This is a genomic window from Achromobacter animicus (assembly GCF_902859585.1).
Lineage (GTDB): Bacteria > Pseudomonadota > Gammaproteobacteria > Burkholderiales > Burkholderiaceae_B > Achromobacter > Achromobacter animicus.
The window spans coordinates 341,990-398,736 of sequence record NZ_CADIJM010000004.1 but is presented as its reverse complement, the minus strand read 5'-3'; the positions used below and the strand labels follow the sequence as shown (position 1 = coordinate 398,736).

Sequence of the window (56,747 nt, the reverse complement as noted above, 5' to 3'; positions counted from 1 at the left end):
GACAAGTCTGGCCGCTTGCGCCAGCGCGCAGCCGGAACCGCCCCGGCCCACGGTTAAACAGGTCGAGGACACGCAGGCCGCCTCCACGCCCGTGACACCGCCCGCGCCGCCGCCGGCTGCGCGTCCGGCCTCCACGGTGTCGGAGCTGCAAAGCCTGATCCAGAACCGCCAGGTGTCGGAGCTGCGCACGGCCTACAACGGCACCTACGGCGCCAGCCTGTTGTTCAAGCCCGACGACCTGACGTATTACGTCGCGTTGTTCCAGCAGAAGGACTTCTGGCGCGTGATCAAGACCAAGTCCGACAAGCAGGCCGAAGCCACGTATCGCGCGTTCGTCGCGCAGTCCGCCGAGCTCGCCGAAGTGGACATCAAGCGCATCAAGATGCAGGCCGAAAACGCGCATGCCGAAAAACTGCTGGCCAGCCGCAGCGCCGAACTGAGCGCGCTGCAAGCTGACCGCACCGTGCGGCTGCAGCAGGAAGAGCAGGTCGCGGCGCGTCAGCAGCAATCGCGCGAAGAAGCCACGGCGCTGGCCGGCCAGCAGAAGGACGTGCGCCAGCAACTGCGCGACCTGCAGCGTCAGATCGACGCCTTGCAGGCGCAACAGGCACAGGTCGGCAATCCGGCAGCGCAAACCCGGGCCAAGTAGCACGCCTTCTTGTACTCTGGGCGTTGCACCCCATATAGACGCCATGGCTCTGAAAGTTTTTGACCTCCAGTGCGACCACGACCACATCTTTGAAGGGTGGTTCGGGTCGCACGAAGACTACGACGCGCAGCAAGCGCGCGGCCTTGTCACGTGCCCCGTCTGCGGGTCGGCCACCATCACCAAGCGCCTGTCCGCTCCCCGTTTGAATGTCGCCCACCTGCACGCGCCCGCGGCCCAGCCGCTCGTGCCGGCCGGCGCGTCCGACGCGGAAAAGATGGCGGCCCTGCAGGCCGCCGTCATGCGCCAGGTTCGCGCGCTGGTGCGCAGCACCGAAAACGTCGGCCCCCGCTTCGCCGAAGAAGCGCGCCGCATCCACGAAGGCGACGCCGACGACCGCCCCATTCGCGGCACCGCCACGGTGGAAGAACGCGAAGCCCTGGCCGAGGACGGCATCGAAGTCATGGCGGTCCCGGATTTTCTGGACGACGAACGGCTGCAATAGGGCGTTGGGGTGTCTTGACCCCTTGCCACACCCTGCCAAAGTACCCTCCGCCGAAAAAAAAGCCAGACCGAAAATGGTCTGGCTTTTTTGCGCTGGGCCGGATCAGTTGTTGACGCGGCTGCGGTATTCGTTGGTGCGGGTGTCGATTTCGATCTTGTCGCCGATGGCGCAGAACAGCGGCACGTTCAGTTCGTAGCCGGTGTTGATCTTGGCCGGCTTGGTCACCTTGCCCGAGGTATCGCCACGGACGGCGGGTTCGGTGTAGGTGATTTCGCGCACGAGCGTGGTGGGCAGTTCAACCGAGATGGCGCGGCCGTCGTAGAAGACCACTTCCACGGGCATCGCTTCTTCCAGGTAGTTGAGCGCGTCGCCCATGCTTTCGGCTTCGATTTCGTACTGGTTGTACTCTTCGTCCATGAAGACGTACATCGGGTCGCCGAAGTAGGAATACGTGCATTCCTTGCGATCCAGTTGAACGACTTCGAACTTTTCGTCGGCCTTGTAAACCGATTCGCTGGCCGAGGCGGTCAAGAGGTTCTTGAACTTCAGCTTGACCACGGCGGCGTTACGGCCAGACTTGTTGTATTCGGCCTTCTGGACCACGAGGGGATCCTTGCCGACCATGACCACGTTTCCGACTCGCAATTCCTGAGCGGTTTTCATCGATAAAACTCCGGGGGTGATGGGTGCACTCGCCGTCGCTTGCATAAGCCGCGTGAGGCTTTGCACACCCCGGGAGGCGTCATAGTTGAGGCCCGACAGATTCAGGGCAACTCAGAAAACTCTCTATTCTAACGTTTCTTGGCCAACTCTGCGCAAAACGTGGCCAGATTTTCGGCCAGGCCGGGCAGGGCCGACTGGCTGGCGTTCCAGTCGCGGGCTGCGTCGGACCACGCGCGCCAGGCGTCGGGCGCCAGCGCGGCGGTGACGGCCGGGGCCGTCCGGCCGGGTTCGGACTCGTTCCAGGCGCGGATCAGCGCATGCGCCGTTTCGGGGGCCGGATAGCGCGCCAGCCAGGCTTCCAGCTTTTCAAGATGGACGTTTTCGTCCTGGGGATAGATCTGCCAGACCAGCGGCCGGGCGGCCCAGGCGGCCCGCACGAAGGAATCTTCGCCACGCACGAAATTGAGGTCCGCGCACCACAGCAGGCGGTCGTAATCGGGCTGAGTCAGAAAGGGCAACCGGACGACGCGCGGCGCGCCAGTCGACTGGCAGGCCGCTTCCAGCGCGGGCGCGACGCCCTGCGGCACCAGCAGCAGGGTGGGGCGCGCATCGGCCGTCAAGGCCTGGGCCAGTTCGGCCACCGCCGCCGACGGATAGCAAAACAGGGACACGGTGCGCGCGCCACTGCGCCGCAGCGCCAGCGCATCGTCCGGCACGCCGGCCGACCGCAGAAAGGCGTCCTGCATGTCCGCCGAGCCCTGCAGCGCTTCGCGCTCCACGGCCTGGGCCGGTTCGCGCAGCAGGCCGCCCGTGGCCGGCGTAAAGCCCGGAAAAAAGAAGTGCTTCACCAGGCCGTCCGGCCGCTGCGACGGCAGCCCGTGGCAGCTTTCGACCCACGCTTCGGCGCTCAGATATTCCAGGTTGATCCAGACGGGGTGGCTGCGGCGCATGGACGCGACGAAGGCCTCGGGCGGATCGCACGCGAACGCCTCGATCACGACGTCGCGCGCCTGCAGCGTGGCGTCCGGTGCATCGGACCAATGCACGATGTCGACGCCCGACAACTGCTGGCGCGCGGCGTCGGCCGAGATGCCGGGCTGGATGTGCGAGAAGCTGGCCAGATCGTCAACCCACAGGCGGACATCCCACTGGAAATCGCGCGCTAGCTGGCGCGCAAGACGCCAGCAGACGCCGATATCGCCGTAGTTGTCGACGACCCGGCAGAAAATGTCCGCTTGCATGGCTGGCCTAGTGGAACTGGGCGGGGGCGGCCTCGGCGTCCTCGGGCAGTTCGGCATGTACCAGTTCGCCCAGGGGATTCGGGAAGTAGGGCGCGCCGCAGTCCTCGCAGTACTCGGGCGGCAGCACGCCGGGGATGCGGCGAACGTCCGTGACCCCGTATTCCTTCAGCAGTGCCGCGATCTCGTCGACCACGTCGGGCTGGCCTTCGTCCATGACCAGGTCTTCCTCGCGGCCGTACAGCGGCCACACGCAGCCGTAATACACGTCGTTGCCGCTGCGCGCGGTAAAGCCGATGCGGTATTCGTCGATGCGGCCTTCGCCGCAGCCGGCCACCACGGCCCGGAGCTGCGAGGCTTCAAGGTTGACGGCGCCTTCCAGCCAGCTGACCGCCGCGCGCAGCGACAGCGGGCGCACCTGACGGTCGGCTTCGCGGTTGCTGACGTAGTAGGCGTCGGGCAGCAGGGCCTCGAAACCGCACCCCGGCAGCAGCGCGGCCAGCGTGGGCTGCGCTTGCGCGGCCCACTGCGCCAGGCAGGCATCACGGCTGGCGTCGGCATCGCCCAGCTTTTCCTGCCAGCGGAAGATCGGCTCGCCTTCGGGCACGGCGACCGTGCCGACGATGTAGCGCGTGTCGGCCAGCATGTTCGCGGTTTCGGTGTCGGTGTTCAGCGCCGGCTTGGTGGTCTCGGCGCCCAGCGCCTGCGAGCCCAGGCGTTGCAGCCATTGCCAGGTCTCGGAGAACGTGCGCGGCATCTGGTCCACGCTGACCAGCAGCGGCATCAACGTGGTGCGCGCATTGCTCGACAGGACATGCCCGTGAAGCTGGGCCAGCAGGGCTTGCTGCGCGCTGGCCGAAATGGGGCCGGTGGGAATGGCGTACCGGGTCCAGGCGACGATGGGCGCGACGATCAGCAGGATGTCGTAGCGAACGCCGTTTTTCTCGATCTTCATCGATTCGGACAGGGTTTCGGCCTGTTCGATCAGAACCTCGTAGGCGCCCACGTCGCTTTGGGCAAGGTGGTCCAGCGCCGCTTCGAGCGGGGCGTCCTGGCCAGCCTTGAGCAGCTTCGGGATCGCTTCGCCAAGCTGGGTCTCCCAGAAGACGTCTTCGACGCGGCTGCCCGAGCGGTTCAGCGCCTGGGCAAGCGCGACCAGCCGGGTAGCGTCACGGGTCATGCGGGGAGCGGATTGGCTGCGGGATCGGGCCATAACTTCGGGGAACGTCCATTCAGTGTGTAACGACGTAGTTTAACGCCCGGCACCCTCGGCGGGGTGACGGCCCATTGCGCGCCGGCCTGACTGACCCCGCCGCCGTTCGGTAGGGGCGTGACTACGGCGGAATTCTCAAGCGCGCGCGGTCTTCATTGATGCTTATCGGGCAACAGATTATCCCGAGACCGGGGGTTTATTGCTCGTTTGAATCGGCCGACAATGACGGCATCGTTATTGTTTCTGGAGGCACAGCCATGCGTTGGCCTACGCTTTTCGTATCCCACGGTTCTCCCATGCTCGCCGTCGAGCCCGGCCGCACCGGCCCCGCACTAGCGGACTGGAGCGCCGCGCAGGGCCGCAAGCCGCGCGGCATCCTGGTCGTTTCGCCGCACTGGATGGGCGAGGGGCTGGCGCTCTCGACCCGCGATCAGCAGGTCGCCTGGCACGACTTCGGCGGCTTCCCGCAGGAGCTTTACGCGCTGCAGTACGCCGCGCCCGGGTCGCCCGAACTGGCCGCGCGCGTGCAGGCGCTGCTGGCCGAATCGGGCATCGCCGCCGATCGTGATCCCCGGCGCCCGTTGGACCACGGGGCCTGGGTGCCGCTGCGCTATCTGTACCCGGATGTGGACGTGCCGGTTGTGCAACTGTCACTGGACATGGGGCGCGACGCGGCGGGACAGATGGAACTGGGCCGCGCGCTGGCGCGCCTGCGCGACGAAGACATCCTGATCATCGGTTCGGGGTCGCTGACGCACAACCTGCGCCACGTCCGCATGCCGCAGAACGCGCCGGCGGCCGAGTACGTGCCGGGCTTTCAGGCGTGGTACGCGGACAAGCTGGCGCATCACGACGTGCCTGCGCTGCTGGATTGGCAGGCGCAGGCGCCTGGCGCGATGCAGGCGCATCCGCATGACGATCATCTGATGCCGCTGTATGTGGCATTGGGCGCGGGCGGCACGAAGGCGCGGCGGCTGAATGACGAAGTGTCGTACGCGGCGTTGGCGATGGACGCCTATCAGTTTGATTAAGCCCGCGCCATTACCTGGTGTCTGACACCCGTTGAGAAACGGCGGCAAGCCGAAGATATCTCTGGAGGGTGTCAGACACCTCTGCTGCCCATGAAAAACGCCCCGGAACCGCAAGGTCCCGGGGCGTTCTTACTGAGCTGCGACCGTTGACGATCAGGCAGCAAGCAGTTGGCGCAGCACGAACGGCAGGATCCCGCCGTGCTGGTAATAATCGACCTCAATCGGGGTGTCGATACGCAGCAGCACGGTCACGTCCTGCTTCGAACCGTCCTTGCGCGTGATCGTCAACGTCACGTCCTGCATCGGCTTGATGCCGTTTTCCAGGCCCGAGATGTCGTACGTTTCTTCGCCGGTGATTCCCAGCGACTGCACGCTGTCGTTGCCCTTGAACTGCAGGGGCAGCACGCCCATGCCCACCAGGTTGCTGCGGTGGATGCGCTCGAAGCTGCGCGTGATGACCGCCTTGACGCCGAGCAGCTGGGTGCCCTTGGCGGCCCAGTCGCGCGACGAGCCGGTGCCGTATTCTTCGCCGCCGAACACCACGGTGGGCGTGCCGGCCGCGACGTACTTCATGGCGGCGTCGTAGATCGACATCTGTTCGCCGGTGGGCTGGAACAGGGTTTCGCCGCCTTCGAAGCGGCTGCCGTCCGGCAGCGCGGGAATCATGAGGTTCTTGATGCGCACGTTGGCGAAGGTGCCGCGCATCATGATTTCATGGTTGCCGCGGCGCGAACCGTAGCTGTTGAAGTCGGCCTTCATGACGCCGTTTTCCTTCAGCCACTTGCCGGCGGGCGAGCTTTCCTTGATGGAGCCGGCGGGCGAGATGTGGTCGGTGGTGACCGAGTCGCCGAAGACGCCCAGCGCGCGCGCGCCCTTGACCGTGGGCATCGCGCCCGGCGTCATGCCGAAACCTTCGAAGAAGGGCGGTTCGGCGATGTACGTGGAGTCGGGCCAGTTGTAGGTATCACCCGTGACGCCCTTGATGTTTTCCCACAGCTTGCCGGGGTTGCTCTTGACCTGGCCGTAGTTGGCCTCGAAGGCCTCGGGGTCCAGCGCGTACTTCAGCAGCGCGTCGATTTCCTCGGTGGTCGGCCAGATGTTGCCCAGCCACACGTCGCCATTCTTGCCGCGGCCGACGGGCTCGGTCATCAGGTCGCGCGTGACGGTGCCGGCCAGGGCGTAGGCCACGACCAGCGGCGGCGAAGCCAGGAAGTTGGCCTTGATGTTTGGGTGGATGCGCGCCTCGAAGTTGCGGTTGCCCGAGAGCACTGCCGAGCAAACGAGGTCGTTGCTGGTGATGGCTTCGTTCAGGTCAGCCGTTAGGTCGCCGGCGTTGCCGATGCAGGTCGTGCAGCCGTAGGCCGCCACGTCGAAGCCCAGCTTTTCCAGGTAGGGCAAGAGGCCCGTCTTGGTCAGGTATTCGGTGACCACGCGCGATCCGGGGGCCAGCGAGGTCTTGATGTGCTTGGGCACTGTCAGGCCGGCTTCCACGGCCTTCTTGGCCAACAGGCCCGCCGCCAGCAGCACGCTGGGGTTGGACGTGTTGGTGCAGGACGTGATGGCGGCGATCAGGATGTCGCCGTTCTTGACCTTGGTGCCGGTGCTGGTGGTGAAGGTCTGATCCAGCTTTTCGGCGGGCTGGTTGAAGCCGTTTTCGGCGACCGGCTTGGAGAACAGGTCGATGAACGTGTTCTTGACGTTGCCGATCTCGATGCGGTCCTGCGGACGCTTGGGGCCAGCCAGCGACGGGGCGACGGTGGACAGGTCCAGCGTCAGCAGCTTGGTGAAATTGATGTCCTGGGCTGCGGGAACGCCGAACATCTTCTGCGCCTTGAAATAGGCCTCGAAGGCAGCGATTTCCTCTTCGGTGCGGCCGGTGCCGCGGAAGTAGTCGATGGTGCGTTCGTCGACCGGGAAGAAGCCCATGGTGGCGCCGTACTCGGGCGCCATGTTGCCGATGGTGGCGCGTTCGGCCACGGTCAGGCTGGCGGTGCCTTCGCCGCAGAATTCGACGAACTTGCCCACCACCTTTTCACGGCGCAGCATTTCGGTGATGGTCAGCACCAGGTCGGTGGCAGTGACGCCGCCGCGCAGTTGGCCCTTGAGCTCGACACCCACCACATCGGGCGTCAGGAAGTACACGGGCTGGCCCAGCATGCCGGCTTCGGCTTCGATGCCGCCCACGCCCCAGCCGACCACGCCGATGCCGTTGATCATGGTGGTGTGGCTGTCGGTGCCCACCAGCGAATCGGGGTAGAAGACGTTGTTCTTCTTGTCCTGGTGCACACCGCGCGCCAGGTATTCCAGGTTGACCTGGTGGACGATGCCGAAGCCCGGCGGCACGACGCCGAAGGTGTCGAACGCCTGCATGCCCCACTTCATGAACTGGTAGCGCTCCTGGTTGCGCTTGAACTCCAGCTTCATGTTCAGGTCCAGCGCGTTCTTGGTGCCGAAGTAGTCGATCATGACCGAGTGGTCCACCACCAGGTCCACGGGCACCAGGGGTTCGATGCTCTTGGGACTCTTGCCCATCTTGTCGGCAACCGAGCGCATGGCCGCGATGTCGGCCAACAGCGGCACACCGGTGAAGTCCTGCAGCACGACCCGGGCGACCACAAAGGGAATTTCGTCTTCGCGCTTGGCGTTGGCCTGCCAGTTGGCGAGCTGCCGCACGTGTTCTTCGGTGACTTTCTTGCCATCGCAGTTGCGCAGCACGGATTCCAGCACGATGCGGATGGAGACCGGCAGCCGCTGCACGTCGATGCCGAGCGATTTGCCCAGCGCCGGCAGCGAGTAGAACTGACAGGACTTGTTGCCGATCTTGAAATTCTTGAGTGTGTCTAGGGTGTTGTGCGGCATGATGGACTCCGTGGTTTTGCCCAGGCTGAAGGCGGCATTTTCAGGCGTTTCGGCAGGTTTGTCATTGTCTCTTGGACAAGTTTGCCGAGGGTCTATATCTTGGTTTATGTCTTATATCTTATATAAGACTTGGGCGACGCGTCAAAGTTCCGGCCCTTTATCGACCCAGACCGGTCCGGATTCGGCGAAACCCTTACTTTGGCGGACGCGCGCCAAGCCTGCAAGACCCTGCGCGCGCAAGAATGGCCCTTAGATCAGGCGCGCCGGCAGCTCCGCCGCCACGTATTCAAGAAATCGTTTCAACGCCAGCGGCTCGCCGCAGCGCGCGGGCATGACGGCGTAGATTCGCGCGGGCGCCGCCGACCAGCTGGGCAGGATATGCGCCAGACCGCCTTGGTCGAGTTCAGGGCCGCACAGATAGCGCGGGACCAGCGCCACGCCCAGCCCCGCGCCGGCCATTGCGCGCAGCGTGTCCATATTGCTGCTCAGGCTGCGCGGCTGGAACTCCACCGATTCCATCTCGCCCGCTGGCCCGGTCAGCCGCCAGGTGTGCGGGCCGTCCTGCGTGCCGTGGGCCAGCAGGGGCAGGGCGGCCAGATCGCGCGGGTGGCGCGGTGCGGATCTGGCCATCGCAGGGCTGCACACCAGCGCCAGCGGCACAGGGGCAATTTCCAGCGCATTGAGCTTGGCATCCGTCAGCGAAGACGCCTGGGCGCGGAACGCCAGGTCGTAGCCTTCACCGACCAGATCGATGATCTGGTCGCGGGTATCCAGCAGCACCCGCACGCGCGGATGGTCCGCGCAGAAGCGGGCGACCAGCCCGCCCAACACCCGCGTCGCGAGCGGCGCCGGCGCGGTGATGCGCAGCATGCCGGCTGGCGCATCGCCCATCGACGCAGCCAGATCGAAGACGCTGCGCGCTTCGCGGGCCAGCGCCTGGGCGTGGGCATGTATCTGTTCGCCCATCGGCGTCAGCGACACACGGCGCGTATTGCGTTGAAGCAGCCGCACGCCCAGGCGCGCTTCAAGCTCCGCAACCCGGCGGCTGAGCTTGGAACGTTGCATATTCAACACACGTGCGGCCGCCGAGAAGCCACCTTTTTCGACTACTTCGCTGAAAAGCAGCAGGTCTTCAAGGCGATGAACGTAGTTAGGCATACAGCGTTTTAATAGGAGAAATTCGAAAATTTGGTGGCATTGTCCTGACGGCCGGGACAATTATTCCTGAAATTGGCCCCTACTGTCCGGCGGGCCGACCTCATAAGCTGTCGCCGCAATACATGTTCAGCAAACAGCAAGGCAGCACTTTTTGACTCTTCATCTCAGCGCCGTCATCGCCGGATCCAGCCGCTACCTGGGCGACGCCTGCACCATCCGTCAGTTCCGCCATACCGATTTTTCGGGGTGCATGTCGCCCGTGGTGCTGGTGGACCACTTCGTCATGACGGGTCCCACGTTTGAGCCACATACGCACGCCGGCGTCAGCGCCGCGACGCTGCTGCTGGAAGACAGCACGGGCGTCATGCAGAGCCTGGAAGGCATCGAGAACAATCGCGAAATCCGCGCGGGCGACCTGCAGTGGACACAAGCCGGGCGAGGCATCGTGCACGCGCAGCGGCCGGCGGGCGACGCCACGCTGCACGGACTGCAGATCTTCATCGACCACCCGGCGCATCTGAAGTCCCTGCCGCCGTCTACGTCGTTGCTGCGCGCTGCGGACATGCCGGTCATCCAGACCCCCTCGGGCAAGGTGCGCGTGGTGGCGGGCAGCTATGCCGGTCTTGAATCGCCCTTGTGCACGCCCGAACCGCTGCTGATCCTGGACGGCTGGCTGCGGCCGGGCGCGACGACGCTCCTGCCCATGCCACCTGGCTGGAATGCCTGGTTCTATGCGGTGCAGGGCGACCTGGGCGTGCGCGCCCGGCACCGCAGCAAGGGCGGGCCGCCACTGCCCAAGGTGGCGGGGGGCGATCCGGACTTTGCGGTGTTGCCCGCCGGTTCCGCCGCTGCCGCCAGCGCCACGCCGGATGGTGAAGAAGGGGTGCTGCTGCTGATGGCGGGCAAGGTGCCCGTTCATTTTGTGCTGGTGGCCGGCCCCGCCGTCGTGGCGGCGTCGGAGCAGGGCGCCGGCATCACGCCGGCTGCCGATGCGGCCCTAGCCGAGGCGCTGACGGCATACGACGCCGTGGAGAGCCCGGCGACGGAAGATGCATTGAGCATCTGCTGAATCAGGACGGAATCTGTTGTTCAGCCGCAACGTTGGACACGGATTCTTCTTGAGGGACGCAATGAGAACGATTCTCTTTTGGTAACATCTAGCGCGTCAGATCTCTCAAGCGGATCTCCCCACCGCACCGCGGAGCTTGTTTCCGCACCACCAGCGTCCCCCTATGAAAATCAGAACTCTCGCTTGCATGGCCGCCGCGCTGCCGTGCTTTGGCGCCGTCCACGCCCAGACCGCGCCCCAGACAGCCCCCCAGACGACCCAGCCCGCCACGACCAGCGGTCCCGTGACCTCGATGGACGCCATCCGGGTCGAGGCGAGCGCTGACGCGTCCGCCGGCGGCCTGTCGGCGCCGTTCGCGGGCGGCCAGGTGGCCCGCGGCGGCCGTGTCGGCATCCTCGGCACCGAGGATTTCATGAACACGCCGTTCAGCGTGACCAGCTACACGAATGAGCTGATCCAGGATCGTCAGGCGAAGAGCGTGGGCGATGTGCTGCAGAACGACTCGGGCGTGCGCGTGGCGCGCGGCTTCGGCAATTTCCAGGAGTCGTACTTCATTCGCGGCTTCATCCTGAGCTCGGATGATGTGGCCTACAACGGCCTCTACAGCCTGCTTCCCCGCCAATACATTGCCACCGAACTGTTCGAGCGCGTGGAAGTGCTCCGCGGCGCAACCGCCTTCCTGACGGGCGCGACGCCCGGCGGCGGCGGCATCGGCGGCGTGATCAACCTGGTGCCCAAGCGCGCGCCGAACGAACCGCTGACGCGCGTCACCACGGGCGTTTCCAGCGGCGGCCAATTCCAGCTTTCCACCGACATCGCGCGCCGCTTCGGCCCGGATGACAGTACCGGCATCCGCCTGAACGCCGCACAACGCAGCGGCGACACGGCGATCGATGACGAACACAGCCGCACCAGCGTCGTTTCGCTGGGCCTGGACTGGCGGTCGGCCGACACGCGCCTGTCCGCCGACATCGGCTGGCAGGAAAACAAGCTCAAGCGTCCGCGTCCCAACGTGACGCTGGGCGCCGGGGTCACGACCGTGCCCGATGCACCGGACGCCAGCTCGAACTATGCGCAGCCGTGGACCTATTCCAACGAGCGCGACGTCTTCGGCACGTTGCGCGCCGAACATGACTTCAGCGACAAGCTGACCGCGTACGGCGCGTTCGGCATGCGCCGTAGCGACGAAGCCAATTCGCTGGGCAACATCACGCTCACCAATGGCAGCACCGGCGCCGGCAATTTCTACCGCTTCGACAACACCCGCGAAGACAGCGTCAACACGGGAGAAATCGGCCTGCGCGGCAAGTTGCGCACCGGTCCCGTGGGTCACGAATTCGTCGTGTCGGCCTCGTGGTTCGATCTGAAGAAGAAGAACGCGTACGTGATGGACTTCCGCAACACGTTCCCCACGAACATCTACGATCCCATCTCGTACGACAAGCCTGCATTCAGTGCCGGCGCGCTGCGCGGCAACGATCTGGACAACCCCGCGTTGCAAGGCCGTACCCGCCTGAGCAGCTATGCCATCGGCGACACGATGTCCTTCCTTGACGACAAGGTGCTGTTCACCGCCGGCATTCGTCATCAGCGCATGTCGCAACGTGACTACGCCTACAACACCGGCGCGGAAAGCGGCGCCTACGACGCCAGCCACAATTCGCCGGCCTTCGGTCTGGTGTTCAAGGTGGCGCCGAGCGTTTCGCTGTATGCCAACTACATCGAAGCCTTGGTTGCCGGCCCGACCGCGCCCGCAACCGCTGGCGGCCGTCCGGTGCCGAACGTGGGCCAGAGCCTGCCGCCCTTCGTGTCCAAGCAGAAGGAAGTGGGCGTGAAGTATGAAGGCGAGAGCCTCGGTGGCGGCCTGGCGTTCTTCTCGACCGACAAGCCGCGCGCGGCCTACAACGCCAGCAACGAGCTGACCAATTCGGGCAAGGACCGCCACCAAGGCGTCGAACTGACCGTCTTCGGCGAGCCCGTGCGCAGCGTTCGTCTCCTGGGCGGCCTGACCTGGCTGGATGCCAAGCAGGTCAAGACCGGCACCGCCTCGCTGAACGGCAACCGCGTGATCGGCGTGCCGCGCTTCCAGGCCAACATGGGCGTGGAATGGGACATCCCGGGCGTGGAAGGCCTGGCCATCGATGGCCGCGTGGTCTACACCGGCTCGTCGTATGCCGATGACGCCAACACGCTCAAGGTTCCCGGCTGGACGCGCTTTGACGCCGGCCTGCGCTACATGATGGACGTCGACGGCCACGTCGTGACGCTGCGCGCCCGCGTCGACAACATCGCCAATCGCAACTACTGGTCGTCGGTGGGCGGTTACCCGGGCAACGGCTACCTCGTCCTGGGCGGCCCGCGCACGTTCTCGCTGTCGGCGAGCATGGACTTCTGATCGCTGCGGGCTGATGCCCGTACATGAAAAATCCCCCGAATGCCTTGCGGCGCGGGGGATTTTTTTGGCCTGTCGCCGCATAGGTGCACAACGGTGTCTGACACCCTCGGCACAACGGTGTCTGACACCCTCGGGAGACGATCCTCAGCCTGTACCGCCGTCTCTGCGGGTGTCAGACACTCGACAGGCGACGCCTTACCAGAACCATCCGCCCCGCGACAGGCTCGACTCGCAGCTCTTGTACTGCGCGGTAAATTTCTCGGCGCGCGCCTGCACTTTCTGCGACACGGTCTTCAACCACGCCTTACGGTCATAACTACGGTTGCGGTATCCGGTCCAGCCTTCGTGATAGTTCAGGTACTGCCCATACGCATCCCACTTAGAGATCCCGTTGATGCGCTGCGTCTTGCTCATGTACCAGCCCATGAAGTCGAGCGCGTCGGCAAAATTGTCCCGGCTGGACGTCCAGCCGCCCGCTTCGCGCTTGTAGTCGGCCCAGGTTTCGTCCTTGGCCTGCGCATACCCATAGGCGGAACTGACGCGGCCCCACGGGATGAAGCCCAGAAAGTAATAGCGCGGCGGCAAAGCGTCGTGCTTGAAGGACGACTCCTGGTACATCATCGCGATGGGCACCGGCACCGGGGCGCCCCATTTCTTCTGCACGTCCAGCGCCGCGTCGTGCCATTCCGGTTTCTCTCGGAAGATGGCGCAGATGTTGTCGGGATTCGAGGGCGGCGCGGTGGCGCAGCCGGCTAGCGTCAGCAACAGCGTCGGCGGCAATAGCCGGATCATTGGCAGGCTTCCTCCAGGAAAAATGCGCCGGGGCTTCCCCGGCGTTGGCGGCCGACGTCTCACCGGCATGCCTGGATTGTATTGAAACGTTTCGTTATACAGGCTGCGCGCCGATCCGAATTGCCCGGATAAGGGCAAAAAAAACGGCCCCGGGCGATTGCACGGGGCCGTTGTTCAGGCCGCAAGGCCTGGCAGGGGAGTCGGGATCAGACCTCGATCACGTCCGCCACGTCCTTGTAGTCGGCGATCTTGTCGAAGTTCAGGTACTGGTAGATCTGGTCGCCGCTCTTGTTGATGACGCCCATGTCGGCCATGTACTCGTCCTTGGTCGGGATGCGGCCAAGCTTCGAGCAGATGGCGGCCAGTTCGGCCGAACCCAGGTACACGTTCGTGTTCTTGCCCAGGCGGTTCGGGAAGTTGCGGGTGCTGGTCGACATGACCGTCGCGCCTTCGCGGACCTGCGCCTGGTTGCCCATGCACAGCGAGCAGCCCGGCATTTCGGTGCGGGCGCCGGCGGTGCCGAACACGCCGTAGTGGCCTTCCTCGGTCAGCTGCGTGGCGTCCATCTTGGTCGGGGGAGCGACCCACAGCTTGACCGGAATGTCGCGCTTGCCTTCGAGCAGCTTGGACGCTGCGCGGAAGTGGCCGATGTTGGTCATGCAGCTGCCGATGAACACTTCGTCGATCTTGGCGCCGGCGACTTCCGACAGCGTCTTGACGTCGTCGGGGTCGTTCGGGCAGGCAACGATGGGCTCATGCACGTCGGCCAGGTCGATCTCGATGACCGCGGCGTATTCGGCGTCGGCGTCCGGCTCCAGCAGCTTGGGATCGGCCAGCCAGGCTTCCATCGCTTTGATGCGGCGGCCCAGCGTGCGCTCGTCTTCGTAGCCGTTGGCGATCATCCACTTGAGCATCACGATGTTGCTGTTGATGTACTCGATGATCGGTTCCTTGTTCAGGAACACCGAGCAACCGGCGGCCGAGCGCTCGGCCGAGGCGTCGGACAGTTCAAAGGCTTGTTCGACCTTCAGGTCGGGCAGGCCTTCGATTTCCAGGATGCGGCCGGAGAAGATGTTCTTCTTGCCTTGCTTGGCAACCGTCAGCAGGCCTTGCTTGATGGCGTACAGCGGGATGGCGTTGACCAGGTCGCGCAGCGTGACGCCGGGTTGCAGCTTGCCCTTGAAGCGGACCAGCACCGATTCCGGCATGTCCAGCGGCATGACGCCGGTGGCGGCGGCAAAGGCCACCAGGCCCGAGCCGGCGGGGAACGAGATGCCGATGGGGAAGCGGGTGTGCGAGTCGCCGCCGGTGCCGACGGTGTCGGGCAGCAGCATGCGGTTCAGCCACGAGTGGATCACGCCGTCGCCGGGACGCAGCGACACGCCGCCACGCGTGCTGATGAACTCAGGCAGCGTGTGGTGCGTCTTGACGTCGACGGGCTTGGGGTAGGCGGCGGTGTGGCAGAACGACTGCATCACCAGGTCGGACGAGAAGCCCAGGCAGGCCAGGTCCTTCAGTTCGTCGCGGGTCATCGGGCCGGTGGTGTCCTGGCTGCCGACCGAGGTCATCTTCGGTTCGCAGTAGGTGCCCGGGCGGATACCCTTGCCTTCCGGCAGGCCGCAGGCACGGCCGACCATCTTCTGGGCCAGCGTGTAGCCGCGGCCGGAGTCGACCGGATCCTTGGGCAGGCGGAACAGCGTCGAGGGCGCCAGACCCAGCGCTTCGCGGGCCTTGGCGGTCAGGCCGCGGCCGATGATCAGCGGAATGCGGCCGCCGGCGCGCACTTCGTCGAACAGCACGTCGGACTTGACCTCGAATTCGGCGATGACTTCACCGTTCTTGATGGCCTTGCCGTCGTAGGGGCGCAGTTCGACCACGTCGCCCATTTCCATCTTGGAAACGTCGAGTTCGATCGGCAGGGCGCCGGCGTCTTCCATCGTGTTGTAGAAGATCGGGGCGATCTTGTTGCCCAGGCACACGCCGCCAAAGCGCTTGTTCGGCACGAAGGGGATGTCTTCGCCCGTGAACCACAGCACCGAGTTGGTGGCCGACTTGCGCGACGAACCCGTGCCGACCACGTCGCCCACGTAGGCGACCAGGTGGCCCTTTTCCTTCAGGGATTCGATGAACTTGACCGGGCCGCGCTTGCCGTCTTCTTCCGGTTCGAACGCAGCGCCGTCGCGCTTGTTCTTGAGCATCGCCAGGGCGTGCATCGGGATGTCGGGACGCGTGGTGGCGTCGGGGGCGGGCGACAGGTCGTCGGTGTTGGTTTCGCCAGGGACCTTGAAGACCGTGATGGTCAGGCTTTCCGGCAGTTCCGGACGGCTGGTGAACCATTCGGCGTCGGCCCAGCTTTGCAGCACGGACTTGGCGTTGGCGTTGCCCTTGTCGGCCTTTTCCTTCACGTCGTGGAAGGCGTCGAACATCAAAAGGGTCTTCTTGAGCGCATCGGCGGCGATGGTGCCGATTTCCGCATCATCCAGCAGGTCGACCAGCGGGCCAATGTTGTAGCCGCCGAGCATCGTGCCCAGCAGTTGCGTCGCCTTGGCACGGCTGATCAGCGCACAAGCTTCCTTGCCCAGCGCCACGGCGGCCAGGTAGGAGGCCTTGACCTTGGCGGCATCGTCCACGCCGGCCGGCACGCGATGCGTCAGCAGCTCGACCAGGTTCTGCTCCTCGCCAGCGGGCGGGTTCTTCAGCAGTTCGATCAGTTCAGCGGTTTGTTTGGCCGTAAGGGGCAGCGGGGGAATCCCCAGAGCCGCGCGTTCGGCGACGTGTTGGCGGTAAGTATCCAGCATGTGAGGCCTGCTCAAAGTCGGGTTGGAAGAAGGGTTGTCGGCCGGAATTGTAGAAGCAAGTGGGGGCCGGTAGCAAATGTCTTATATCTTATATAAGACTTGAGCCGATAGCTGTTGTTCGGTGGCGACGCCTTGGCGGGGCGACGGGCGTCCGACGTCGGGCGTCCGGCGTTCGTCGCCGGCGGCGAGCCTCGGGCGGCAGGAGTCGGGTGGCACGCGGCAGCGGGTGGGGAGGTGGAAGCGGGGGCGCCTGGACGACAATGGCCCAGGCGCCCCGCAAAGAAAAAGCGGCCCCGTGGGCCGCTTCGGTAAAACAGCCCACCGCCAGCCGGTCAGGGCGCCGTGGCGTCGTACACCACGCCGACGCGGGCAAAGTTGCCGCCGTATTGCTTGACGTCCACCTGGAACGGCGCACTGTCGCCCGGCGGCAGACGCGGCACCCGCAGTTCCTGGAACGTGGCACCGGTGAGCTGATCCTGCGCGTCGTACAGGCTGACCCACACGCGCACCTTCTCGACCTCGCTGCTGCTGTCGTTGCGCACCCTACCGTGCACCGTCACGTACTTGTAACGGAAGCGGTAGGTAAAGTTCAGCGTGCCGGTGCCGATGGCGGCTTCGGTGTTTTCCACCGTGACGGCCAACTGCGGACGCGGGCCGGGCAGGGCAGCGCGTTTGGCGGGCAGCCAGTTGGTTTTCACTTCCGTAAAGCGTTCCACGCGCCCGGTCAGCGCCACGGGCACGCGCTCGCCAGGGTACAGATGCGTCGGCAGGCTCCAGGCCTGGCGCAGCTCGAGCGGACGCGACCCGTCGAACACCGCGATTTCCGCCCGGGGCGACAGCGCTACGAACTGGTCGCTGGTGTTGACCAGTTCGGCATACAGCACCGGGCGTTCGATTTCGTCCAGCAGCCGGCGAGGTGCGGACAGCTTCAATGCCCCGGCATCAAACAGGGCGAAATCCGGGTCCAGCAGTTCTTCGGTGGTCAGACGGACGTGGTCGATGACCCGCGTGTTGGCCGGGCTGACGCGCACGATGCGGCTGACGGGCGGCTTGGCCTCGGGCTCGGCGGATTTGGTCACGGCCTGCGCCTGCGCCGGGGGCGGGCTGGCGGATCCCAGCGCGGTGTATTTCCACGCGGCATACCCGCCCGCGCCAAACAGGATCAGCGCCAGCCCTGCCAGGGCCGGCCGCGACAGGCGCCGGGAGGAGGAGGGGTCAGCTTTCACTTTGCACCATGTAATCGTAGGAGGCGACCTCGCCATCGCGCAGCATTTCGCAGCGCACGTCGAAGGACGTCAGCGCGTCGGGGGCCAGCGGGCTGGCGGTCGCGTAGCCGTTGCCCGTGCCGATCAGGCCGCCGTCCGCGCCGTACAGCATGACGGTGATCTGCGTGCTGCTGGCGGGGTTGGTGCCCTGGTTGCGGATCAAGCCGACCAGACGGTAATTGCCGTCATTGCGCACAAGCTGAACGCGGCTGGCTGCCACGTCGTTGTTCTTGCCGCGCGCGGGCGACGGCGTGCCGACCTGCAAGTCATAGCGGCTGTACGCCTTGGACGGCAACGATATCTTCAGCGGGGTGTACTCCCCCGGTTCCAGCGAGCGCGCGGGCGCCGAGCCCGACACGGTGGACAGCGACAGGTCGCCCTGGAAGAACGATGCCGTCACGCGCGGCACGTCGATCTTCCGGCCGGTCTCGTTGCGCACGATCATGACCAGCTCGTTGCGCCCGCGCGTCTTGACCTCCTGCACGTCCGTCAGCTTGACCAGCGAGGCGTCGATGGGCGGTTCGACAATGCGGGCGGGCAGGGGCGACGGGCGCGAACCCAGCGATGAGACGACCAGCGGGATGATGACGGCGGCAAGGATCGCCGCCGAGATCGCCACGATGGCGGCCGGCTTGATGGGCGCAGGCTTGGGCTGCTGGATGTTGCGCAGGATCTTTTCCAGCCGCTGCGCGACGTTGTCTTCGACCAGCGTCACCGCATGGCAGTGGCTGCACTGGTATTCGTTGGTGTCCAGCTTGGTGAAACTGGCGCTGCCGCACGTGGAGCAGGTTAGCGTCACCGTGTTGATAGTGGTCTGTTTGGGCGTCATTCTCGCGGGGCGTCCTTTACGCTGGGCGTCATTTACGCTACGAAGGCGGTTCGGCCGCGCGCCGCGATCCGGGATGGGCGGCGGGACCGGCGTGAAGGGCTTACCGGGCGGCAAGGATAGCGGCCGTCGGCCGCACCCGGGGTGCATGAGCGCATCAGTTTGTGACCATATGTGTGGAATCGGCGATATCGGGGCCGGAATGCGTGCGGCGCCCGGTGCTATCATCCCCGGCGAAAAATCGTTGTCACATCAACTATTACGCTGCCGTTTCCCGTCGATCCGCTCTCCTGCCGTCCCAATTGGCGCGCAGCCGGGCAGAGCCGAGGTCTGGCTCTCCTGTATGAGCATCTATCAACATCTGCTGTTTCTGGCCTGCGTGGCGCTCGCCACCTATGCCCAGACGATGACGGGCTTTGCGTTCGGCCTGGTGCTGCTGGGCCTGTCGGGCGTGTTCCAGCTTGCCTCGGTGTCCGAGGTGGCCAACGTGGTCAGCGTGCTGTCCCTGGTCAATGCGGGCGTCACCTTGCTGCGCGCCAAGCCGCAGGTGAACTGGTCGCTGCTGACTCCCGCCGCGGTAAGCAGTCTGGCCGGCGTCGGGGTGGGCGTGGCCGCGCTGACGTGGATCAGCGGGACCATGGCGGTGTTGCTGCAATTGCTGCTGGGCGTCACCATCCTGGCGTGCGCCATTTTGCTCGTGACGCGAACCCAGCCGCTGGCGCAGTTGTCGTCCCGCACTTCCAGCGTATTTTTCGGTGGCGTTTCGGGCGTGCTGGGCGGCCTGTTTTCCAGCGCCGGTCCGCCCATGGTCTATCACCTGTACCGCCAGCCGCTGCCGTTGGCCACCATCCGCAACATCCTGCTGATCCTGTTTTCGCTCAATGCCACGGTGCGCCTGGCGCTCGTGACCGGGCAGGGCGCGTTCATGGCGTCATCGTTCTGGCTGAGCGTGCAGGCGCTGCCGGTCGTGATCGGCGTGACGTGGTTTGCGCGCCGCTACAGCACCGAGAATTCGATGAAGAAGGTCAAGCGGATGGTGTTCGTGCTGCTGCTGGCCGCCGGCCTGGGGCTCATCGTCCCGGCGACGAGGATATTGGCGGCCGGCTAGGTACGGCCGGTTAGGCGCGGCCGGCTAGGTACGGCCGGTTAGGTGCGGCCGGCTACGCGCTGCCGGCCAAGCGAGGCCCATCGGGCGCAGCCGGCGAGATACCGCCGGCCTCACTCACCCGTCAACCACGCTCCCCCGTGATGTAGCGCTCGAGTTCATGAATGATGAATTTCTGCTCGCTCATCACGTCCTTGACCAGGTCGCCGATGGATAGCAATCCGATCAGCTTGTCGTTGTCGATGACCGGCAGATGGCGGAAATGCCGCTCGGTCATCATGGCCATACAGTGTTCCCGCGTGTCGGTGGGGCTGACGTAATACACCGAGTCCGTCATGATGTCGCGCACCTTGGTCGTGCGCGACGACCGGTCCTGCAGCACGATCTTGCGCGCGTAGTCGCGTTCGGTCAGCATGCCCAGCACCACGTCGCCTTCCACCACCACCACCGCCCCGATGCTGCGGTCGGCCATCGTCTTGATCGCGTCGAAGACCGACGAATCCGGCGAAACCGTTACGACGGCGTGATTGGCCTTTTCCCTGAGAAGCTCAGCAACTGTCTTCACGATGTGCTCCCGAATCGGTGGTGAGGATCGAAGCACCATCCTAAGCCTGCCTGCGGCATTGCCGCAAGCAGGGCGCGTTACATCGTGTTTTTGACGCGAAACGCTGGCGCGGATCGGCCTTCATGCCGTTTCCTTGCCGTACAACGCCGTACGCAGATAGGTCAGCGCGTCGCTGCGGCTGCTGAGGGCGTCAGCCCCGATGCGGTCATGCCAATACGATTCCGATCCCGCCGCGAGCCGCCATTCGCGCAGCCTGCGCGTATACAACTGCAGGTCGTACTCCTCGGTGACGCCAATGGCGCCGTGCACCGCGTGCGCGATGTCGGCCACGCGCGGCACGGCCTGGCTGGCGCGGGCCTTGCCCAGCGCGGCCAGCAGCGGACGGGGCAGCCCGTCATTGCCCTGAAAAGCCAGTTGCGCGGCCATGCGGGCGGCCCACACCTGTTCGGCCATCTCGCTGATCTGCTGCTGCACGGCTTGAAAGCGCCCGATGGGCTTGCCGAACTGCGCGCGCTGGTTCGCATAGTCCAGCGTCATCGCCAGCACGCGATCCATGGCGCCTGCGATCAACCCCGCGTAGGCGGTGGCCGCCATCGTATCCAGCGGCGCCGGACTGTCGAGGCGTTCGGCGTCGGACAGCGCGCAGGAAACGCCGCCGTCCAGGCTGCCGTGCACCCCGTTGGATTCGACGCGCACCGCCCGCATGGGCAGCAGCCAGGTCTGGCCATCGATGCCGGCCAGCACGTAGTCAGCGCTGCGCGCCCACGCTACGCTCACGCCCGCGATGCGCCCGCCGTCGATGGCAAGGCCGTGTGGCGCCAGCGCGATGGCCCCCGCTGCCTGCGGCCGCTGCACGCGGCTCAGCCACGCGCGCGCCAGCAGCGTGTGGGCAATGGGGTAGGGGCACAGATGGCGCCCCGCCGCCAGCACGACGGGCAGCGCGTCGGCCAGGCCCAGGCCCGCGCCGCCAAGATCTTCCCGCACCAGCGCATCCGCGAACCCCGCGTCCTCGCAGGCCTGCCATGCGTCGCCGGATGGCTGGCCCCGCTCCACGCGCCGGATGACAGCCGGGGTGCAGGTCTGGGCAAAAAGGCGTTCGGCGGCATCGCCAAAAATGTTGTCCATGACGGTCGTCCTTATCGAAGGCCAAGGCCGCGGGCAATGATGCCGCGCAGGATTTCGCGAGTGCCGCCGCGCAGCGAAAACGTCGGCGCGACCTGTTCCAGATAGGCCAGCGTGCGCAGCAGTGGCAGCGGCACGGGGCGGTCGGGGTGCCTGCCCAGCGTATCGCCGATCAGGCGCGGAATCGCCTGTTCAAGCTCGGTGCCCAGATCCTTGACCAGCGATGCCTCCGTGGCGGGGCTCAGGCCCGCCGCCAGCTTGCCGGCCACGGCCAGCGACATCGCGCGCAGCACCGCCATCTGCGACAGGATGCTGCCCAGCGCTGTCCGGCTGGCGGCATCGGCATCGCCACCGTCATCGTGCCAATGTGCCAGCCAGCACTCCAGCAGGGCGATGCTGGAATACAGGCGCTCGGGGCCGCTGCGCTCGAAGGCCAGTTCCGCATTTACCTGGGCCCAGCCGCCGCCTTCTTCGCCGATCAGCGCCTCGTCGGGCAATTCGACGTTGTCGAAGAAGACTTCCGAAAAGTGCGCATCGCCCGCCAGGTCTTCGATCGGGCGCACCGACACGCCGGGCAACGACAGGTCCACAATCACCTGCGACAGCCCCTGATGCCGGTCGTCCGCGGTGCCGGACGTGCGAACCAGCGCAATCATGTAGTGCGAACGGTGCGCGTTCGTCGTCCAGATCTTGCTCCCGTTCAACCGCCAGCCGCCCGCCACGGCTTCCGCTCGGCTGCGGATGCTGGCCAGGTCCGAGCCGGAGCCCGGCTCGCTCATGCCGATGCAGAAGAAGGCCTGCGCGGCGCAGATGCGCGGCAGATAAAAATCCTTTTGCGCTGGCGTGCCGTATTTCAGGATGAGCGGCGCGCTCTGGCGATCGGCAATCCAGTGCGCCGACACCGGCGCGCCCGCGCCCAGCAATTCTTCGGACAACACGAATCGCGCAAAGTGGCCGCGTGCCGCGCCGCCGTATTCGCGCGGCAGCGTCAGGCCCAGCCAGCCGTGTTCGGCAAGCTGGCGGCTGAAGCCCGCGTCAAAACCCATCCATGAACGGGCGCGCTCATCCGGCTCCAGGCCGTCCAGCGCATCGGACAGGAAGGCGCGCACCTCGGTGCGCATAGCTTCATCCTCGGGAGGAATGGCAGTGAGTTCCAGCGTGTCGATCATCAGTCGCTCCGGGTCAGGCAAGGGCGCCGCGACAGGCGCCGACGGCCACTATCCGGGAATGCACTGATAGCTGTCCAATATTATTTTGCGGGTTTGCGATATGGGTTTTGTATCGAGTGGCGGGCAGTATGATGGAACGCACTTCATGGACCGCATCGCGCGACCCACAACGCACGAACCACAACGCAACACAAGGAGGAAACACCATGAATGAAGTCATCGTCGCTTCGGCCGTCCGCACCGCCATTGGAGATTTCGGCGGCGCGCTCAAGGATGTGCCCCCCTGCGATCTGGGCGCCACCGTCATCCGGGCCGCGCTGGAACGCGCAGGCGTCTCGGGCGACGAAGTCGGCCATGTCGCCGTTGGACACGTGATCAACACCGAGCCGCGCGACATGTACCTGTCGCGCGTGGCCGCCATGAATGCCGGCATCTCCAAGGAAACGCCCGCGTTCAACGTCAACCGCCTGTGCGGTTCGGGCCTGCAGGCCATCGTGTCCGCTGCGCAAACCATCATGCTGGGAGACGCCGAGATCGCTGTGGGCGCCGGCGCCGAAAGCATGAGCCGCGCGCCGTACATCGCGCCGGCCCAGCGCTGGGGCGCGCGCATGGGCGACAGCGTCATGCTGGACATGATGACCGGCGCGCTGTCCGACCCCTTCGGCAAGATGCACATGGGCGTCACGGCGGAAAACGTGGCCGCCAAGTTCGGCATCAACCGGCAGGACCAGGACGCCACGGCCGCGGAATCGCACCGCCGCGCCGCCGCCGCGATCGATGCGGGTTACTTCCGCGACCAGATCGTGCCCGTGAAGATCAAGTCGCGCAAAGGTGAGATCGTGTTCGACACCGACGAACACGTGCGCCGCGACGTCACGGCCGACAGCCTGGCCACGCTCAAGCCGGTGTTCCAGAAGGAAAACGGCACCGTCACGGCGGGCAATGCGTCCGGGCTGAACGACGGCGCGGGTGCGCTGGTGCTGATGAACGCGTCTGTCGCGGCCAAACGCGGCGTCAAGCCGCTGGCGCGTCTGGTGGCCTACGCGCATTCGGGCGTGGACCCCGACATCATGGGCATCGGTCCGGTGCCGGCCACGCAGGCGGCGCTCAAGCGCGCGGGCCTGACGGTCGACCAGCTGGACGTCATCGAGGCCAACGAGGCGTTTGCCGCGCAGGCATGCGCAGTGTCGCGCGAACTGAAGCTGGACGCCGCCAAGGTGAACCCCAACGGCAGCGGGATCGGCCTGGGCCACCCGATCGGCGCGACCGGCGCCATCATCACCACCAAGGCCCTGCATGAACTGCAGCGCGTGGGCGGACGCTATGCGCTCGTGACCATGTGCATCGGCGGCGGGCAGGGCATCGCCGCGATCTTCGAACGGATCTGATTCGTTCGGCTCGGCAAGCCCGCGAGGTTCCGGCTGCGCCGGATCCTCGCGGGTTTTTTCATGGGGCCGCCTGGCCCAGATAGTCCTGGGCCCACGCCTGGCATTCGGCGTTTAGCATTGCGCCCATCTGCGCCCGCCGCGGCGCGTCGAGCCGGCTGCTGATCGCGCCAAAACTGAACGCCACCCAGGTCAGCTCCGACACCGGAAACGCCACGCCCACGCCGGACACGCCAGGCGTGATGGTGTCCACGATCTCGGAATATCCCGCATTGCGCGTCTGCCTGACCGCCTTCATCAGCGCGGTGCTGGAGACGCGGATCTGCGCGTAGCTGGCCGCATGCCTTGCGTACAGCGCGGCGATCTCGTCGTCCGGCAGGGCTGCCATCAGCGCCAGGCCGCCCGCGCCCACGCCCAAGAGCCGCCGTTCGCCCTGGTCGATGGTGAATACCTTGACGGGAAATGAGCCGGCCTCGCGCAGCAAACATAGTGCGTAGTCGCCCTGGCGGATCACCAGGAACACGGTGTCGCCAGACAGGCGTGCCAGCTTCTGCGCGAACGGACGCAAGGCGTCCAGCAAAGGTGTGCGCCGCAACGCGGCAAACCCCAGTTGCATCGAATCCACGCCCAGCCGATAACGGCGGGTGGCGCGGTCGCGTTCGGCGAACTGTTCTTCCAGCAGGCAACTGAGCAGGCGGTGCGCCGTGGAACGCTCCAGGCCGGTGGCGGCCATGACGCCCTGCAGGTCGATGCCGTCTTCCTGGTGCTGCGCCAGCACGCGCAACAGGCCGAGCGCGCGGCGCATGCTCTGCGTGCCGCCGGTGGATCCTAGGTTGTTCATATTGTGGGAAAAAGGATTCGAATATTTTGTATTTTAGGATTTGTAGTGCGTTAATTCAATGCATGGAGATCGCGCTGCATCCGACGGCGCGGCATGACAAGGACGAGGAGACCATGGAATACGCCACCCTGGCCGTCGAACGGCACGACGCGGTATGCCGCATCAGTCTGGCCCGCGAATCCGCGCGCAATGCCCAGAGCCAGCAGATGCTGGACGAACTGGATGACGCCCTCTCGCGCGCCGAGCAGGACGATGCGGTGCGGGTGGTCATCCTGGGCGGTCGCGGCGCGCATTTCTCGGCCGGGCATGACCTGAAGGAAGCCCAGGCCAAGCGCGCCGACTTCACGGTCGAGGAACGCTGGGATTACGAGTCCCGCCGCTACTACGGGTATTGCCTGCGCATCTGGGACTTCCCCAAGCCCACCGTGGCGCAGGTGCAGGGCGCGTGCGTGGCGGGCGGATTCATGATCGCCAACATGTGCGACCTGGTGGTGTGTTCGGACACGGCGTACTTCTCGGACCCGGTCGGACACACCCTGGCCGCGGCCGCCACCGAGGTGCTGATTCATCCCTGGGTCATGGGGCTGCGCAAGGCCAAGGAAATGCTCTACACCGGCGAGAAGGTCGATGCGCAGGAGGCATTGCGCATCGGCATGGTGAACCGGGTGGTGCCCGAAGCCGAACTGGATGCCGCCACGCTGGCGCTGGCCCAGCGCATCGCGCAGGCGCCGCCGTTCGGACTGCGCCTGATCAAGCGGTCGCTGAACCGCACGGCGGACGCGCAGGGCTTTCGCACGGCGCTGTCGGCGCACTTCGACACGCATCAGTTGTCGCACCTGAGCGAGGAATTCCAGGCGGTGCGCGAGCGCGGCCTGGCGCAGGCCATCCAGCGCAACAAGAAAGGCGAAGCCGCATGACCTCACGCCTTGAACCGCTGCTGAATCCGCGATCAATCGCCATGATCGGCGCCAGCGCCAACCCGGGCCGCATTGGCGGCATGCCGCTGGAACTGCTGACGCGCTTTGGCTTTTCGGGCGGCATCTATCCCGTCAACCCGAAATACCAGGAGGTCTTCGGCCTGCGGTGCTGGCCCGACATTGAAGCCGTGCCCGAGCCGGTGGACCTGGCGGTGCTGGCCATCGCCGCGGCCGACGTCACGCCCATGCTGCGGCGCTGCCATGCCAGGGGCATCCCCGCGGCCATCGTGTATGCCGCGGGCTTTGCCGAGGCGGGCGGCGAGGGCGCGCGTTTGCAGGACGAACTGGAGGCCTTCGTGTCGGAAAGCGGCATGGCGGTCGCGGGCCCGAATTGCATGGGCTTCGCAAACCTGAACACGCAGGCGCATACCGCCTTTGCGTCGGTCTTCAAGACCGCGCCGGCGCAGGAGGGGCCGGGCTCGGTCAGCCTGCTGACCCAAAGCGGCAACGTGTGCGCGGCGGTGTACGCGATCGCGCGCCGGCTGGGGCTGCCGTTCTCGCACTTCATCAACACCGGCAACGAGGCCTGCCTGGATTTTTCGCAGTACCTGGAATATCTGGCGGCGGACCCGCAGACGGAAATCGTGCTCGGCTACATCGAACAGTTGCGCGATGGCGGCCGCTTCGTGCGAGCGTGCCGCGAGCTGGAACGCCAGGGCAAGCTGCTGATTGCCTTGAAGGCAGGCGCCACCGACAAGGGAGCGCAGGCCGTGCAGTCGCACACGTCGGCGCTGGCCGGCGATCGCCGCGTGTATGCGGCTGCCTTTCGCCAGTTGAACGTCATCGAGGCCACGGACTTCGCGCAGATGGCGCATCTGGCCAGTCTGGCGACGCTGCGCCACCGCACGGCCGGCAAGCGCGTGGCGGTGCTGACGATGTCGGGGGCGCTGGGGGCCATCCTGGCCGACAAGTTCATCGGTGCGGGGCTGGATCTGCCAGACCTGCCACCGGATCTGCAGGAGGTGCTGCGCGGCGGCATTCCGGATTACGGCATGGTGGGCAATCCGGTGGACGTGACCGGCAACGTGGTCAACGATCCCGCCTTTGTGCGCACCGTGCTGCAGGCGCTGGGCACGTCGGACGCCATCGATGCCGTGGTCGTGTACGCGCCCGGCTACATGCTGGACCGCATGGCCGACGCGTTGGCCGAAGCGTCCCGGGAGCACCCGCGGTTGTTCGTCGCCATCGATACGGGCCTCGCACAAAGCCGTGCCGCTCTGCGCGAGGCGGAAGTCGCGGTGTTCGAGGATCTGGGTCTGGCCGTCGCGGCGCTGGCGCCATATTTGCTGTGGTGTGACGCGCGCACGGCCCGGCGGCAGGCGGCGGCGCCCACATTGGAGATGGCCAGCGCGCCGGCTCTGCCATGCAACGAAGCGGACGCTCGCGCCTTCGTGGCCGCGTTCGGTCTGCCCCAGGCTGCCACCGCGGTGGCGCGCAATGCGGACGAGGCCGTGCGCGATGCGCGCATTGCAGGCTATCCCGTCGCCCTGAAGATCCTGAGCCCCGACATCGCGCACAAGACCGAAGCGGGCGGCGTCGCGCTGAACCTTGCGGACGACGAGGCGGTGCGCGTGGCCCATGCCACCGTGACGCAGGCGGTGACGCGCGCGCAGCCCAATGCGCGTATCGACGGCGTCATGGTCCAGAAGATGGAGCGCGGTGTGGCGGAGATCATCGTTGGCGCCACGCGCGATCCCGTCTTCGGCCCCGTGCTGACGGTGGGCCTGGGCGGGGTGCTGACCGAGATCTACCAGGACACCAGCCACCGGCTCCTGCCGGTGGACGAGGACATCGCCTTGCAGATGTTGCAGGAGCTCAAGGCGTTTGCGCTGCTGGACGGTTTCCGGGGCAAGCCCCGGGGCGATCTGGCGGCGGCGTGCAGGAGCATCGTGGCCGTGGGCAACGCCTTGCTTGCCGCGCCCGCGCATGTGGCGCAAATAGAAGTGAATCCCTTGCTGATCAAAGAGGCGGGACAGGGCGTTGCGGTGCTGGACGCGCTGATCCTGCCCGCAACCCCGTAGCGCGTCTGCGCATTCCTCAGGAGGAGACAAGCATGATCAAGACAATATTGGCCGGCGTCGCACTGGCCTGCATCGGCGCCACGAGCGTCGCGCAAGCCCAGGACAACTACCCCGCGCGGCCCGTGCGTATCGTGGTGCCGTTCTCGCCCGGCGGCGCGACCGACATCATGAGCCGTCTGCTGGCCGAAAAGTTGAGCGGAAAGCTAGGCCAGCCGGTGATCGTGGAAAACAAGCCGGGCGGCGGCACCATGATCGCGTCCGATTACGTGTCCCGCGCCGAGCCCGACGGCTACACGCTGCTGATGGCCGCGTCGTCGCTGGGCATCGCGCCCAGCATCTACACCAAGGTCAACTACGACCCGGTCAAGGACTTCGCCCCGATCACGCAAGTCGCGTCGGTGGTTCACGTGCTGGGTGTCCACCCGTCGGTGCCGGCCAAGAATGTCGGCGAGCTGATCGCCTACCTGAAGGCCAATCCGGGCAAGGTGAGCTACGGCTCCGTCGGCACGGGCAGTTCAACCCACCTGGAGGCCGAACTCTTCAACAGCATGGCCGGCGTGCAGATGGCGCACATCCCCTACAAGGGCAGCGCGCCCGCGCTCAACGACCTGGTTGCGGGGCGTCTGCAGGTGATGTTCGATGCGTGGGCCTCGTCGGGCCCCTTCGTCAAGGACGGCAAGCTGCGCGCGCTGGCGGTCACGACGGCCAAGCCTTCGGCGTCATTGCCCGAGTTGCCCACGGTGGATGCGTCCGGCCTGCCGGGCTATTCGGCCATGCCGTGGCTGGGTCTGGTCGCGCCCGCGCGCACGCCGCAGCCCGTGATCGACAAGCTCTACCAGAACCTGGCGCAGATCCTGCAGCAGCCCGACGTGAAGAAGCAGTTCGAGGGGCTGGGGCTGGACATCATCGGCAGTGATCCCAAAGCCTTCGGCGCGTTCATCCAGAAAGACGTAGCGACCTGGGCCAAGGTGGCGCGCGACTCGAACATCCGGCTGGAGTGAGGCATGACGATGCAGCAAACCGCCGTGCCCGACAGCGCGGCGCTTGACGACGAGGCGTTCCGGCAGACGCTTCGGGGCTGGCTCGACACGGCCTACGCAGCGTTTGCACGGTCCTGGCCCGGCGGGTCCGACCCGCGCAATCTGGACTACCGGCGCGCCTGGGAAGACACGCTGTGCGCAAACGGCTGGTCCGGGCTGGGCTGGCCGGCGGCATACGGCGGCAAGGCGCTGCCGCTGTCGCGCCAGGCGGTCTTCCATGAAGAGCACGCGCGTTGCGGCGCGCCGCTGGGCGTGAACCTGATCGGCCACGGCATCCTGGCGCCTACCCTGCTGCATTTCGGGTCCGAGGCGCAGAAGCAACGCTTTCTGCCCGGCATCCTGTCGAACCGCGAGGTGTGGTGCCAGGGATATTCAGAGCCGGGCGCCGGGTCCGACCTGGCCGCCGTGCGTACGCGGGCGGAACCGGCGCCGGGCGGCTTCCGCGTGAACGGTCACAAGATCTGGACCTCGTTTGCGGACCGGGCGCAGTGGTGCTTCGTGCTGGCGCGCACCGATCCGGACGCGTCCAGGCACAAAGGCCTGAGCTTCCTGCTCGTGGATATGCGCAGTCCCGGCGTGCGGGTCGAACCCATCCGCCAGCTCACGGGCGAAGCCGAGTTCTGCGAGGTCTTTTTCGAGGACGTGTTCGTTCCGCAGGACGCGCTGCTGGGCGGATTGAACCAGGGCTGGCGCATCGCGATGGCGGCCGCAAGCTTCGAGCGCGGCACGTATTTCATCCCGCGACTCGTGCGTTTTTCGCAGGAGCTGCGTCAGGTGCGCGCGCTGGCGCTGCAGGCGGACAAGCAGGGCAGCGTGCCGGCGTCGTCGGCATCGGCATCGGTGCGGCATCGCTGGGCGCGGCTGGCGGCCGACAGCCACGTGCTGGCGCTGAAATCGCAGCGCGCGCTGGCCGCCGCGATGCGGGGCGATCCGCCCGGACCGGAAGGATCGTCCACCAAGATCCACTGGAGCGAGGCGCACCAGCGCCTGCTCGAACTGTCCATGCAATTGCTGGGCGAGGACGCCTGCCTGGGCGTGGACGCAGCTGACACCCGCGCGGCGTCGCTGACGCACGCCTATCTATGGTCGCGGGCCGAAACCATCCTGGCCGGCACGTCCGAGATCCAGCGCAACATCATCGCCGAGCAGATGCTCGGCCTGCCCAAGGGCTGACCGCAAATGAATCTGCATCTGAGTGAAGACCAGCGCATGCTGCGCGACGCCGCGCACCGTTTCCTGTCGCAGCGCCATCCGGTGGCCGGCGCGCGCGGCGCGTGTCATCAAGATGCGCCGGCCCGCCAGGCGCTGTGGCGCGATCTGGCCGAACAGGGCTGGCCCGCCTTGCTGGCGCCCGAGGCACAAGGCGGACTCGGCTTGGGCATGCGCGAGGCCTGGATCGTCGCCGAGGAAGCGGGGCGCCATCTGCTGAGCCTGCCGCTCGTGTCCAACATGGTGATGCTGCCGACGCTGTGCGAGGCGGGTGGGGCTATCGCGCAATGGGCCGGCGACATGATGGCCGGCGATACCTGGTACGCCGATGCGGCACTGCGCCCTGACGGGTCGGCCTTCATCGAAGGCGCCGGCGAGGGCGTGCGCGCGCTTGCCGTGCGCGAGGCTGGTCCGGCGTCCGTGCGTCTGGATTTGCTGTTACCTGTGGCGGGCGTGGCGGGATTGGATCCGACCATGCCGGTCGGGGTCGCGGCGGATCCCGCGGTCCTGGAAAGCACCGATGTCCAGGTCAAGCCGGGCACGTGGCATCTGCTTCGCACGCGTCTGCGCTTGCTGCGGTCGGCGGAAATGCTGGGGGCGGCTTCGGCGGCGCTGGACATGGCCGCGTCGTACGCCCGCGAGCGCCAGCAGTTCGGCCGCGCGATCGGCGCCAATCAGGCGATCAAGCATCGGCTGGCCGAGGACTGGATGGCGCTGGACGATGCGCGGCTGGCGGGCTGGGCGGCGGCATCGGCGCTGGATGACCGCGCGGCGTCGGCGGCAACCGATTGCCTGTTCGCGCCGCTGCTGGCCGTCGAAGCCAGCCGCCGCGCCACCCAGAACGCGATCCAGACGCATGGTGCGCTGGGCGTGACCTGGGAGTGCGATGCGCATCTGTACCTGAAGCGCGTCCTGCGGCTGTCGGCCAGCCTGGAGGCTGAAGTGTCCGGCCCGGACCTGCTCGAGCGCATCTGGGAAGCAGCGGCGTAATCGGCGGCCGGGGACGGGGCGGCCGGCCTACAATCGCGCCCATGTACAAATCCAACTTCCCCTCCGAACTCGACCAGCCGACGCTTTCCGAAGCCGACGGCGTCCGATATCTGCACTTCAACACCGAATGGGTGCAGGGCGCGATGAACATCAAGAGCCCCGCCGATCTGGTGCTGGAATACACCGCGCAGATGATGGCCTGGCTGCTGTTCCTGGAGCCGCCGAAGGAAGAGGCCATCGGCATGCTGGGCCTGGGCGCCGGGTCGCTGGCGCGCTTCTGCGCCAAGCACACGCGCGGCCCGCTGCTGGCCGTGGAATGGAATCCGCGCGTCACCGCCGCCTGCCACATGTTCTTCCGCCTGCCCGGCGCGAACCGCTTGCAGGTCGAACACGCCGACGCCGGCGCGTGGGTGGCCGATCCGTTGAACGCCGGGCGCTGCCCGGTGCTGATGGTGGACTTGTACGACGCGGCCGCCGAGGGCCCGGTACGCGACAGCGTGAAGTTCTACCGCGACTGCCGCCGGGTCCTGGGCGACGTCGGCATCCTGGCCGTGAACCTGTTCGGCCGGCACGAAAGCTTCGGCAAGAACATCGACAACCTGTCCAAGGCCTTCGACGATCGCATCGTGCTGCTGCCCGAGGTCGAGGCCGGCAACCAGATCGTTCTGGCGTTTTCCGGCCCCAGCCTGGCGATCACCCCGGCAGAACTGCTGGCGCGCGCGGAGATCGTGGAAGGGAAGTACGGGCTCCCGGCTCGCCGCTGGGCGCGATCGTTGACGCGCCACGCGGTCGACGGAGTGCTGCATTTTTGATGGACGCACGCGCCATCGGCGGATTCATTCCGAATCGTCCCGGTCCAGCGATTCAACCTGCGCGAAGGCTTCGGTGATCCGCTGTTAGGGTAGGTCCCAGGTCACGCGGGGTTTACCTTTCTTCCCACCCGGGTCTATCATCGGCTTATTCATAATTATGAATTACGGCATTTCCCCGCCGTCTGCCCATGACCCTACCTATCGTCCGGCAAGCCCTGTATCTGGAAGTCGCGGACCGCCTGCGCGGCATGATCCATGCGCGGTCGCTGCGTAACGGCGAATGGATCGATGAACTCCGCCTGGCTGGCGAAATGGGCATTTCGCGCACGCCGCTGCGCGAGGCGCTGAAGGTGCTGGCGACCGAAGGGCTGGTCCGGCTGGAACCCCGCCGCGGCTGCTTCGTCAACGAACTGTCCGCCCAGGATCTGGAAGACATCTTCCCGCTGATGGCCATGCTGGAAGGGCGCTGCGCCTTCGAGGCCGCGCGCAAGGCCACCGACGCGCAGCTGGCCGAACTGGAACCGCTGCACGCCGCGCTGGCCGGCCATGCGAAGGCGGGCCGCATCGACGCCTACTACAAGACCAATTACCTCATCCACGAAGCCGTCCAGGCGCTGGCCGGCAACCAATGGCTGTCCGACATGGTGGGCAATCTGCGCAAGGTGCTGAGCCTGTCGCGCCATCGCAGCCTGTCGCGGCCCGGCCGTATCGAGCAATCCTGCGCCGAACACCTTGCCATCTTCGAGGCCCTGAAGGCCCATGATTCCGACGCCGCGCAGGCGCTGGCGCACACCCATCTGATGCGCCAGCTTGAAGCGCTGCGCGTCCTTAGCAACGAAGACGCCGCCGATGCGGCGCCGTCCGATCCCATCGTCATCGAGGAGCCCGCCCATGTCCGCACCCGCCAATCTCGCGCCCGCGCGCGGCGCACGCACGCCTGAGCCCGAGGCCGATCTGGTCGATGCCGCCGCTGCGGCGGAAAGCGCCAGCCTGATCACGCGGCTGGGCCGGCTGTGGGAGCGCGGGCGCCTGCCCAGCGAATCCGAAGTCCGCCGCCTGTTCGAGGCGCGCCTGACCGACGTGGCCGCCAACAAGCTGGCGCGCCGCTGGTGCGAGCAATACGCCGCGGCCGACGGCAAGGATCGCCGCCTGATGCTGGCCGCGCTGGCGCAGATCCGCGCCACGTATGCGGGCGATGGCGGCGAGGGCGTGCGCCTCTTCAAGCGGTTCAACGCCCAGCCGCAAGGCCTGCGCTTTCTGGTGGAATTGCGCGCGGACATGCTGCGCTGGCGCAAGCAGGTGTCGGGCATCCAGTCGCTGGACAAGGAACTGGAAGGCCTCCTGTCTGCGTGGTTCGACGTGGGCTTGCTTGAACTGCGTCCGCTGACCTGGGATTCGCCCGCGTCGCTGCTGGAAAAGCTGATCCTTTACGAGGCCGTCCACGAGATCAAATCCTGGGACGACCTGCGCCACCGCGTGGCGCCCGACCGCCGCTGCTATGCGTACTTTCATCCGCAGATGCCGGGCGTGCCGCTGATCTTCGTGGAAGTGGCCTTTGCCAGCCAGATGGCCGACAACGTGCAGGTGCTGCTGGACAGCACGCTGCCGCCGCAGGATCTGGACAAGGCGCGCTGGGCGATCTTCTACTCCATCTCGAACACGCAACCGGGCCTCAAGGGCATCAGCTTCGGCAATTTCCTGCTCAAGCGCGTGGTCGAGCAGCTGCTGGAAGAACTGCCCAAGCTGAAGGCCTTTGCCACCTTGTCGCCGATTCCGGGCTTTACCGATTGGCTGGGCAAGCAGGACGCGCAGGCCGTCGAGGCGATCGTGCGCGAAGACAAGACGCGTGCCAAGGACCGCCAGCGTGAAGGCGTGCCGGACGGGCAGCGCTGGGTCGCGCGTCTGGCGAAGGCCGCGCAGGGCAAGGCGCCCGACGTGGTCAAGCGCGCCGGCTTCCGGCTGGCGGCCTGCTATCTGCAGTCGATGAAGAACGGTCTGCCGGTCGATCCCGTGGCGCGCTTTCATCTGGGCAACGGCGCGCGGATCGAGCGCCTGAACTGGGCGGCCGACACCTCGCCCAAGGGGCTCAAGCAGTCGTGCGCCATGATGGTCAATTACCTGTATGACCTTGACGAACTGGACACCAACCTTCAGCGCCTGAACGAGGGCAAGCCGCAGATCAGCCGCGGCGTGGGGCGCGTGGCCTGACCGCCGGACACACGGCGGCGGGTTCCTGACAATCACAACAAGGGCAGGGGACATGACGGAGAACGTGGCAGGCCAAGGCCAAGGCCAAGGCAGTGTGCGGCTCGATCGCGACGGGCATCTGGCCTGGGTGACGCTGTCGCACCCGGGGCGCCTGAATGCGATCACGGTGGGCATGTGGCGCGAACTGCGCGATGTCTTCACGCGCATCGCGCAGGATGACGCCGTGCGCTGCGTGATCGTGCGCGGCGAGGGCGGCAACTTCGCCGCCGGCGCCGACATCCGCGAGTTCCCCGCCGAACGCGCCGACATGGCGGGCGTGCAGCGCTATCACCGCGAGATCCTGGCGCCCGCCCTGCGCGCCGTGGCCGAATGCCCGCAACCGGTCATCGCGCAGATCGACGGCGTGTGCGTCGGGGGTGGGCTGGAAATCGCCTGCCAGTGCGACCTGCGCATCGCCGGCGCGTCGGCCCGCTTCGGCGTGCCGATCAATCGCCTGGGTTTTCCGATGGCCCCGGACGAAATGCGCGGCCTGCTGGCGCTGGCGGGCAGGGCCGCCACGCTGGCCATTCTGCTGGAAGGCCGGGTGTTCGGCGCCGCCGAAGCCAAAGACCTGGGTCTCTTGACCCGCATCGTCGACGACGGCGACGTGGCCACGTCCGCCCGCCGCAGCGCCGACCGCATCGCCCAGGGCGCGCCGCTGGCCGCCCGCATCAACAAGCGCTTGTCCGCCAGGCTCGCCACCGGCGCCGCCTTGACCGAGGACGAGTATCGCGATTATTTCTCCTATGCCGAAAGCCGGGACCACAGCGAGGGCGTGCGCGCCTTCCTGGCCGGCGAAGACCCATCCTTTACCGGAGACTAGACAGGTGAGCAACGCCAACCTATACGCTGTCCTGCAAGGCGGCTTTCCCAAAGACCGCAGCAAAGTCGCGCTGGAAACGCCCGACCTCCAATACACCTGGGACGACATCGACCGCGCGACCGCGTGCCTGGCGAACCTGCTGCAATCGCTGAACCTGCCCGACGGCGCGCGCGTCGCCGTGCAGGTCGAAAAGTCGCCCGAGGCGCTGCTGCTGTACCTGGCCACGCTGCGCGCCGGCCTCGTGTACCTGCCGCTGAACACCGCGTATCGCGAATCCGAAATCGAATACTTCCTGGGCAACGCCGAGCCGTCCGTCGTGGTCTGCGCCAGCAAGAACCTGGACTGGGTCAAGCGCGCCGCCGACAAGGCCAACTGCCCGCACGTCTATACGCTGGACGAGGACCGCACCGGCACGCTGCTGGACGCGGCCGGCGGCCTGCCGCAGACGTTCAAGACCGTTGAAAGCAAGCCGGACGACCTGGCCGCCATCCTGTACACGTCGGGCACCACGGGCCGCAGCAAGGGCGCGATGCTCTCGCACGGCAACCTGGCGGCCAACGCGCGCACCCTGCACGAATACTGGGGCTGGCGCGAGGACGACGTGCTGCTGCACATGCTGCCGATCTTCCACGTGCACGGCCTGTTTGTCGCGTCGCACGGCGCGCTGCTGGCGGGCGCCCGGATGATCTGGCTGCCCAAGCTGGATGCCGACCAGGCGCTGCACTATCTGCCGCAAAGCACCGTGATGATGGGCGTGCCGACCTACTACGTGCGTCTGCTGGCCGATCCGCGCTTCAATCGGGACGTCTGCGCCAACATGCGCCTGTTCATCTCGGGCTCCGCGCCGCTGCTGGCCGAAACGTTCTCCGACTTCAAGGAACGCAGCGGCCATCCCATTCTTGAGCGCTACGGCATGAGCGAAACCGTCATGCTGACCTCCAACCCGTACGACGCCGCGTTGGGCGAGCGCCTGGCGGGCACCGTCGGCCGCGCCTTGCCGGGTGTGGATGTCCGGGTGGTCGACGACGCCGGCAAGCCGCTCGCACCCGGCGAGATCGGCAACGTGCAGGTGCGCGGTCCCAACGTGTTCTCGGGCTACTGGCGCATGCCGGAAAAGACGCGCGAAGAATTCACCGACGACGGCTGGTTCAAGACCGGCGACGTGGGCCGCTGGGGCGGCGAGTCCGCCGGCCGCACGGCGCCCGACGACTATCTGTCGATCGTCGGCCGCAGCAAGGACCTGATCATCTCCGGCGGCTACAACGTGTACCCCAAGGAGATCGAGACGCTCATCGACGACATGCCGGGCGTGTCGGAGTCGGCGGTGATCGGCGTGCCGCATCCGGACTTCGGCGAGGCCGTCGTGGCGGTGGTGGTGCCCAAGGACGGCGCGACGCTGGACGCCTCGGCCATGCAGGCGGAGTTGAAGAGCCGCATCGCCAACTTCAAGGTGCCCAAGCGCGTTCATATCATCGACCAACTGCCGCGCAATACGATGGGCAAGGTTCAGAAGAACGTGCTGCGCGACACCTACAAAGCGCTGTAGTCCATACCGAAGCCGGTCCCCGCGGGGCCGGCTTTTTTACCACCGTATTCTTTCACCGCGTTCATTTACCGCAGCCAAGGAGAAGCATCCCCATCCAATGCCCCGATAAGACCTGCCCGCCGCATTCAGAAGAAAAAAATATCTCAGCGACGAGACGCCAGAAAACAGGCGCCGTCCCCCGATGCAGCAAGAGGAGACAAAATGACTTATCGCACCACCGCCGCGGCCGTGTTCGCCGTGGCAGCCCTGGGTTTCGGCGGCGTTGCCGCCGCGCAATGGCCCGAACGCCCCATCACGCTGATCGTTCCGTTTCCCGCCGGCGGCGGCACGGACACGTTCGCCCGTCCGCTGGCCGCGCAGCTCACCACGCAGCTTGGCCAGACGGTGGTCATCGACAACAAGGGCGGCGCGGGCGGCACCGTGGGCGCCGGCGTGGCGGCCAAGGCCAAGCCCGACGGCTACACGTTCTTCATGGGCGGCGCGCACCATGCGCTGGCGCCTTCCCTGTACAAGAGCCTGAGCTACAACATCCAGAAGGATTTCGTGCCGGTCGCCCTGGTGGCGCAGCCGCCGCAGGTCGTCGTCATCAACGCAAGCAAGCTGCCGGTCAAGACCTTGCAGGAGTTCATCGATTACGCAAAGAAACGCCCCGGCGAAATCAACTTCGGCACGGCGGGCAAGGGCAGCACGCACCACCTGGCCGGCGAGCTGTTCGCGATGCAGACGGGGGTCAAGCTGGTGGACGTGCCGTATCAGGGCGCGGGTCCCATGCTGTCGGCGCTGATCGGCGGTCAGGTGGATCTGGCGTTTGATGGGCTGGGCTCGTCGGCCGGGCACATCCGCGCCGGCGCGATCAAGCCGCTGGCGGTGGCCGCCACGGAGCGTTCGCAATCCCTGCCCGACGTGCCCACGGCTGCCGAAGCCGGCGTGCCGAACTACGTGGTGTCGACCTGGTATGCGATCTGGGCGCCCGCGGGCACGCCGAAGGAAGCCACGGAAAGAATGGCCGCCGAGATCACGAAAGCGCTGAACACGCCCAAGCTGAAGGAGACCTGGGCGGGCAACGGCACGGGCGTGCCCACGCTGACCGGCGCCGAGTTCGGCAAGTTCGTCGACAGCGAAGTCCAGCGCTGGGCCAAGGTCGTCAAGGACTCCGGCGTGACGTTGGACTAAGCGGCTGAACTAAGCGGCTGAACTAAGCAACCTCAGCGCCAATCGCTGGCCTGGCTTAGCCGGGCCAGCTGGTCGCGCGTCAGCGTCAGGCTGGCGGCCTTGACCAGTTCGTCCAGCTGGGCGAGCGACGTGGCGCTGACGATGGGCGACGTAATGCCCGGCTGCGCGATCTGCCAGGCCAACGCAGCCTGCGCGGGCGTGCAGCCGGCGTCCTCGGCCACCTCGTCCAGCGCCTTCAGGATGCGGTAGCCACGATCATTCAGATACGTGTCCACGATCTTCTTGCCGCGCGCGCTCTTGCCTGCGTCGTCGGGAACGCGGTACTTGCCGCTGAGAAACCCGCTTGCCAGCGCGAAGTAATTGATCGTGCCCATCTGCTGGGTCTTCACCAGGCTTTGCAGACCGGATTCGAAGGGCTCGCGGGTGTACAGGTTGTACTCGGGCTGGATGCTTTCGTAGCGCGGCAGGCTGTGCCGCTCGCTGGCGATCAGGGCTTCCGACAGCCGCACCGCCGTGTAGTTGGACGCGCCGATCGCGCGCACCTTGCCGGCTTCGATGTGCTTGGCGTATTCGGCCAGCGTGTCGGTCAGCGGCGTGTCCGGGTCGTCCTGGTGCGATTGGTACAGGTCGACGTAGTCCGTCTGCAGGCGCGCCAGCGATGCGTCCAAGGAGCGCCGGATGTAGGCGGGCGACAGGCCTTTCTGGCCCGGCCCCATCTCCATGCCGACCTTGGTGGCGATCAGCACCTGGTCGCGCTTGCCCGATCGCTTGAGCCACTTGCCGATTAGGGTTTCGGATTCGCCACCCTGGTTGCCGGGGACCCAGCGCGAGTACATGTCGGCCGTGTCGATGAAATTCAGGCCGGCGTCCACCAGCGCATCCAGCAAAGAAAAGGTGCCGGCCTCGTCGACGGTCCAGCCGAAGACGTTGCCGCCGAAAGTGAGTGGGGGAACCTGCAGGCCGGATCGGCCCAGTGCGCGTTTGATCATGGTGGCCTCGGGATGCCGTCGGCGGGCACGCGGAACGGGATGAACGGCGTTTGCCCGGCGGTTGTCAGTATATTCACGCCGCTGCCCCGGGTCGGGGCGAGCCTGTATGGATGCACCATTACAGGGATTCCCCCCAAGTCCATTTGGTGGACGGCACGTTAGACTATACGGCTTTGTGGCAGGACAAACGGATCAAAAATCCGCGCCCGCCATGAAGAAACCGGCAAATTCAACAAGCAACACCAGGGTTCAAGGAGCAAACATATGCTGATCGGAAAAAAACATTTTCTGACGGTTGGTGCGATGGCGCTGGCGATGGCTATCGCCGCGCCGGTCGCCGCGCAGCAAAAGTCCGTCGCGGTGACCGCCATCGTCGAGCATCCGGCGCTGGACGCCGTGCGTGACGGGGTGCAAGACGCCCTCAAGCAAGCCGGCTACGAGCCGGGCAAGAACCTGAAGTGGCAGTATCAAAGCGCGCAAGGCAACAACGGCACGGCCGCGCAGATCGCCCGCAAGTTCGTCGGCGACCGCCCGGACGCCATCGTCGCGATCGCCACGCCGTCGGCGCAGGCTGTCGTTGCCGCCACCAAGGACGTGCCGGTGGTGTATTCCGCCGTGACCGATCCGGTTGCCGCGCAACTCGTGTCCAGCATGGACGCCTCGGGCACCAACGTGACCGGCGTGTCGGACCTGCTGGCGCTGGACAAGCAGGTTGAGCTCATCAAGAAGATCCTGCCCAACGCCAAGCGCGTCGGCATCGTCTACAACCCGGGCGAGGCCAACTCGGTCGTCGTCGTCAAGAAACTCCAGGAAATCCTGCCCAAGTCGGGCATGAGCCTGGTCGAAGCCGCCGCCCCGCGCTCGGTGGACGTGGCGTCCGCCGCCCGCAGCCTGATCGGCAAGGTCGACGTCATCTACACCAACACCGACAACAACGTCGTGTCGGCGTACGAATCGCTGGTCAAGGTGGGCAACGACGCCAAGATCCCGCTGATCGCGTCGGATACCGACAGCGTCAAGCGCGGCGGCATTGCCGCCCTGGGCATCAACTACCGCGATCTGGGCGTGCAGACCGGCAAGGTCGTCGTGCGCATCCTGAAGGGCGAGAAGCCCGGCGCGATTCCGTCTGAAACCAGCTCCAAGCTCGAGCTGTACGTGAATCCGGGCGCGGCCGCCAAGCAGGGCGTGACCCTGCCCGAGGCGCTGATCAAGTCCGCCGCGGTGGTCGTGAAATAATACGGCGCGAAATCGGCCCCGCCATGCCTATCCGGCGTGCGCGGGGTTTTTCTTGCGTTTTTCGTGGTGTGCTTACCCGATGTTCCACAGGGCGGCAGCGTTCACAAGATGCTCGCGGCCCGGCGTTGTTGCTTCCTTGACAGGTCTCGTGCTTTCGCTGGCAGCGCCGGCGCGTAGGCACGCGGGCGGGAAACGAGAGAAAATCCATGCCGGGAAACGTTCATTGCGAAAGCTCGGGTAAAACCGACCCGCGAACGCAAGAAATCGTACGTTTCACTTCTTTAATATGCTCGTTTCTTATCTTGATTGGATCTGACCCATGTCATTGTTCTCGTTGTTAGGCGCGCTGGAGATCGGCTTGATCTTCAGTCTGGTGGCCTTGGGCGTGTTCATCTCCTTTCGCCTGCTGCGCTTCCCGGACCTGACCGTGGACGGCAGCTTTCCGCTGGGCGGCGCGGTCTGTGCGACGCTGATCGCCTCGGGCACCGATCCGTTTTCCGCCACCATCATCGCCACGATCGCGGGCGCCGCAGCCGGGCTGGTCACGGGCTGGCTGAACGTCAAGCTTAAGATCATGGATCTGCTCGCCAGCATCCTGATGATGATCGCGCTGTATTCGATCAACCTGCGCATCATGGGCAAGCCCAACGTGCCGCTGATCACCGAACCCACCGTGTTCACGATCCTGCAGCCTGCGTGGATTTCCGACTATGTCGCCCGCCCGCTGCTGCTGATCGTCATCGTCATTCTCTGCAAGCTGGCGCTGGACTGGTTCTTCGCGACGCAAACCGGCCTGGCCGTGCGCGCCACCGGTTCCAACGGCCGCATGGCCCGCGCGCAAGGCGTGAACACCGGCCGCATGATCCTGGGCGGCATGGCGCTGTCGAACGCGCTGGTGGCACTGGCCGGCGCGCTGTTCGCGCAGACGCAAGGCGGTTCGGACATCTCGATGGGCATCGGCACCATCGTGATCGGCCTGGCCGCAGTGATCGTCGGCGAAAGCATCCTGCCGTCGCGCAAGCTGGTGCTGGCCACGCTGGCCGTCATCATCGGCGCTATCGTCTACCGCTTCTTCATCGCCCTGGCGCTCAACAGCGATTTTATCGGCCTGAAGGCGCAGGACCTGAACCTCGTCACCGCGGTGCTCGTCACGATCGCCCTGGTCATCCCCATGCTCAAGCGCCGCCTGGTCGGCAAGAAGGGGCGCTGATATGTTGTCCGCAAAAGACCTGAAAATCACCTTCAACGCGGGTACGCCCATCGAGACCCGCGCCCTGCGCGGCCTCACGCTGGAAATCCCGTCGGGCCAGTTCGTCACCGTGATCGGTTCCAACGGCGCGGGCAAGTCCACGTTCCTGAATGCCGTGTCGGGCGACCTGCCCATCGATTCGGGACGCATCGACATCAATGGTGTGGACGTGACGCGCAAGCCCGTGTGGGCGCGCGCCGGCAGCGTGGCCCGCGTGTTTCAGGACCCGATGGCGGGCACCTGCGAAGACCTGACCATCGAGGAAAACATGGCGCTGGCGCAGATGCGCGGCGCCTCGCGCGGCTATAGCCGCGCCGTAAAGGCCTCGATGAAAGCGGGCTTTCGCGAGCGCCTTGCCACGCTGGGTCTGGGCCTGGAAAACCGCCTCACCGACCGCATCGGCCTGTTGTCCGGCGGCCAGCGCCAGGCGGTCAGCCTGCTGATGGCGGCGCTGCAACCCTCGCGCATCCTGCTGCTGGATGAGCACACCGCCGCGCTCGACCCGCGCACCGCGGACTTCGTGCTGCAACTGACGGCGCGCATCGTGGCGGAAAACCAGCTCACCACCATGATGGTCACGCACAGCATGCGCCAGGCGCTGGATGTCGGCGACCGCACCGTCATGCTGCACCAGGGCCAGGTCGTGCTGGACGTGTCCGGCGACGAGCGCCGCGGCATGGACGTGCCGGACCTGCTGGCCATGTTCGAGCGGGTGCGGGGCGAGAAGCTGTCAGACGATGCGCTTTTGTTGGGCTGAAGACGAAAAGGCGCGGTAAATAGCGCGGTCAACAACGCGGTCCTTCAAGGACCGCGTTTGCCTAGATGAACCGGCCGGGCCGGAAGGCCGCGTGGCGCGACGCCGCCGCACCGTCCAGCATCAGTTCCGCCAGCACCTTTGCCGTGCCCGGCGCGGTGCTGAAGCCGATGTGCTGGTGCCCCAGCGCCAGCCACAGGCCGGGATGGCGCGGCGCTTCGCCGATCATCGGGCGGCTGTCGGGCAGGGTGGGGCGGCGGCCCAGCCAGGCGGCGGCGTCCAGCCGGTCGCCCAGCGGGAAGGCCTCGCGGGCGCGCTGTTCCGCCAGATCCAGCTGCTCGGGACGCGCGGGCGCCTCGCAAGCGTTCAGCTCGACGCCCGTCGACAGGCGCAGGCCGCGCGCCATGGGCGACAGCACGTAGCCGCCGCCCGTGTCGTAAACAGGACGGGTGACGCGTACGCCGCCGCGGCCGTTGTAATGCATGTGATACCCGCGTTCGAACGCCATGGGCAGGTCGATGCCGGTGGTCTTGAGCAACGCCTTGGACCACGGTCCCAGCGCGACGACCAGCCGGTCGGCCGACACCGATTCCGATGCGCTTGTCCCTTGCACCGCCCAGCCATTGGCGTCGCGGCGGATGGCGGCGGCGTCCATCCGTTTGAACGTGCCGCCCTCGCGCTGGAACAGGCAGGCGTACGCGGCGACGACCTCGTGCGGATCATCCACCGAATACGAACCCTGAATCCACAACGCGCGGTGAAAGATCGGCGACAGGGCGGGTTCGACCTCGGCAAGTTCCGCAGGGTTCAGTTCGCGGGTCGGCACGTCGTACTGCGCGAAGGTGCGGCGCGCCAATGCGCCCGCGTTCCAGGCCGCCGCCGTGCGGTACAGGAAGATCCAGCCGGTGTCGCGCAGCCGGTGGCGCGCGCCGCTTTCATCCAGCAGCTTCAGGTGTTCGGGCGCGGACAGCCGGATCAGGCCGTCCAACGCGCGGGCAGTTTCCTGGAAGACGGACGGCCGCGCGCTCATCATGAATCGCGCTGCCCAGCCCAGGTTCGACGCCAGGTAGGGCCAGCGGTATCGGAACTGGACGGTGTCGTTCTTCAAGAGACGCGGCAGTTGTCCCCAAAGGCCAGGGTGATTGAACGGCATCAGCGAACTGCGGGCCAGCACGCCCGCGTTGCCCATCGACGTTTCCATCCCGGGCGCCTGCCGATCCACCAGCGTGACCGACATGCCGCGCCGCTGCAGTTCCAGCGCGCAGCAGACGCCGACGATGCCGGCGCCCAGCACAACGACGTGATTACCCATGTCTTGTCTCATCCTTGTCGATGGCCGCCCAGAATACGCGCTGCTGCCGTCACGCCCCACCATGAGGCTTCTTCAAAAACCGAATACCCCGACAGGTCGGCGTGCGCGAACAGCACCGGACCGTCCACGGCACGCAGGGCAGCCAGGCCCTGATTGGACAGGTAGCCGCACACCGGCGTAGCCATGGCGTGGCCGCGCACCGTGATCTCCAACTGGCGCGCATTGCGCCAGAACTCCTTGCCATACGCCGCCACCAGATCCACCGCGGCCACGTCGCGCAGGTCTTGCGGGCTGGCGCGTGTCAGCCATTCGCGCGCGGCCTGCGGCGTCTGGCCGCTCAGCGCGTGGTACGCGGTGAACACGCTGCGCGGCGTACGCGCCACGCGCAGCAATTGATGGGTGGACACGACGTAGCCCAGCGCCTGGCCTTCGTAGACGACGTTGTCCCACGACAGCGGCTCGCCCGGCGCTTCCAGTGGATAGCCGTCCATGACGAAGTTCGACACCATCCAGGCCGCGTGCGGCGCGGCATGCGTGGCCGGGTCGTAGCCGTAGGCGCGGATGTCCGGCAGCAGGCGCTGCGCGACAAAGAGCGGCATGGCGCAGACGGTGCGGCGGGTTTGCAGGGCATAGGCGCGGGCGGCGCCGTCGGCCGACTCCTCGATGCACAGGACGCGCGGGCCGGTGGCCAGTTCTTCGATACGCACCGCCGTGCCCGGCAGCAGCCAGTCTGCGTGGCCGAGCTTTTGCGTGATGGCCGCGCGCATCCGTTCGGCCAGCGTCGCCAGCCCGCCCGGCCAGGTCAGGACGGCGCCTTCGCCGGCATTGGCGGCATGGCCGTCGCGGCTGGCAAAGTAATGCAGCCCCGCCCACGCCGAGACGACCTCGATTCCCGCGCCGTAGTCGTCCCGGCAGCAGTAGTTCAGATACCAATGCAGCGCGGGCGAGGTATAGCCTTCACGCGCCAGCCAGTCCTTGAACGTCAGCGCGTCCAGCGCGCGCCACGCCGGATCGCGCGACGACAGGTCGAGCGGAATGCAGAACACCTTGCGGCCGTCGCTGCCGACCTGTGTGCGCAGCTGATCGACCAGCGCCAGAAAGCGCTGGTGCTGGGCGGCGTCGGCATCCGGCACGTCCGTCATCGGCAGCAGGTGTTCTTCCCAGCGCCCGTTGCGCAGCAGTCTTTCCTGCGGAGAATGCACCAGGACGGCTTCGTCGTAGTAGGGACGCGCGTCGCCCGCGCCGCGCTCGATGATGCCGAAGTCGGCCAGCATTTCGCGCACGTGGGTAGATGCCAGCGAGGGCAAGGGCAGGTAGTGCGCGCCCAGCGGATAGTCCAGCCCATCGCGCACGCCCGCCGCGGCGTTGCCCGCGAATTCGGGGCCCTGCACCACGACAAAATCGGTGAAGCCTTCTCGGGCCAGTTTCCAGGCGCACGACAGCCCGGCCACTCCGGAGCCCAGGATCGCAACCTGATGCTGCCGCGTGGCCGACGGCTGCGGCAGGGCCGCCTTGTCGCGCAGCGCGTGGCCGGCCTGCATGCCGGGATAGTGCACGTCGGGCGTCGTCTCGACGACGCGCGCGCGCCAATAGCCGACCGAGCCCGCCGCGGCGGCCGTGGCAGCGCCCAACAGGAAGCTGCGGCGCCGCATCAGCGGATGACCTTGCGCCAGTCCTCGTCGAAGTAGCGCACGAGCGATTGTTCGTTCAGGCGGTTCGGCGGCATGGCCAGCGCCGGCATGTCGGCGGGAAAGTGAAAGAGCTCGCGCACGGTGACGGCGTCCAGATAGCGCGTGGGCACGGTGATTTTTTCGGGCGGTGCGTAGTCGCGCCGCTTGCTGGCCAGGATGAAACCCCAGTCGCCGAACGACGGCACGTAGGTGTGATAAGGCCAGGTGTTCAGGCCCGCTTCCTTCAGGGTGGCGTCCACGCTCCAGAACGAACGCGGCGCGAAGTAGGGCGAGGTGGACTGCACGACCATGTAGCCGTTTTCCGCCAGATGCCGCGCCATCAGGTGATAGACCGGCACGGAATACAGCCGTCCCAAACCGAAGTTGGACGGATCGGGAAAGTCCACCACGATGAAGTCGTAGACCTCGGCGTGTGTCTCGAGCCACCGCCCCGCGTCGTCATTGATGACGGTGACGCGCGGGTCCTTGAGCGCGCCCGCGTTCAGCGCGACCAGCGGGTCCGAACGCGAAAACAGATTCGTCATGGCCGGATCCAGATCCACCAGCGTGACGTGCTCGACGTTCTTGTATTTCAGGATCTCGCGCACGGCCAGGCCGTCGCCGCCGCCCAGCACCAGCACGTTGCGCGCCCACGGCAGCACCTGCAGGCCGGGATGCACCAGCGATTCGTGATACCGGTGCTCGTCGCGCGACGAGAACTGCAGGTTGCCGTTGATGTACAGGCGCAGGTCATCGTGCCAGCGCGTCACGGCCAGGCGCTGATACTGCGTGGTCTCGGCGTGGATGATGTCGTCGCCATACAGGCCTTTTTCGGCCCAGGCGGTCATGCTGCCGGAATAGACGAATCCCAGGCCCAGAATCCCAAGCACCACGCCGGCGCGCACGGCTTTTTCGCCGGGGCGGGTGACTTCGGCGCGGAACAGCCACGTGGTCCACAGCGCGACGCTGGCGTTCAGGATGCCGAACAGGAAGCTGGTGCGCAGCAGCCCCAGCTTGGGCGCCAGCAGCAATGGGAACACCAGCGACACGGCCAGCGCGCCCAGGTAGTCGAAGGTCAGCACGCGGCTGACGATTTCGCGGAATTCGGCCTTGCGCTGGTTGAAGACCCGCATCACCAGCGGGATCTCCATGCCGACCATCAGTCCGATGATAAAGACGCCGACATACAGCGCCGCGCGAAAGGGCGCGGACAACCACGCGAACACCAGGAACAGGACGGCGGCCGACACGCCGCCCAACAACGCCACCAGCAGTTCTACGTCGATGAAGCGATTCAGAACGTCTTCGTCTCTTACATATTTTGACAACCATGAACCGATGCCCATCGCGAAGAGATAGCACCCGATCACGGAGGAGAACTGAAGGATCGAATCCCCAAGCAAATAGCTGGCGAGCGCGCTGCTGATGAGCTCGTAGCCCAACCCGCAGGACGCAACGATCAATACCGAGAGAATGAGAACGCGGTCGCGCATGGGAGTGTCCGAGCCAAAAAATGCGTTCGCAGTATATCGAACGCGACGTATATACTGCGCGCAATTGGGAGGCTGGCAATGGGAGAAGCAATGCATCCGGCGGTGACCTATCTGATCTATATCGTCTCGGCGCTTGTCATGCTGGGCGTTTTTACGGCGGTCTACACGGCCATCACGCACTACAAGGAATTCGACCTCATCCGCGAGGGCAACATTGCCGCCGCCCTGTCCTATGGCGGCGCGCTGGTCGGCTTCAGCCTGACCCTGTGTTCCAGCATCGCGGTCCACGCCAGCTTCGTCATGTTCGTGGTCTGGGGCGTGGCGGCGATGATCGTGCAGATCGTCGTCTACGCGGTGGTGTCCAAGGCCATACGCGGCATGACCGACGCCATCGCCGAAAACAACATCGCCATGGGCGGCCTGATCGGCGCGATTTCGCTGTCGGCCGGCATCGTCAACGCCGCCTGCCTGACCTGAGCGGCGCGCACTCTCCGATCTGACACAGGAGGACTTTCCATGAGTCTCGGTTCATTCATTCGCAAGCAGTTCATCGACATCCTGCAATGGAACGAGGATCGCGACGGCGTGCTCGCCTGGCGCCATCCGATGCAGGATTTCGAAATCCAGTACGGCGCCAGCCTGACCGTGCGGGAATCGCAGATGGCGGTGTTCGTCAACGAAGGCAAGGTGGCCGACGTGTTCGGCCCCGGCATGTACAAGCTGACGACGCAGACGCTGCCGATCCTGACCTACCTGAAGAACTGGGACAAGCTGTTCGAGTCGCCCTTCAAGTCGGACGTCATCTTCTTCAGCACCCGCCTGCAGTTGGGCCGGCGCTGGGGCACGGCGCAGCCGGTGACGTTGCGCGATAGCGAATTCGGCATGGTGCGCCTGCGTGCGTTTGGCGTGTATTCGTACCAGATCTCCGATCCCGGCAAGTTCTACCGCGAAATCAGCGGCACGCGCGACGTGTACACGGTGGACGACCTTGAAGCGCAACTGCGCAATATGGTCGTGGCCGCCATGACGACCGCCCTGGGCAGTTCCAAGGTGCCGTTCCTGGACATCGCCGGCAACCAGGGCCTGATGTCGCAGAGCATCGCCGAACAGCTCGCGCCCGTGTTCGACCGCTACGGCGTCAAGCTGGACAACTTCACGGTCGAGAACGTGTCGTTGCCTGAAGAGCTGCAGAAGGCGCTGGACACCCGGATCTCGATGGGCATGGCCGGCGACCTGGGCAAGTTCACGCAGTATCAGACGGCGACGTCGATTCCGCTGGCCGCGCAGAACGAAGGCGGTATTGCCGGCATCGGCGCGGGCCTGGCGGCCGGTGCGGCGCTGGGCCAGACGATGGCGCAGGGGCTGGGCGTATCTCAGGGCCAGCCGCAGCAGCCGGCCCAACAGCAGCCGCAGCAGCAGCCGCAGCAGCAGCCGCAACAACCCGCCGCTCAGCCCGCGCAGGCCGAACCGGTGCAGCGCCTGCAGCAATTGAAAGACCTGCTGGACAAGGGCCTCATCACGGCGGCGGACTACGACTCGGCCAAGGCCGAGGTGCTGAAGAAACTCACCAGCTAAGGCCCCATGCAGCAGGTTCTGTGTCCGCAGTGCGGCGCCCCAGTCAAGTTCACGTCCGCGGCCTCCGTCATGGCGGTCTGCGGCGCCTGCCGCAGCACCTTGCTCAAGGATGCCGAGTCGGTCAGGCGCATCGGCGAGGCGGCCGACGTCCTTGAGGACTATTCGCCGCTGTGCCTGGGCGCGACGGGCACCTATGACGGCAAGCGCTTTGATGTCATCGGCCGCATCCAGATGCGCTTTGACGAGGGTTTCTGGAACGAGTGGTACGTGTGGTTCGATGACGCGTCCGACGGCTGGCTGTCGGACGCGTCAGGCCAGTACGCCGTCACGCGACGGCGCAAGGTCAAGTCCGTGCAGGAGATGCCGGCGTTCGACAGCATCTCGCCCGGCGACGAGCTGAAACTCGACGGCCAGCGTTTCGTGGCGGCGGACGTGCGCACCAGCCAGGCCGGCGGCGCGCAGGGCGAGCTGCCCTTCGTGCCGGGCGACGGCTGGCAGGCCAAGGTGGCCGACTACCGCAGCCTGGACGCGTTCCTGACGCTGGATTTCTCCGACGGTCCGCAGCCCGAACTCTATATCGGCAAGGCGTTCGACCTGTCCGCCATGCAGGCGGGCTCGTTGCGCACCAAAGAACAGGTCGAGGAAACCGCGGGACGCTTCCGCGGCCAGATCAAGGCGTTGGACTGCCCGAACTGCGGCGCGCCGATCTCCTTCGTGGCCGCCATGGCCACGAATGTCGTTTGCCCGTCGTGCGCCGCCGCCGTCGATTGCTCGGGCCCCACGGCTGAGGTCATCGAAAAGGCGCGCAAGGTGCAGAAGATCCGCGCCACGCTGCCGCTGGGCTCGGTCGCCAAGATGGAAGGCGCCGACTTCACGCTGATCGGCCTGATGAAGTGCGCCGATCCCGATCCCGAAGAACCTTCAAGCTGGATGGAATACCTGTTGTTCAACCCGGCAAAGGGGTTCGTCTGGCTGGTTGAGTCCGACGAGGGTTGGGAACGCGTGCAGGTCTGCGACACCTGGCCCAGTCACAACAACGCCACCAGCGTGCGCTGGCGCAACCGGGTGTACCAGAAGCTGTACGACTACACCTCGCGCGTTGAAATGGCGCTGGGCGCGTTCAACTGGCGCGTCAAGGTGGGCGACAGCACGCAGATCACGGATTACCAGGTCGGCACGTTGAAGCTGACCCGCGAACTGGCCGACAAGGAACTGGGCTGGTCGGCGTCGGCGCCGGTGTCGCCGGCGCAACTGGCCCAGTGGTTCGACCGCCCGGAGCTCAATCGCCAGAAGGCGATGCGGGTGGCGTCGGCCAAGGGCGGGGGCGGCTATCGCAAATGGGCCAAGGGCGCGCTGATCGCGATGGTGTTCCTGAACTTCAACAATATTTTTGCCGGCCGCTTCATTCCGGTTCTGATCGGGATGGTGTTTCTCTGGCTACCGGCCATGCTGGCCGACATGCTGACAGGCGAGGACGAATAGATGAAGGGCAAGTTGTTGTATGCCATGTACGCGATGGTGGTCGTGCTGGCCACCACCAGCGCCAGTGCGCCGGGCACGCGCCTGGGGGGCGGCAGCAGTAGCAGCAGTTGGGGCAGCAGCTCTTCGGGCGGCTCGGGCTGGTCCTCGGGCGGATCCCACAAGTGACCGTGTACGGGACACCCGGCCGGCACGTGCTGGCGGATTTCCGCGGCGTTGCGCCAGACCTCCTGACCGACGCGCAGGCGCTGGAACGGCACATGACCGCGGCGGCGCGCGCGGCCGGGGCGCAGGTGCTGAGCACCCATTTCCATCATTTCGGGGAAGGGGCGGGGGTAACCGGCGTGATCCTGCTCAGCGAATCCCATATCAGCATCCATTCCTGGCCGGAGCACTGCTTCGCGGCCCTGGACATCTTCATGTGCGGCGCGGCCCGGCCCGAAACCGCGTTGGACTTTCTGCGCGTCGCGCTGGCGCCCGAGTCCGTGCACGTCACCACTGTCGACCGCGGCTGATTCCGCCGCTCGGCGTCTCCCTTGATATTTCATAAACCCCTGTGGCAAGCGAAATTGACGACCGTTATATACCTGGATATATTTCGATCCTGACACGCCGCCATCCACAGGAGAAATACATGTTGCACAAACGCCCGCTCGTGGCGCTGACCGTGGCGCTTGCCGCCGTCTGGGGCGCCAATGCCAGCGCCGGAGAAATCGTGGTGTCGGCCGCCGCCAGCCTGACCAATGCCTTCAAGGAAGTGGCGCAGGGCTTTGAAAAGGAACATGCCGGCACCAAGGTGGTCCTGAACTTCGGCGCCTCCGACGTGCTCTTGCAGCAGATCGTGAAGGGCGCGCCCGCGGATGTATTCGCGTCCGCCGACCAGAAGGCGATGGACAAGGCGATCGAGGAAAAGGCCGTCAAGCCCGCCACCCGCGTGGACTTCGCGGCCAACCAGATCGTGCTGATCGTTCCGACCGACAGCAAGGCGGGCATCAAGTCGCTCAAGGACCTGGAGCGTGACGAGGTCAAGCGCATTGCTTACGGCAATCCGGCCTCGGTGCCGGTCGGCCGCTATACGCAGGCCGCGCTGCAGGCCGAGGGGCTGTGGGACGCCGTGCAGGCCAAGAGCGTGCTGGCGCAGAACGTGCGCCAAAGCCTGGACTACGTGGCGCGCGGCGAGGTCGATGCGGGCTTCGTGTTCGCGACCGACGCGGCCATCATGCCGGGCAAGGTCAATGTCGCCGTGCGCGTCCCGTCGACCACGCCCGTGACCTATCCCATTGCGTTGACCACGCGCGAGTCCGCGGCCAAGGAGGCCGAAAGCTTCGTGGCCTATGTCATGTCGCCCGCCGGGCAGGCGATACTGTCGCGTTTCGGCTTTCAGAAGCCCTGAGTCTTTGTTGAATCGTAGGTATTGATGAGTGATCCGGTCTGGGTTCCGCTGCTGCTTTCCCTGAAAGTGGCCGGTTGGGCGACGCTGTTGGCGACCGTGGCCGGCACGGCTGCGGCGTACGGCCTGTCGCGCTGGCGCTGGCCCGGCCGCGACCTGCTGGACGCTATCCTGACGCTGCCGCTGGTGCTGCCGCCGACCGTGCTGGGTTACTACCTGCTGGTGCTGCTGGGCCGGCGCGGCATCATCGGCGAGACGCTGGCGCGCTGGAATATCGAGCTGGTCTTCACGTGGCAGGGCGCCGTGATCGCGGCGTCGGTGGTGGCTTTTCCGCTGGTGTTCAAGTCGGCGCGTGCCGCGTTTGAAAACGTGGATGGCCAGCTTGAAAACGCGGCACGCGTGCTGGGCGTGGGCGAGGCGGGCGTGTTCTTTCGCGTCACCTTGCCGCTGGCTGCCCGCGGCATCGCGGCCGGCGTGCTGCTGGCGTTTGCGCGGGCGCTGGGCGAATTCGGCGCCACGCTGATGATCGCCGGCAACCTGCCCGGCCGCACGCAGACGCTGTCGGTCGCCATCTACGAAGCGGTGCAGGCGGGCGATGACGCCACCGCCAACATGCTGGTGCTGGTCACATCCATCACCTGCATCGTCGTGCTGCTGGCCGCCGGCAAGCTGGTGCCCATCGGCGCTGGCCAGCGCAACGGAGGCGGGCGATGAGTATCGACCTTGCCGTGCGCAAGCATATGGTGTCGGGCGACCGCAAATTTGAACTCGACGTGCAGTTCAAGTCGGCCGCCAAACGCATCGCGCTGTTCGGTCCGTCGGGCGCGGGCAAGAGCCTGACCTTGCGGGCCGTGGCCGGATTGCTGCGCCCCGACGCCGGGCGCATCGTCATCAATGGACGGGTGCTGTTCGACGTCGAGTCGGGCATCAACCTGCCGGCGCGATCGCGCCGCGTGGCGTACCTGTTCCAGGACTACGCGCTGTTTCCCCATCTGACCGTGGCGCAGAACATCGCATTCGGCCTGCGCGGCGGTTGGCTCAATCCGCCACGCCGCGAGGTGACGCGCGAGGCGCAGCGCTGGGTCGACGCCTTCGAACTGAGCGCCATCGTCGGCAGCTATCCCAATGAGATTTCGGGCGGGCAGAAGCAGCGCGTCGCGCTGGCGCGGGCGCTGATGCTGCAGCCCGACATCCTGCTGCTGGACGAACCGTTTTCCGCGCTGGACTCGCAGTTGCGCGGCAAGATGCGGCAGGAACTGGATGCGTTGCAGCGGCAGCTGGATGTGCCGATGCTGCTGATCACGCACGATCCCGCGGACGTGGAGGCCCTGGCCGACGAGGTGTTCGAGGTGCGTGAGGGCAGGGTGGGGCGCCACGACGAGAACGTGGGGCTGTAAACAACACGGTGAAGGCCGGATTCGCGTGACGGCCAGACTTGGGTGAAGGCCGCCGCGATTGCCGGCGTCAGTCCAGCACGCCAAGAATCACGCTGGACGCCTTGAAGATCGCCACCGCCTCGGCGCCGACATCCAGCTTCAAGTCCGCCGCGCTCTCGTTCGTGACGATGGCGGCCAGCGTGGCGCCGCCGTCCATGGCAATCAGGATTTCGCTGTTGACGGCGCCTGGGCGCAGGTCGGTGATGCGACCCTGCAATTGATTGCGGGCCGACAGGCGCAGTCCCGGCCCGGGCGCGCCGACGATGACCGACGACGCCTTGACCAGCGCGATGGCTTCCTTGCCGGGCGCGAGGCCCAGCTCTTTGGTGCTTTCACGGGTGATGGTGGCCGTGACCGTGTGGCCGCCTGCAATGCGCAGCACCACTTCATCGTTGACGGCGCCCTCGCGGATCTCGATGACGGTGCCCAGAAACTTGTTGCGTGCGCTGGTCTTGAGCATGAAACGCCTCATCAGGTCGATGTCGCCGCTGGCATCCAGCCCCGCGCGCGTCAGGTTGTCCATGAACTTGCGGTGTTCGACTTCAAGCGCCCGGAAGGTCGTGATCAGGCGGCGCGCCCGGTCCGTCAGCTGCGTGCCGCCGCCGCCCTTGCCGCCCGCCGCGCGCAGCACCAGCGGTTCGCCGGCCAGGTTGTTCATGGCGTCGATGGCGTCCCACGCGCCCTTGTAGCTCATGCCCACGGCGCGCGCCGCCGCCGTGATCGATCCGGTCGCGTCGATCTGCGCCAGCAGATCAATGCGGTTCTTGCCGCCCCAGGTCTGGGCGCCGGAGCGAAACCAAATGGAGCCGTCGAGTTCAAGCATGGGCGTGTCTGTAGGGATGGCCGGAAGCGACGGGAAGTGTAATGGACCCGGCGCGCGGGGCGTTAGGGAAGTGATCCTGCGCGGCGTGGAAGTCGTGCTGCACGGCGCCACGGCAGTCCGGACGCGCTGGTGAACAGGCACCCCCAATTTGGCGGCACGCGCGGCATCGCGTGATCTTGCCTGGAATTTTGGTGGTTGCGAATGAGATTCTGTTGAAACTTTGATGGCTTCGCGGCACTATGTGGTCGCCTTGAACTCACGGAGAGATCGACATGAAAGCGTTGAAATTGCTGACGGCGGGTTCCATGACGGCATTTCTGGCGGCCTGCGCCTCAGGCCCAACGGTCAAGAGCGATTACGACCACCAGGCAAATTTTGCGCAGTATCAGACGTTCGGCTACATGTCTCCGCTGGGGACGGACAAGGCCGGCTACAACACGCTGCTGACCGAACGGCTCAAGAGCGCGGCCCGCGGCCAGATGGAAATGCGCGGCTATACCTACAGCGCCACCAATCCCGACCTGCTTCTGAATTTCGGCGCCAAGCTCCAGCAGCAGACCGAAGTCACGCCCGGCTTCGCGCCCATGGGCCCGTATTACGGGTATCGCACCGGTTTCTACGGCGGCTGGCCCGGCTACGGCTGGGGCGACGACGTCTACCAATACACCGAAGGCACGCTGAGCGTCGACCTGGTGGATGCACGGCGGCGGCAACTGGTCTGGGAGGGCGTCGCCGTGGGCGAGGTCCAGAATCCCGACAGCGCGGGTTCGGCGGAGAACGTGGACAAGGTGGTGGCGGAGGTCTTCGCCAAATACCCGTTCCGCGCCGGCGTCGGCACGCCGCAGGTGCCGGACAAGACCAAGCGATAGAGGACGCCGCATGACCGCTCGCCGCAAGGCCCTGGCCGAAGACACCGGCGATACGCCGCCCTACGATACCGTCGCGCTCGTGCTGCAGGGCGGCGGCGCGCTCGGTTCCTACCAGGCGGGGGTGTACCAGGGCCTGCACGAAGCCGGCATCCGGCCCAACTGGATTTCCGGCATTTCCATCGGGTCGATCAACGCCGCCATCATTGCGGGATCCCCGGAAGACGAGCGGGTCGACCGCCTGCGCGGTTTCTGGGAGAGCATCTGCCGGCCTACCGGTTTTGCCTCGTTGCCCTGGGGTGATGCCTTCACCCGCATGTTCGAGGGCCAGCCGTTTGGCTTTGGCTCGCCCGCGATGAACGGGCAGGTCTCGGCAATGCAGGCCCTGTTGACCGGCCAGCCCGGTTTCTTCAAGCCGCGCTTTCCGCCGCCCTATCTGGTGCGGGGCCGCGGCGCCGCTTCCACCAGCTTCTACGACACCACGCCGCTGGCCGACACGCTGCGCCAGTTCGTGGATTTCAAGCTGCTCAACAGCGGCGCGGTGCGGGCCAGCTTCGGCGCCGTGAACGTGCGCTCGGGCAACTTCGCGTATTTCGACACCCTGCATCACACGCTCGGTCCCGAGCACGTCATGGCCTCGGGCGCCTTGCCGCCGGGGTTCCCGTCGGTGGAGATCGGCGGCGAGCACTATTGGGACGGCGGCGTCGTCTCCAACACGCCGCTGGCGCAGGTGCTGACCACCGAAAACATGCGTGACACGCTCGCGTTCCAGGTCGATCTCTGGCCGGCGCGCGGCGATCTGCCCACGTCGCTCGAAGAGGTGGCCGAGCGGCAAAAGGATATCCAGTATTCCAGCCGCACCCGCCTGGTCACCGATCAGCTGCGGCGCGTGCTGAAACTGCGCCACGGACTGCAGCGGCTGCTTGAGCGCCTGCCCGAAAGCGAACGCGACGCGCCGGACCTGGCCGACATCCGCAAGCTTTCGCACACGCCGGCCACCAACATCGTCAACCTCATCTACGAGGCCAAGCACCGCGAGCGGTACTCCAAGGACTACGAGTTCGGCACCGAAGCCATGCGCGAGCACTGGGAGTCGGGATTGACGGACATCCGCCGCACGCTTGAAAAGCCGGGCATCCTGGCCCGTCCGACGCAGGACAGCTGCTTCGTCACGCACGACATTCATCGCAACGGCACCCATCATTCGTAGCGGGCGGCGGGATCATCCGGCGGCGTAAAAGTCGGATTGGTCTGATAGATGAGCGGCGACGGGCGCAGAACCCCGCCGTGAGGGTAGCCTTCCGGGACAAACCGCAACCTTGTTCCGGGACGGGCCGCCCCAAAGCGAGCCACCGGCCGTCCTGGTGGAGATCCGCCTTGAACGCTCCCTTTCCTGATCCCGGTATTGCTTCCGTTCACGCTGGCGTTTCTGCCGGCGTGGCTCCTGGCATGACGGCTGTCGTTGCTGCCGGTGTTACGGCTCCCGGCCCGTGGTCTTCCAGCCAGGCGCACGAACCCGTCGACGGCTGGTGGAGCCTGCTCTATTGGGGCTGGACGCTACAACTGCCCAACGGTGTGCGGCTGGATCTCACCGAGGTCGAGCGCGCCTGCTTTGCGTGCCTGCTAAAGAACCCGCGCCGCGAACTGGCCCGCAGCGAAGTGAAATCCTTGCGTGGCGGCATGAACATGCGGTCGCTCAACGTCGCCATCTGCCGGCTTCGCACCAAGGTCCGCCTTGCGGGCGCACGGCTGCCTTTGCACACGGTGCATGGCGTGGGCTACGCATTCCTGGGCAATCTGCGGGAGCTCGCCACCGGCTAAAAATTGTTGCGGAATTACTCCCGAAAGTTCCCCCGAACCGCCCGAAAGTACGTGATTTCCCCAATATCTGAGTTACATTACTGGGCTATTCACGTGTCGTTGGTGACGCTTGGTCATGATTTGATCGCTGCCTCCTGGCACGTTCGGATTGCTGCGGTTCCTGACGCGATTTCACGACGCGATTCATTACGCTACGCGGGGGTTTCAATGCGGTTTTCGCCTAAACGATTTTCGGGTCTGGCTGTTTCCGGTGGCGTCCTCGCGCTGATATTGGCGGGTTGTGGTGAAAAGCCCCAGATGAATCCTGGCATGCCCCAGGTCAGCGTCGTCACCGTGCAGCCGCAACGCGCACCCATCGTCTCTGAACTGCCCGGCCGCGTGGACGCCGTGCGCGACGCGCAGATCCGCGCCCGTGTCACCGGCATCGTGCAGCGCATCACGTTCGAGCAGGGCGGCGATGTGAAAGAAAACCAGCTGCTGTTCAAGATCGATCCGGCGCCCTACAAGGCCGCCTACGATCAGGCAACGGCGCAGTTGAAGCAGGCGCAGGCCAACCTGTTCAGCGCCAAGCTGCTGGCCGACCGCTACGCCCCGCTGGTCAAGGCCAACGCCGTCAGCAAGCAGGAATATGACAACGCCGTGGCATCCTTCCGCCAGGCCGACGCCACCGTCGCCGCCGCCAAGGCCGCGCAGGACAACGCCGCGATCAACCTGAGCTACACGGACGTCACCTCGCCGATCACCGGCCGCATCGGCAAGCCGCTGGTCACCGAGGGCGCGCTGGTCGAATCCACCTCCGCCACGCAGATGGCCACGGTGCAGCAGCTGGACCCCATCTACGTCGACTTCACGCAGTCCACCGCCGACCTGGCCGCGCTGCGCCGCGCCTTTGCCAGCGGCCGTCTGCAGCAGGTGGGCAAGGACGCGGCTCGCGCCACCGTCGTGCTCGAAGACGGCTCCGAATACGATCACCCCGGCAAGCTGCTGTTCACGGGCATCACCGTGGATCCCAGCACGGGCCAGGTGAACCTGCGGGCCGAAGTCCCCAATCCCGACGGCATCCTGCTGCCCGGCATGTATGTGCGCGTCCGGCTGGAGCAGGGCTTTGACGACGTTGCCCTGATGGTTCCCCAGCAGGCGCTGCAACGCACGGCCGACGGCAAGCAGAGCC

Annotated in this window: 51 protein-coding genes (2 of these 51 running past the window's edge); 33 read left to right on the top strand and 18 right to left on the bottom strand. The window is 66.1% G+C overall.

Annotated features, from left to right (window positions below):
- Positions 1-649, top strand: the 3' portion of a protein-coding gene (locus tag HV681_RS14190; protein ID WP_175123670.1) for a DUF2968 domain-containing protein. The gene continues 56 nt to the left of window position 1, outside the view; 649 of the gene's 705 nt are visible here — the last part of the coding sequence; its start codon lies beyond the left edge, outside the window; the stop codon is at positions 647-649.
- Positions 650-692: 43 nt separating this feature from the next.
- The gene (locus tag HV681_RS14185) at positions 693-1,151 is read left to right on the top strand and encodes a DUF1178 family protein (RefSeq protein ID WP_175123669.1); all 459 of its coding nucleotides are present in this window, start codon (positions 693-695) and stop codon (positions 1,149-1,151) included.
- 102 nt (positions 1,152-1,253) lie between these two features.
- Here the strand turns inward: HV681_RS14185 and efp are convergent, their stop codons facing one another.
- The 3 genes from efp to HV681_RS14170 all read right to left on the bottom strand — a co-directional run bounded on the left by efp (position 1,254) and on the right by HV681_RS14170 (position 4,265).
- A complete protein-coding gene (efp, locus tag HV681_RS14180) occupies positions 1,254-1,814 on the bottom strand; it encodes an elongation factor P (RefSeq protein WP_006225610.1) in 561 nt (186 codons plus the stop codon).
- A gap of 128 nt (positions 1,815-1,942) precedes the next feature.
- Positions 1,943-3,055 carry an elongation factor P maturation arginine rhamnosyltransferase EarP gene (gene earP / locus HV681_RS14175; protein WP_175123668.1) on the bottom strand — a complete coding sequence of 371 codons (1,113 nt, stop codon included), beginning with the start codon at positions 3,053-3,055 and terminating at the stop codon, positions 1,943-1,945.
- Between the two features lie 7 nt (positions 3,056-3,062).
- Positions 3,063-4,265 carry a DUF2863 family protein gene (locus HV681_RS14170; protein ID WP_175123667.1) on the bottom strand — a complete coding sequence of 401 codons (1,203 nt, stop codon included), beginning with the start codon at positions 4,263-4,265 and terminating at the stop codon, positions 3,063-3,065.
- Positions 4,266-4,522: 257 nt separating this feature from the next.
- Here HV681_RS14170 and HV681_RS14165 point away from each other — a divergent pair, with 257 nt between their 5' ends.
- The gene (locus HV681_RS14165; RefSeq protein WP_175123666.1) at positions 4,523-5,296 is read left to right on the top strand and encodes a DODA-type extradiol aromatic ring-opening family dioxygenase; all 774 of its coding nucleotides are present in this window, start codon (positions 4,523-4,525) and stop codon (positions 5,294-5,296) included.
- 153 nt (positions 5,297-5,449) lie between these two features.
- Here the strand turns inward: HV681_RS14165 and acnA are convergent, their stop codons facing one another.
- Together acnA and HV681_RS14155 are read right to left on the bottom strand one after the other, a co-directional pair.
- Entirely contained in the window at positions 5,450-8,155 is a 2,706-nt protein-coding gene (gene acnA / locus HV681_RS14160; protein ID WP_175123665.1) for an aconitate hydratase AcnA, read from the bottom strand.
- Between the two features lie 249 nt (positions 8,156-8,404).
- Positions 8,405-9,313, bottom strand: coding sequence for a LysR substrate-binding domain-containing protein (locus HV681_RS14155; RefSeq protein ID WP_175123664.1), 909 nt, complete (start codon positions 9,311-9,313; stop codon positions 8,405-8,407).
- A gap of 151 nt (positions 9,314-9,464) precedes the next feature.
- Between HV681_RS14155 and HV681_RS14150 the strand changes: the two genes are divergently transcribed.
- Both HV681_RS14150 and HV681_RS14145 read left to right on the top strand, forming a co-directional pair.
- Complete coding sequence (locus tag HV681_RS14150) at positions 9,465-10,382, top strand: pirin family protein (RefSeq protein WP_175123663.1); 918 nt, start codon at positions 9,465-9,467, stop codon at positions 10,380-10,382.
- Between the two features lie 163 nt (positions 10,383-10,545).
- The gene (locus HV681_RS14145; protein ID WP_175123662.1) at positions 10,546-12,777 is read left to right on the top strand and encodes a TonB-dependent receptor; all 2,232 of its coding nucleotides are present in this window, start codon (positions 10,546-10,548) and stop codon (positions 12,775-12,777) included.
- Positions 12,778-12,972: 195 nt separating this feature from the next.
- On the opposite strand, the gene HV681_RS14140 is transcribed toward HV681_RS14145, so the two are convergent.
- The 4 genes from HV681_RS14140 to HV681_RS14125 form a co-directional block, all read right to left on the bottom strand.
- The gene (locus HV681_RS14140) at positions 12,973-13,569 is read right to left on the bottom strand and encodes a transglycosylase SLT domain-containing protein (protein ID WP_056563184.1); all 597 of its coding nucleotides are present in this window, start codon (positions 13,567-13,569) and stop codon (positions 12,973-12,975) included.
- 206 nt (positions 13,570-13,775) lie between these two features.
- Complete coding sequence (gene acnB / locus HV681_RS14135) at positions 13,776-16,367, bottom strand: bifunctional aconitate hydratase 2/2-methylisocitrate dehydratase (RefSeq protein ID WP_175123661.1); 2,592 nt, start codon at positions 16,365-16,367, stop codon at positions 13,776-13,778.
- 332 nt (positions 16,368-16,699) lie between these two features.
- Positions 16,700-17,593, bottom strand: coding sequence for an FxLYD domain-containing protein (locus tag HV681_RS14130; RefSeq protein ID WP_175123660.1), 894 nt, complete (start codon positions 17,591-17,593; stop codon positions 16,700-16,702).
- On the bottom strand, positions 17,583-18,461 hold the full coding sequence (locus HV681_RS14125) for an FxLYD domain-containing protein (protein ID WP_175123659.1): 879 nt from the start codon (positions 18,459-18,461) through the stop codon (positions 17,583-17,585). The genes HV681_RS14130 and HV681_RS14125 overlap by 11 nt, the downstream gene beginning before the upstream one ends.
- Before the next feature lie 340 nt (positions 18,462-18,801).
- On the opposite strand from HV681_RS14125, the gene HV681_RS14120 reads away from it, so the two are divergent.
- Positions 18,802-19,566, top strand: coding sequence for a TSUP family transporter (locus HV681_RS14120; protein ID WP_175123658.1), 765 nt, complete (start codon positions 18,802-18,804; stop codon positions 19,564-19,566).
- 121 nt (positions 19,567-19,687) lie between these two features.
- On the opposite strand, the gene HV681_RS14115 is transcribed toward HV681_RS14120, so the two are convergent.
- The 3 genes from HV681_RS14115 to HV681_RS14105 all read right to left on the bottom strand — a co-directional run bounded on the left by HV681_RS14115 (position 19,688) and on the right by HV681_RS14105 (position 22,419).
- A complete protein-coding gene (locus HV681_RS14115; protein ID WP_105239654.1) occupies positions 19,688-20,128 on the bottom strand; it encodes a CBS domain-containing protein in 441 nt (146 codons plus the stop codon).
- Between the two features lie 120 nt (positions 20,129-20,248).
- Positions 20,249-21,253, bottom strand: a complete 1,005-nt coding sequence (locus HV681_RS14110) for an acyl-CoA dehydrogenase family protein (protein ID WP_175123657.1) — start codon at positions 21,251-21,253, stop codon at positions 20,249-20,251.
- Positions 21,254-21,264: 11 nt separating this feature from the next.
- Positions 21,265-22,419 carry an acyl-CoA dehydrogenase family protein gene (locus HV681_RS14105; protein WP_175123656.1) on the bottom strand — a complete coding sequence of 385 codons (1,155 nt, stop codon included), beginning with the start codon at positions 22,417-22,419 and terminating at the stop codon, positions 21,265-21,267.
- Positions 22,420-22,625: 206 nt separating this feature from the next.
- Here HV681_RS14105 and HV681_RS14100 point away from each other — a divergent pair, with 206 nt between their 5' ends.
- Positions 22,626-23,807 (top strand): acetyl-CoA C-acyltransferase family protein, encoded by a 1,182-nt coding sequence (locus tag HV681_RS14100; protein WP_175123655.1) that lies wholly within the window; start codon positions 22,626-22,628, stop codon positions 23,805-23,807.
- Positions 23,808-23,865: 58 nt separating this feature from the next.
- On the opposite strand, the gene HV681_RS14095 is transcribed toward HV681_RS14100, so the two are convergent.
- Positions 23,866-24,645: an IclR family transcriptional regulator gene (locus tag HV681_RS14095; RefSeq protein WP_175123654.1), complete on the bottom strand. Its 780-nt coding sequence runs from the start codon at positions 24,643-24,645 to the stop codon at positions 23,866-23,868.
- Positions 24,646-24,758: 113 nt separating this feature from the next.
- Here HV681_RS14095 and HV681_RS14090 point away from each other — a divergent pair, with 113 nt between their 5' ends.
- The 11 genes from HV681_RS14090 to HV681_RS14040 all read left to right on the top strand — a co-directional run bounded on the left by HV681_RS14090 (position 24,759) and on the right by HV681_RS14040 (position 37,483).
- Complete coding sequence (locus tag HV681_RS14090; protein ID WP_175123706.1) at positions 24,759-25,562, top strand: enoyl-CoA hydratase; 804 nt, start codon at positions 24,759-24,761, stop codon at positions 25,560-25,562.
- Entirely contained in the window at positions 25,559-27,643 is a 2,085-nt protein-coding gene (locus HV681_RS14085) for an acetate--CoA ligase family protein (RefSeq protein WP_175123653.1), read from the top strand. Before HV681_RS14090 ends, HV681_RS14085 begins: the two co-directional genes overlap by 4 nt.
- A gap of 32 nt (positions 27,644-27,675) precedes the next feature.
- Positions 27,676-28,644: a Bug family tripartite tricarboxylate transporter substrate binding protein gene (locus HV681_RS14080; RefSeq protein ID WP_175123652.1), complete on the top strand. Its 969-nt coding sequence runs from the start codon at positions 27,676-27,678 to the stop codon at positions 28,642-28,644.
- 3 nt (positions 28,645-28,647) lie between these two features.
- The gene (locus HV681_RS14075; RefSeq protein ID WP_254594962.1) at positions 28,648-29,856 is read left to right on the top strand and encodes an acyl-CoA dehydrogenase family protein; all 1,209 of its coding nucleotides are present in this window, start codon (positions 28,648-28,650) and stop codon (positions 29,854-29,856) included.
- A gap of 6 nt (positions 29,857-29,862) precedes the next feature.
- The gene (locus HV681_RS14070; RefSeq protein WP_175123651.1) at positions 29,863-30,882 is read left to right on the top strand and encodes an acyl-CoA dehydrogenase family protein; all 1,020 of its coding nucleotides are present in this window, start codon (positions 29,863-29,865) and stop codon (positions 30,880-30,882) included.
- Positions 30,883-30,923: 41 nt separating this feature from the next.
- The gene (locus HV681_RS14065; RefSeq protein WP_175123650.1) at positions 30,924-31,694 is read left to right on the top strand and encodes a class I SAM-dependent methyltransferase; all 771 of its coding nucleotides are present in this window, start codon (positions 30,924-30,926) and stop codon (positions 31,692-31,694) included.
- Between the two features lie 188 nt (positions 31,695-31,882).
- Positions 31,883-32,635, top strand: coding sequence for a GntR family transcriptional regulator (locus HV681_RS14060; RefSeq protein WP_175123649.1), 753 nt, complete (start codon positions 31,883-31,885; stop codon positions 32,633-32,635).
- Positions 32,586-33,902: a malonyl-CoA decarboxylase domain-containing protein gene (locus HV681_RS14055; RefSeq protein WP_175123648.1), complete on the top strand. Its 1,317-nt coding sequence runs from the start codon at positions 32,586-32,588 to the stop codon at positions 33,900-33,902. Before HV681_RS14060 ends, HV681_RS14055 begins: the two co-directional genes overlap by 50 nt.
- A gap of 52 nt (positions 33,903-33,954) precedes the next feature.
- A complete protein-coding gene (locus tag HV681_RS14050) occupies positions 33,955-34,764 on the top strand; it encodes an enoyl-CoA hydratase/isomerase family protein (protein ID WP_175123647.1) in 810 nt (269 codons plus the stop codon).
- Positions 34,765-34,768: 4 nt separating this feature from the next.
- Positions 34,769-36,310 carry a malonate--CoA ligase gene (locus tag HV681_RS14045; protein ID WP_175123646.1) on the top strand — a complete coding sequence of 514 codons (1,542 nt, stop codon included), beginning with the start codon at positions 34,769-34,771 and terminating at the stop codon, positions 36,308-36,310.
- Between the two features lie 201 nt (positions 36,311-36,511).
- Positions 36,512-37,483 (top strand): Bug family tripartite tricarboxylate transporter substrate binding protein, encoded by a 972-nt coding sequence (locus HV681_RS14040; RefSeq protein WP_175123645.1) that lies wholly within the window; start codon positions 36,512-36,514, stop codon positions 37,481-37,483.
- Between the two features lie 32 nt (positions 37,484-37,515).
- Here the strand turns inward: HV681_RS14040 and HV681_RS14035 are convergent, their stop codons facing one another.
- Entirely contained in the window at positions 37,516-38,472 is a 957-nt protein-coding gene (locus HV681_RS14035; protein WP_175123644.1) for an aldo/keto reductase, read from the bottom strand.
- A gap of 264 nt (positions 38,473-38,736) precedes the next feature.
- Here HV681_RS14035 and HV681_RS14030 point away from each other — a divergent pair, with 264 nt between their 5' ends.
- From HV681_RS14030 to HV681_RS14020, 3 genes are all read left to right on the top strand, one after another.
- Entirely contained in the window at positions 38,737-39,708 is a 972-nt protein-coding gene (locus tag HV681_RS14030; protein ID WP_056563116.1) for an ABC transporter substrate-binding protein, read from the top strand.
- A gap of 319 nt (positions 39,709-40,027) precedes the next feature.
- Complete coding sequence (locus HV681_RS14025) at positions 40,028-40,918, top strand: ABC transporter permease (protein ID WP_056563113.1); 891 nt, start codon at positions 40,028-40,030, stop codon at positions 40,916-40,918.
- 1 nt (position 40,919) lies between these two features.
- Complete coding sequence (locus HV681_RS14020; protein WP_175123643.1) at positions 40,920-41,714, top strand: ABC transporter ATP-binding protein; 795 nt, start codon at positions 40,920-40,922, stop codon at positions 41,712-41,714.
- A gap of 61 nt (positions 41,715-41,775) precedes the next feature.
- Here the strand turns inward: HV681_RS14020 and HV681_RS14015 are convergent, their stop codons facing one another.
- From HV681_RS14015 to HV681_RS14005, 3 genes are read right to left on the bottom strand one after another with little or no spacing between them, the layout of a single operon-like run.
- Positions 41,776-43,023 (bottom strand): NAD(P)/FAD-dependent oxidoreductase, encoded by a 1,248-nt coding sequence (locus HV681_RS14015; RefSeq protein WP_175123642.1) that lies wholly within the window; start codon positions 43,021-43,023, stop codon positions 41,776-41,778.
- Between the two features lie 8 nt (positions 43,024-43,031).
- The gene (locus HV681_RS14010; protein WP_175123641.1) at positions 43,032-44,675 is read right to left on the bottom strand and encodes an NAD(P)-binding protein; all 1,644 of its coding nucleotides are present in this window, start codon (positions 44,673-44,675) and stop codon (positions 43,032-43,034) included.
- A complete protein-coding gene (locus HV681_RS14005; protein ID WP_175123640.1) occupies positions 44,675-46,186 on the bottom strand; it encodes a polyamine aminopropyltransferase in 1,512 nt (503 codons plus the stop codon). Before HV681_RS14005 ends, HV681_RS14010 begins: the two co-directional genes overlap by 1 nt.
- Positions 46,187-46,276: 90 nt before the next feature.
- On the opposite strand from HV681_RS14005, the gene HV681_RS14000 reads away from it, so the two are divergent.
- The 8 genes from HV681_RS14000 (at position 46,277) to HV681_RS13965 (ending at position 52,027) form a co-directional block, all read left to right on the top strand.
- Positions 46,277-46,663, top strand: coding sequence for a DUF350 domain-containing protein (locus HV681_RS14000; RefSeq protein ID WP_175123704.1), 387 nt, complete (start codon positions 46,277-46,279; stop codon positions 46,661-46,663).
- 39 nt (positions 46,664-46,702) lie between these two features.
- A complete protein-coding gene (locus tag HV681_RS13995; protein WP_175123639.1) occupies positions 46,703-47,761 on the top strand; it encodes an SPFH domain-containing protein in 1,059 nt (352 codons plus the stop codon).
- A 6-nt stretch (positions 47,762-47,767) separates the two neighbouring features.
- Positions 47,768-49,243: a DUF4178 domain-containing protein gene (locus HV681_RS13990; RefSeq protein ID WP_175123638.1), complete on the top strand. Its 1,476-nt coding sequence runs from the start codon at positions 47,768-47,770 to the stop codon at positions 49,241-49,243.
- Positions 49,244-49,408, top strand: coding sequence for a hypothetical protein (locus HV681_RS13985; RefSeq protein ID WP_175123637.1), 165 nt, complete (start codon positions 49,244-49,246; stop codon positions 49,406-49,408).
- Positions 49,405-49,755 carry an adenosylmethionine decarboxylase gene (gene speD / locus HV681_RS13980; RefSeq protein ID WP_175123636.1) on the top strand — a complete coding sequence of 117 codons (351 nt, stop codon included), beginning with the start codon at positions 49,405-49,407 and terminating at the stop codon, positions 49,753-49,755. The genes HV681_RS13985 and speD overlap by 4 nt, the downstream gene beginning before the upstream one ends.
- A gap of 119 nt (positions 49,756-49,874) precedes the next feature.
- Positions 49,875-50,633, top strand: coding sequence for a molybdate ABC transporter substrate-binding protein (gene modA, locus HV681_RS13975; protein WP_175123635.1), 759 nt, complete (start codon positions 49,875-49,877; stop codon positions 50,631-50,633).
- A 24-nt stretch (positions 50,634-50,657) separates the two neighbouring features.
- Positions 50,658-51,344, top strand: coding sequence for a molybdate ABC transporter permease subunit (gene modB / locus HV681_RS13970; RefSeq protein WP_175123634.1), 687 nt, complete (start codon positions 50,658-50,660; stop codon positions 51,342-51,344).
- The gene (locus tag HV681_RS13965; protein ID WP_175123633.1) at positions 51,341-52,027 is read left to right on the top strand and encodes a sulfate/molybdate ABC transporter ATP-binding protein; all 687 of its coding nucleotides are present in this window, start codon (positions 51,341-51,343) and stop codon (positions 52,025-52,027) included. Before modB ends, HV681_RS13965 begins: the two co-directional genes overlap by 4 nt.
- Before the next feature lie 67 nt (positions 52,028-52,094).
- Here the strand turns inward: HV681_RS13965 and HV681_RS13960 are convergent, their stop codons facing one another.
- Positions 52,095-52,889, bottom strand: a complete 795-nt coding sequence (locus HV681_RS13960; RefSeq protein ID WP_175123632.1) for a TOBE domain-containing protein — start codon at positions 52,887-52,889, stop codon at positions 52,095-52,097.
- Positions 52,890-53,161: 272 nt separating this feature from the next.
- On the opposite strand from HV681_RS13960, the gene HV681_RS13955 reads away from it, so the two are divergent.
- The 4 genes from HV681_RS13955 to HV681_RS13940 all read left to right on the top strand — a co-directional run.
- On the top strand, positions 53,162-53,758 hold the full coding sequence (locus tag HV681_RS13955) for a DUF4136 domain-containing protein (protein ID WP_175123631.1): 597 nt from the start codon (positions 53,162-53,164) through the stop codon (positions 53,756-53,758).
- 10 nt (positions 53,759-53,768) lie between these two features.
- Positions 53,769-54,965, top strand: a complete 1,197-nt coding sequence (locus HV681_RS13950; protein WP_175123630.1) for a patatin-like phospholipase family protein — start codon at positions 53,769-53,771, stop codon at positions 54,963-54,965.
- A 239-nt stretch (positions 54,966-55,204) separates the two neighbouring features.
- Entirely contained in the window at positions 55,205-55,576 is a 372-nt protein-coding gene (locus tag HV681_RS13945) for a helix-turn-helix domain-containing protein (protein WP_175123629.1), read from the top strand.
- A 207-nt stretch (positions 55,577-55,783) separates the two neighbouring features.
- Positions 55,784-56,747, top strand: the 5' portion of a protein-coding gene (locus tag HV681_RS13940; protein WP_175123628.1) for an efflux RND transporter periplasmic adaptor subunit. The gene runs 347 nt beyond the window's last position; the window shows 964 of its 1,311 coding nt (coding positions 1-964); its start codon is at positions 55,784-55,786; its stop codon lies beyond the right edge, outside the window.

Bases quoted from the DNA above. Each gene is read 5' to 3' on its own strand.
- HV681_RS14185 (WP_175123669.1), top strand. From the start codon at position 693: ATGGCTCTGAAAGTTTTTGACCTCCAGTGCGACCACGACCACATCTTT.
- efp (WP_006225610.1), bottom strand. From the start codon at position 1,814: ATGAAAACCGCTCAGGAATTGCGAGTCGGAAACGTGGTCATGGTCGGC.
- earP (WP_175123668.1), bottom strand. From the start codon at position 3,055: ATGCAAGCGGACATTTTCTGCCGGGTCGTCGACAACTACGGCGATATC.
- HV681_RS14170 (WP_175123667.1), bottom strand. From the start codon at position 4,265: ATGGCCCGATCCCGCAGCCAATCCGCTCCCCGCATGACCCGTGACGCT.
- HV681_RS14165 (WP_175123666.1), top strand. From the start codon at position 4,523: ATGCGTTGGCCTACGCTTTTCGTATCCCACGGTTCTCCCATGCTCGCC.
- acnA (WP_175123665.1), bottom strand. From the start codon at position 8,155: ATGCCGCACAACACCCTAGACACACTCAAGAATTTCAAGATCGGCAAC.
- HV681_RS14155 (WP_175123664.1), bottom strand. From the start codon at position 9,313: ATGCCTAACTACGTTCATCGCCTTGAAGACCTGCTGCTTTTCAGCGAA.
- HV681_RS14145 (WP_175123662.1), top strand. From the start codon at position 10,546: ATGAAAATCAGAACTCTCGCTTGCATGGCCGCCGCGCTGCCGTGCTTT.
- HV681_RS14140 (WP_056563184.1), bottom strand. From the start codon at position 13,569: ATGATCCGGCTATTGCCGCCGACGCTGTTGCTGACGCTAGCCGGCTGC.
- acnB (WP_175123661.1), bottom strand. From the start codon at position 16,367: ATGCTGGATACTTACCGCCAACACGTCGCCGAACGCGCGGCTCTGGGG.
- HV681_RS14125 (WP_175123659.1), bottom strand. From the start codon at position 18,461: ATGACGCCCAAACAGACCACTATCAACACGGTGACGCTAACCTGCTCC.
- HV681_RS14120 (WP_175123658.1), top strand. From the start codon at position 18,802: ATGAGCATCTATCAACATCTGCTGTTTCTGGCCTGCGTGGCGCTCGCC.
- HV681_RS14110 (WP_175123657.1), bottom strand. From the start codon at position 21,253: ATGGACAACATTTTTGGCGATGCCGCCGAACGCCTTTTTGCCCAGACC.
- HV681_RS14105 (WP_175123656.1), bottom strand. From the start codon at position 22,419: ATGATCGACACGCTGGAACTCACTGCCATTCCTCCCGAGGATGAAGCT.
- HV681_RS14100 (WP_175123655.1), top strand. From the start codon at position 22,626: ATGAATGAAGTCATCGTCGCTTCGGCCGTCCGCACCGCCATTGGAGAT.
- HV681_RS14095 (WP_175123654.1), bottom strand. From the start codon at position 24,645: ATGAACAACCTAGGATCCACCGGCGGCACGCAGAGCATGCGCCGCGCG.
- HV681_RS14090 (WP_175123706.1), top strand. From the start codon at position 24,759: ATGGAATACGCCACCCTGGCCGTCGAACGGCACGACGCGGTATGCCGC.
- HV681_RS14085 (WP_175123653.1), top strand. From the start codon at position 25,559: ATGACCTCACGCCTTGAACCGCTGCTGAATCCGCGATCAATCGCCATG.
- HV681_RS14080 (WP_175123652.1), top strand. From the start codon at position 27,676: ATGATCAAGACAATATTGGCCGGCGTCGCACTGGCCTGCATCGGCGCC.
- HV681_RS14075 (WP_254594962.1), top strand. From the start codon at position 28,648: ATGACGATGCAGCAAACCGCCGTGCCCGACAGCGCGGCGCTTGACGAC.
- HV681_RS14070 (WP_175123651.1), top strand. From the start codon at position 29,863: ATGAATCTGCATCTGAGTGAAGACCAGCGCATGCTGCGCGACGCCGCG.
- HV681_RS14065 (WP_175123650.1), top strand. From the start codon at position 30,924: ATGTACAAATCCAACTTCCCCTCCGAACTCGACCAGCCGACGCTTTCC.
- HV681_RS14060 (WP_175123649.1), top strand. From the start codon at position 31,883: ATGACCCTACCTATCGTCCGGCAAGCCCTGTATCTGGAAGTCGCGGAC.
- HV681_RS14055 (WP_175123648.1), top strand. From the start codon at position 32,586: ATGTCCGCACCCGCCAATCTCGCGCCCGCGCGCGGCGCACGCACGCCT.
- HV681_RS14050 (WP_175123647.1), top strand. From the start codon at position 33,955: ATGACGGAGAACGTGGCAGGCCAAGGCCAAGGCCAAGGCAGTGTGCGG.
- HV681_RS14040 (WP_175123645.1), top strand. From the start codon at position 36,512: ATGACTTATCGCACCACCGCCGCGGCCGTGTTCGCCGTGGCAGCCCTG.
- HV681_RS14035 (WP_175123644.1), bottom strand. From the start codon at position 38,472: ATGATCAAACGCGCACTGGGCCGATCCGGCCTGCAGGTTCCCCCACTC.
- HV681_RS14030 (WP_056563116.1), top strand. From the start codon at position 38,737: ATGCTGATCGGAAAAAAACATTTTCTGACGGTTGGTGCGATGGCGCTG.
- HV681_RS14025 (WP_056563113.1), top strand. From the start codon at position 40,028: ATGTCATTGTTCTCGTTGTTAGGCGCGCTGGAGATCGGCTTGATCTTC.
- HV681_RS14020 (WP_175123643.1), top strand. From the start codon at position 40,920: ATGTTGTCCGCAAAAGACCTGAAAATCACCTTCAACGCGGGTACGCCC.
- HV681_RS14015 (WP_175123642.1), bottom strand. From the start codon at position 43,023: ATGGGTAATCACGTCGTTGTGCTGGGCGCCGGCATCGTCGGCGTCTGC.
- HV681_RS14010 (WP_175123641.1), bottom strand. From the start codon at position 44,675: ATGCGGCGCCGCAGCTTCCTGTTGGGCGCTGCCACGGCCGCCGCGGCG.
- HV681_RS14005 (WP_175123640.1), bottom strand. From the start codon at position 46,186: ATGCGCGACCGCGTTCTCATTCTCTCGGTATTGATCGTTGCGTCCTGC.
- HV681_RS14000 (WP_175123704.1), top strand. From the start codon at position 46,277: ATGCATCCGGCGGTGACCTATCTGATCTATATCGTCTCGGCGCTTGTC.
- HV681_RS13995 (WP_175123639.1), top strand. From the start codon at position 46,703: ATGAGTCTCGGTTCATTCATTCGCAAGCAGTTCATCGACATCCTGCAA.
- HV681_RS13990 (WP_175123638.1), top strand. From the start codon at position 47,768: ATGCAGCAGGTTCTGTGTCCGCAGTGCGGCGCCCCAGTCAAGTTCACG.
- HV681_RS13985 (WP_175123637.1), top strand. From the start codon at position 49,244: ATGAAGGGCAAGTTGTTGTATGCCATGTACGCGATGGTGGTCGTGCTG.
- modA (WP_175123635.1), top strand. From the start codon at position 49,875: ATGTTGCACAAACGCCCGCTCGTGGCGCTGACCGTGGCGCTTGCCGCC.
- modB (WP_175123634.1), top strand. From the start codon at position 50,658: ATGAGTGATCCGGTCTGGGTTCCGCTGCTGCTTTCCCTGAAAGTGGCC.
- HV681_RS13965 (WP_175123633.1), top strand. From the start codon at position 51,341: ATGAGTATCGACCTTGCCGTGCGCAAGCATATGGTGTCGGGCGACCGC.
- HV681_RS13960 (WP_175123632.1), bottom strand. From the start codon at position 52,889: ATGCTTGAACTCGACGGCTCCATTTGGTTTCGCTCCGGCGCCCAGACC.
- HV681_RS13955 (WP_175123631.1), top strand. From the start codon at position 53,162: ATGAAAGCGTTGAAATTGCTGACGGCGGGTTCCATGACGGCATTTCTG.
- HV681_RS13950 (WP_175123630.1), top strand. From the start codon at position 53,769: ATGACCGCTCGCCGCAAGGCCCTGGCCGAAGACACCGGCGATACGCCG.
- HV681_RS13945 (WP_175123629.1), top strand. From the start codon at position 55,205: ATGACGGCTGTCGTTGCTGCCGGTGTTACGGCTCCCGGCCCGTGGTCT.